Source organism: Legionella worsleiensis, from assembly GCF_001467535.1.
GTDB classification, from domain to species: domain Bacteria; phylum Pseudomonadota; class Gammaproteobacteria; order Legionellales; family Legionellaceae; genus Legionella; species Legionella worsleiensis.
Genome location: NZ_LNZC01000027.1, coordinates 294,948 through 352,618 on the forward strand (window position 1 = coordinate 294,948; position 57,671 = coordinate 352,618).

Below are 57,671 nucleotides of genomic sequence, written 5' to 3' on the forward strand. Positions count from 1 at the left end.
TAGTTGCGGCAGATAAGAACCTAAACCTGAGTCAAGTACAGCGACTAAAACAGCTTCAGCATCATCTGGGCTTGTTACTTCTGCATTTTTACATAAAGAAGACAGATAAGTACCCTGTCTCTTTTGGCATGCGGTTATGAGTACTTTGGCACTGACGCACATCCCTCTGATATTTAACAGTTGCGGCAGATAAGAACCTAAACCTGAGTCAAGTACAGCGACTAAAACAGCTTCTGCATCATCTGGCCTTGTTATTTCCGCTTTTTTGCATAAAGCAGGCAAATAAGTACCCTGTCCTTTTTTGCATGCGCTTATGAGTACCTTGGCGCTGACGCAGATTTCTGCCTGATTAAGTACTTGCGGAAGATAGGATGCGTATCCTGAATTGATTAATGATACCAAGAAAGTCTCTTGATTCAGGTTAAGGGATGCAAGCCATTCTGATGCTTGTGATGGATTTTTTTTAGCCAGGTTAAGATAGTCATTTATTTGTGTGGCAGTTAGTCGAACTTCGTACTTAATTTCTTCAAACGTCACGGCATGCCCCAATAAAAGCAGATAGTTTAATATTAAGCCATTATATCTTGCGTATCCGGTAAAGTCTACCAGCCCCTAAACTGCTAAAAAACTGCCGTAAAAAGTGATGGGAACCAAGCCATGGCTCTATAATTATTGGCTGAAATATGGTTTCAAATTATCAATTTGTTCTAAAAAAGTTTATCGCTTTTGTACTAAAAATATTTTGTATCCTGACCCAGGCAATGATTTAATACGTTTTATCAACAGATACAAATATGTTTTATAGCCTTATCTGTTGAGACACATCATTACTATTATGCGCAATAATCGTAAACTGGAAATGCTTTAGTTCAGATCGATGTGTAAAGTAAAAAAATGATATTTAAATCAAGGAGAGTGTTGTGGGTAAATTAAATGTTGAAGGAATGGCCGCACTTAAAGTGGAGAGGGATAAGCAAAAAGAACGATTGAACTCACTAATTTCAGGTCATTTTGATATCAATAATGCGGAGCAAATGCGTCAACTAAAAGGATACATCGATGATTTTGAATACAATGTGAATTTGATGTATGTTTACCAGGCTTTAAGTAATGGCCTAAAAGCTTGGGGAAGTTCTTGTATAATCGCCCTATTTTTACCCATACCTGATTTTATTAATCCTATCTTGTCCGCATGTCTGTATTTCGGTATTGCCGGTTTTATTCTGGAACGTTACAGTGTTTCTGATTTCGGCAATCAACTGATTGAAATGGAAAAACTTTATAACTGGTGCTTAAAAAATGGCAATCCAAAATACGACGATCATCTGGATAATACCGCAAAGTTACTGAACCCGGATATTCAAAAAATGATTCAATTAATGGCGCCCCTATGCCCCACTGAATTTATGATAGCCTGGCCCAAAGAAACAGAGAGAGCTCACGAGAGTTCACACTATTTATCAAGTGCCTTTTCAATGGGCTATTCTCTAATTTCATCACCCTTTTCCCTTTTTTCATCAGCATCAAGACCTGACGGTAATCAACAAATCGCCCTGAGGGATTTAAAAATCAGTGTTGAAACCCGAAGTCTGGATCGCAGCAGCTACACAGGATTCAAACAGGCAATAGACTATTTTATGACGACTATGGCCAACACCGATTATAAAGCATTGTTATGGTCAAAATGGGATGATTTAAAGACAGTGGCCCCAGAGCCTGTCGCTCACTTGCTAAATACACACAAAATGAGTTAAAATTAACCCGATCGATTTATTTTGAGTCGTTCGGGTGTCCACTTGCCTGGATCCAGTCTTTTTGAGGATTTTGATATGCCATCTGTTTTTTCCAGTAAAGAGTTACTTGATAAAAAGTACAAACGCTTATTCCTGAACAGATTATACATTGCGACAAAATTTAAAAATTACCTGTCTGCTCGTTTTAAGATCATAATTACAGAAAAACAACTAAAAGAACTATTTCTCAATCAGCCAAGCAAAATAAGCGAATTTTTAGCCCAAAAAAATGAGGAAAGCCCTATTCGTTTTTTTGGAGACTCAGAGCATAGCCACCCTCGCGACGCTCAAATTAGACTTATAGACCGATTAGTATTGGACAGCGTCCACGCTGAAATAACAGCCATTATTCTTACTCAGTTCATTAAAGAATATTACCAAAACCAGGATGCAATTGATAAAGAATGGAGTGATGAGATTCAAAGCGATTCAGCGGGTGATTCTACGTCTAATATGGCAATCATACTAAAGGCAATTACCTTGTATAAAGACAGAGTTTTTCAAGACCTGGTTTTTTCTGATGGGGACTGTATCTCTCTTTTTGATTTTGACGGGAGATGCATCAACCCAAACCGTACTGTTTTTAAAAATTGGCTTCCCAAGCCGGGCAAAAAATTATTTTTTGAATGGGAGCCAGTTGCTTATTTAAGCGCTGTAACAGTATTCAGTTGTTTAATCGCCACTATTATGTATTGGCCCTCATTGTTATTAGGACCCATAGGATGGAGCGTTGCTTTACCTTTATTGCTTACCGCAGCGGCTGTTGCGGCAGTAGGTTTAACGACATTTTTGATTTGTAGAATAATTATTGGAAATAAGGAGCAAGCAAACTCAAAGGAACACGTCACTTCCTCTTCCACTGAAATGATATTAGACAACCTCCCCTCCTCCTCGGTCGCACCCAAAACAGAACCCCAAGCACTGCCACCTACCGCTGGATATAAAGGGTTATTTGTTCCGATCTCCCACAATGTAGATGAAGAGAATACGCCAACACAATCTAACTCCTTAACCTAGATTTTCATCTATCTGTAATCGTCTCCTCTCTCCATAAACACTTTTCGTGATTATGGAGAGGGAATAAATAGAGAAATATGCTTATGGAACTTCTTTTGTAATATCAAAAAGTCAAACCTGGGATATGGCTATTTGATCCAAAGCAACTCAAAACAATATGAACACTCCATAACAAAAAAAGATCTGTGCAATAACCTCCTTGCCAAACAAACACAAAGTGAGTTAATATGAACCGGAACGTTTAAATTAAAATCGGTCAGTTGTTCGTTTGCTTGTGTATTTTTTTAGGATTTTCAAATGCCATCTATTTTTGCCAGTAAAGACTTGCTTGATAAAGAATATAAACGCCTATTTCTGGACAGATTATCCAGTGTAACAAAATTTAAAGATTGCCTGGCTGCTCGCTATGATAAAACAAGCATTACAGACTTTGAGCTTCAAGATCTGTTTTTAGACTATCATAGTAAAATAAATGAGTTTATCGGGACAAAAAATGAGAGCCGCATTGTTCATTTTTTTGGAGATTTTACTCGTAATGACACTCGTGATACCCAAATAAGACGTATAGACAAATTAGTGCTGGACAGCATTCACTTTGAAATAACCGGCACACTACTTACTCAATTCATTGCGGAATACAACGAAAATCAGGAGGCGATTGACCAGGAATGGAGTAGTGAGATTAATGTCGATACCGATGATGATTTAGACATCAAAAAGGCGCTCATACAAAATGCCATTTCATCAAATAAAGACAGAGTTTTTAATGATTTAATCTTTCCTGAAACAAATGAAACGATATCCCTTTTTGATTGTGATGGTGAACGCATCATTCCAGATCCCAATGTTTTTAAAAATTGGCTGCGCCAGCCTGAGGCACAAAAAACTAAAACAGTTCCTAATAACATGCATGCAATTGCAGAGGATATGCCCAAATATCAGCCTAAGAAAAAATCAGAATTATTAACCAATGGCTCGGTATTTGCCTTTGCTTTCTTATCAATAATAGCTCTATCATGCGCATTTATACTGTCTGGTGGATCGATTATTTTTGCAGCCCCATTACCCGTGTTGCTTGTTATGATGATACCCTGGATTTGTGATGAAGCTAATGGCAAAAACCAGCAAAAAAAATCAGAGGAACGCTTGGCAAATTCATCTACTGGAATGATGCTTGGTAGCCTCCCCTGCAACGCATCCAAAGCGATGTCTAAACCGCAGCCACCTGCTTCTGGCTCCAAAGAGTTATTTGTTCGAAACGATCAGAAGGCAGAGCATGATAATACACAAACACAATCAGAGCAGCTCCGTCCCGGTTAAATAGTTCCCTTCTCCCGCCTAAAAAAATGCTCGTGTACCTGGTATACACTCCGTTTTTTTTATACGGGAGATAGGGCAACCTGGGAAATTATTTTTATGATCATTACTGTGTTTTGTCACCATCCATCGGTTTTCCTATAAAATACACCCTTCTCCCTTGAGGGAGAAGGGTTGGGGATGAGGGTAGTTCAATAAATTTTATTCAGTGATTTGTAAAATTCTGTCTTCTCTCCCTGTATGTTATGAAAAACCTCGTAATTCCAGATTCGTCACACTCAATTCATTCAGCCCGCTTTCTTGCTAAACCGCTTTTATTCGATTATCGAAGTCTTATTTATTTACTTGACTAAAAGAATAGAAATACAATGTTTTTGAAGAAGTATTTTCCAAACTTTTAAAAGGATTTAAAATGCGTATTAAAACTATTCTAATTTCTGTTGCGCTGCTTTTTGTAACGCCCCTATATGCGAGCACTCTTTTTAACTTAACTTCAGAACCGGTTATTTTTTATCAATGCCCTATATCAATCACAAATAACCCCTTCGATCTTGCCTTATCGAATGGAGGCTATTTTGTTGTATCTCCTAATAAAAAAAAGGGAGAACTGCTGTTTACTCGTGTAGGTCAAATGTACTTGGACAAAAACAACTATTTTCGCATCAATGATAACAATTATTTGCTGGCAATAACAAAAAAACCAGATACGAACCAACTCCAAAAATTAAAAATCCCAACAAAAAATCTACCGGCCAAAGCAACCAGTAAAATTCATTTTATAATTAATTTCCCCGCATTGCTTACGGATACTGATGAGTACAGACACTCCTTAACGATCTATGATTCTTTATCCAGTAGCCATGTATTAACCATTAAATCAGCCAGAATTACCGCAAATTCCTGGCAAATTCGTGTCTTTATTGATGACGTAGAGCGAGATATGGGAACGTTGAGCTTCAATACATCAGGATTGCTAAGTACACAAGAAGGGTTAAATCATGTTCCATGGCCAACACCGTACGGCATGAAACAGCTTAAAATAGATTTTAAAACAAGCACCCAATACGCCAGTCCTTATAATGTTCAACTAGCCGAGAGGAACGGTTATAGTTCGGGAATTGTAGTAGGTGCAAGCATTACAGAAGATGGAGCAATTTCTTTAATTTACTCAAACGGTCAATACAGATTATTAAAACATCGTATTGCTGTTGCCTTGTTTGCTAATCCAGAATTTTTAGAACGTGTTAATCCCGCATCATTCAGACCTACTGAAAAATCCGGCCAGGCAATGATTCATTGGAGCAATAGCGAGAAAAACGTAGTAAGCGGTCTTTTGGAAACTGACTGTACTTAAAATTAATGCGCTAATCGCAAATCAAACGTTTAAGCCACCGAAGTTAGGGTGGCTTTTATTAAGCTGCTCCGCCTAAATACCTACCAACTCGACTGTTCCTAAAGCATGAGCATTAAACATGGTTTGTTTTTTATTTAATCTGGAACTATCATCTAATTTTATTCAGAAAAGAAAAATGCGTTAAATTATTGCATTATTACGCACAAAACATTCAGTTCAGGATATAATCAAAGGAATTACCCTGAATAATAGATAACCCATGCAGCAATTCAACAAAGCGAGACGGGATTTACCGAACAGTGATAACGAGTTATTCGAGTTAAATCAGTTTCCTTTATTCGATAAAGAACAAGCCATTAAAAATTGCGGTAACGAATCCATTTTACTCGAGTTAGTTACTTTAATGGCGTTAAAACAAATACCTGAAGATTTGGAACATATCAAAACGGCTTTTCAAGAACAGGATTACTCTTTAGTTGAACGCATTGCTCATAAAATCAAGAGTGGTGCTATGTATCTTGGTACAACACGTATGAAATTTGCCTGCCAATATGTTGAGCGTTATCGAAAATCAGGTGAGGATCAGTTATTCGCTCAACTTTATAGCCAAGCAGTTAAGGTGATTGAAGAAACCGAGCGCTTTCTTACGGATTGGCTTGAAAAATATACGCCTCTTAACGAAGAAATATAAGTTTTTTAATCTTCAAGCAGGAATAAAGAGATTAGGGAGACATCAGATGCAAGCCACCCATCAGCACACTTATCACCAGGATGATCAGCATCATTCTCAGTTGCAGATACCTTTGCGCTTTTAAAACACCATTTTCAGCCATTACTCGCAGATGCATTCTTTTTTTTATGGCCATGGTTCCATAACAATACCTGTTTTTTCTGTATTTTTTGAATGTCACTGGTGCTGATTTATGAAAGTACAAAGGCCCATAATCTACAAGGAGTTGCTCACCAGGTATAATATCCCGTGTTGCCTTACACACAATAAAGGATATTCCGTTTACCGTGTGAATCCAGTGCTTTGAATTTGCAAAAAGGTGTACAGATGATCGTGACGATGCGTTTGCATCAGGATTTGGAGCATGATTAATAAACCGAGTGATATTTCCATAATACCGTGCGTCAAGAATCATGTTCAGACAGTCATCATCAGGTTTGAATGCATAACTTAAAAAAGTCGGTAATCGAACGTGTTTTACTCCAGCATAAATGCCAATAAAGTCATCTTGTTTTATTGGTTGTTTACAAAACACACCAAATCCTACCACGGGGCTAATATAACGTAATTCCAAGCGGGAAAGATCTGCTGGATTTTTAAAAAATGCATCAAAAGAATCGTGAAGAAAATAAAGCGCATCACCGTTTACTAATGAGGGAAGATCGACCATTGTAAAGGTATCATCAATAATTAAGTCGTCTGAATAATTAAAAGGGGCTTTAAGAAAGGCACTGATCATTCTATTTAACTGTGGAATTGTAATAGACTCAGTTGCAGAATGCTCCTCATTTATTGAAATATTCAGGGTATCAGGGATTTTTTGCTGCGCATAATTCACGGATGGATTTATTTTAAAAACACATAAATGAGGATGCTCTGTGTGAAGCAACGTTTTGTAGACAAAAATAGCAGAATAAAATAACTCTTCAACACAACTGTATTCATAATGATAAACAGAATCTCTTGAGGGAGTAAAAGGCTCTGATAAAAGAGGATGACTGAAATCGGAACACTTAAAAAAATCCGCAAGCATCATTTCTCGATTATCAGAAAAGAGGCACATTCTCGTATCAAGATTAATCGCAACCTGACTATCTTCACCATCAGAATTACAATTCGTAAGAGTAAGCGAAACCAATTAAGCTCCCGATTTAATCAATTAAGTGCGCATCAAGACAATCTTTAACGACATGGCTGAACTCTGCTGATTACTATCAGAGCACCCTTAATCACTCACTGGGCAAGGAGGCTATAAATTCAGTCACTTGTTTCGGTGTTAATTCATAGGTCTGCCCTCGGGTAAGAAATCGGGGCATGGAAAGCATTCCATAGCGAATACGAATCAAGCGGCTTACTTCCAGTCCCTGTGATTCCCAAAGTCTTCTGACTTCTCTGTTTCTCCCTTCGTTTAAAGTGACATGATACCAGCTGTTAGTACCCTCACCACCACGAAATTCAATTTTGGTAAACTGAGCCATCCCATCGTCCAGAGTAACGCCTTTTTGTAAATTAGCCAATGCCTCAGGACTAACTTGCCCATGTACTCTCACGGCATACTCTCGCTCCAAGCCGTATTTGGGATGCATGAGCTTATTAGCTAATTCGCCATCATTGGTAAAAATCAATAATCCTGATGTATTGAGATCCAACCGGCCGACCTGAACCCAACGTCCCTGACGCAAATGAGGTAAATTATCAAATACGGTTTTATCAAATTTAGGATCATGCCGGCTGGAGATTTCACCAACAGGCTTGTGGTATAGCAATATTCGCGTATTTTGTTTGATCTTTAGTGGATTGGGAATCAGTTTTCCTTTAACCGTTATTTTATCAAGAGGTCCGGCTGAATCACCTAACTTGACAGACTGACCATTAACCTGAACCCAGCCATTTTCTATCCAGCGCTCCATTTCCCTGCGCGACCCAAGTCCAGCCTGACTTAATATTTTTTGTAACCGTTCATTGCTCATTCAGTATTACACTCTTCATTAGATTGGTTTGCATTGTGCAAAGTCATTGTTTCCATAACTTCAGGTAAAGTTGGAAGCTCATGCAAATAAGATAAATTAAAATAATTTAAAAATTCTTTGGTTGTAGTATATACAGCCGGCTTCCCTGCAACATCCTTATAACCTGCAATGCGAATCCATTCCCTCTCCATCAACGTTTTCATAATATGGCTATTGACTGCCACACCACGAATTTCTTCTATATCTGCTCGAGTTACTGGTTGCTTATAAGCAATTATTGCCAAAGTTTCAAGTAAGGCACGAGAGTATTTAGATGGTTTTTCAATCTGTAACCGTGCAACCCAGTTGCTGTATAACGATTTGGTTTGTATTTGATACCCAGAAGCCACTTGAATTAATTCAAACGAACGAGTTGCATAATCGGTTTGCAACAAAGTAATCACGTCCTTTATCTGAGAAAGCTCAGGTCTTTGCCACTCATCAAATACTTCTTGCAACTGCTCGGGAGTCATAGCTTCCTGGCTACTCAACAACAGTGCTTCAATGACATTTTTAAGTTCATTTACTTCCATCTTAAGCCGCCTGCAGATGGATGGGGGAAAAAGGCTGATTTTGAGTAATGACGATCAGTGATTGCCTGGCTAGCTCAAGAATAGCCAATAAAGAAACAACTAATCCCATGCGCCCTTCTTCAGGGGAAAATAAGTGGGTCAATTCTAAAACCTTATGTTCCTGTAATTTATGCAACACGATACTCATTCTCTCCCGAACAGACATCGTTTCACGTGCTATCTGGTGGTGCGACATGTGTTCTTCTCGCAAAAGCAAACCTTTCATGGCATCAATCAAATCAGCAAGTGAGACGTCGGGATAAACCTTGATGGTTTCAATTTCATCCGGGATGACATGTACTATAAAATTATCCCTATCTTTGCGAGGAAGAGCATCAAGCAACTGCGCCGCTTCCTTGATTTGCTCGTAAGCCTGCAATTTTCTAACTAAAGTCATGCGTGGGTCTTCTTCTTCCTCATCATCGGAATTAGTGGACACAGGCAGTAAGAGCCTGGATTTTATTTCTGCCAACATAGCAGCCATAAGTAAATAATCAGCAGCCAATTCAAGGCGCCTGCATTCCATGAGTTGGATGTATTGCAGATACTGTCGGGTAATACTCACCATGGGAATGTCCAATATATCAATATTTTGTTTACGAATAAGATACAACAGTAAATCCAATGGTCCGCTAAACGAATCCAGCAATACTTCCAAAGCGTCTGGAGGAATAAATAAGTCATCAGGAACCTGAGTGAGCTCTACCCCACCTACTATGGCTTTTATTTCAGGTTTACTTGATAACTCCAGGCTCATTAATAGTCCAGCCCCATCACTTCTCTGACCGAATTCAGGTTTTTCACTGCTTCTTCTCGAGCAGCTTCACTTCCCTCGGTTACAATTCGTTTGACTGAACCCAAATCAGATTCGTAATCAGCGATAGCCTCTTGTATTGGCTGAAGCTCCTGATTGATGGCATCAATTACAGGCCGTTTACAATCAATACAGCCAATACCTGCAGTTTTACATCCCGCTTGCACCCAGTTTTTTACATCCTCTTTTGAATATATTTTATGAAACTGCCAAACGGGGCATTTGTCGGGGTCGCCTGGATCAGTGCGCTTGACTCGTGCAGGATCTGTAGGCATGGTCAACACTTTCTTTTCTACTTGAGCAGGCTCCTCTCGTAACATAATGGTGTTATGATAGGATTTTGACATTTTTTGGCCATCGGTTCCTGGCATTTTTGATATTTCGGTCAGTAAAGGTTGTGGTTCGGGTAAGATTATTTTCCCACTTCCTTCCAGATAACCCAAAAGGCGCTCTTTATCGCCTATAGACAAATTGGATTGATCTTCCAAAAGAGCCTGCGCAGTTTTTATTGCATCATGTATTCCATTTTCCTGAAATTGGCGGCGTAATTCAGTGTATATTTTGCTATTTTTTTTACCCATTTTCTTAATCGCTTCATGAGCCAACTCTTCAAAATTAGGCTCTTTACCAAAAATGTGATTAAAACGACGGGCAATTTCGCGTGTTAACTCAATATGGGCTACTTGATCCTCACCAACAGGAACATAATCGGCGTGGTACAATAAAACATCAGCACTCTGCAATAAGGGATAACCTAAAAATCCGTAGGTAGAAAGATCTTTTTCTTTTAATTTTTCCTGTTGGTCTTTAAAACTAGGGACACGTTCTAACCAACCAAGAGGCGTTATCATAGACAAAAGCAGATGAAGTTCTGCATGCTCCGGCACCCAGGATTGCACAAATATTTTTGATAAACCAGGATTGACTCCACAGGCAAGCCAATCAATGATCATATCCCATAAGTGTTTTTTCATAAAATCGGTTTGCTCGTATTGGGTAGTCAAACCATGCCAATCAGCAGCAAAGAAGAAACAATCGTATTGATGTTGTAATTTAATCCAGTTTTTTAACACACCATGATAATGCCCAAGATGCAATCTTCCACTGACACGCATTCCAGAAACGACTCGTTTATTGGAAGTAAATAATGCTGACATCAAAATCCTCTTTGTTTAAAAAAAATTACCATCAAAACTGATTTAATCTAAAATTGACTCACACCACATGCAGTAAAACACCCTGCTTTTACAGAAAACGATTTATCTGAAAGGCTCAGGATCACCCTTTCCTTCTCTAAGAATTACCGGATAATCGCCGGTTAAATCAACAACAGTTGTTGGTTCGTGACCACAATTTCCACCATCAATTATCAAATCAGTCTGGTTGCCCAAAAGATCTTTAATGGCTTCCGGTTCACTTAAAGGAGCCTGCGCTCCGGGCAAAATCAACGTGGTGCTCATTAATGGGGCTTCCAAACTCTCAAGCAAGGACAAGGTAATGGTATTGTCCGGGACTCTAAGGCCAAGAGTTCTTCGTTTGGGATGAAGCATCAATCGAGGAACCTCGTGGGTTGCATTGAGAATAAATGTATAGGAACCCGGCGTAAAAGCCTTTAAAAGTCTAAAAATGGAATTGGATACTTTAGCATAAGTGCCCAATTGCGACAGATCACGACAAACAAGCGTCATGTTGTGATTTTTATCCAACTGCCTCAAGCGTCTTATTCGCTCCAACGCCGACTTATTACCCAAGCTGCAGCCCAAAGCATAGCCTGAATCCGTTGGATAGACTATTAAACCGCCATCTTCAATGATGGAAACCGCTTTTCTTACCAAGCGAGCCTGTGGGTTATCAGGATGTAATGCATAAAACTGACTCATAAAGTCCCCTGTTCAATGTTCCATTCGTGCCATATAGGTTTACAGTTTACTGGTAGTTGTTGCTGGCGTCCAAGATTTGTTCTCGACAATGAATCGCTATGAAAATCAGAACCAGAAGATGCCAACAAATCAAAACGTAAACATGCGGCAGCCATTTCTTTAATCTGAGAAACATTCATTTCGCCTGAAACCACCTCAAGACCCTTTCCACCAGAATCCTTGAATATATTGATTAACTCATGCAATTTTGAGCGCGTCAATCCATATTTGAGAGGATGAGCTATGACTGCTTGTCCTCCTGCGTGATTAATGCCATCTACCGCCTCTTGAATACTGATCCATGGCGTAGGAACATAAGCAGCTTTACCTCGCCCCAGAAACTGTTTGAAAGCAGTTTTCATATCTCGCGTTTTACCCTCGTTTATTAGAATTTGAGCAAAATGAGGACGTCCAACTCGTTCATGTCCTGCAATTTGACATGCTTTTTCATAGGCATTCTCAACGCCAAACAAACGAAGCAAATCACCAATTTGCTCAGCACGCTGTATGCGGCTAAGATTTTGCCTGGTGATCAGTTCGTTTAATTCTGCTGTATGAGCAATTTGATAACCCAAAATGTGGATGTCGTATTTTTTCCACCGAGTACTGAATTCAATGCCATTGATTATTTGAATACCCGTATTTTGTGCTGCCTCATTTAAAGATGCATATCCTGCGACTGTATCGTGATCGGTTAGAGAAAGGCATTTAATGTGCTGTTGCTGAGCCTTAAGCACTAATTCAGCAGGGCTTAATGCTCCATCAGAAAAATGACTGTGACAATGAAGATCTATCATAAAGAAGAATTAACAGCGTTCAAAAGCCGAATTATACCATCAGGATAAACGAAAAACCCCAAAACAAGGCAAAAATCTTTTTTTAATGGTAACTCCCCACGTCATCAAAAGAAGTAAATGATTTCTGTTTTATACTGCCCATTTTCATACGTTTGGCCTGAAAATCGGTGAATTACTTGCAGAACAAGACCTTTTTGCACTATTCTTAACATATGGTTAGTTACTTAAAACACACACTTTGAGCAGTTCATACAATTGTGACATTGTAAAATTACCTTCACTAAATAGTCAGGAACTGGCAAACCTGTGCGGTGTTTTGCACTGTAATATTCGATTTTTAGAAGAGCATTTTAAAGTAACCATTAAATTAAAACAGCAGTCTTTGCAAATTTGCAGCCAGTCTAATGCTGATTTTGCAGAATTGAAGCATGTTTTAACATCACTCTATTCCTTAAGTAAAAAACCCATCAACATCATAACACTTCGTAGTTTAATTAATGAGGATTATCAATCAGCAATGACTCACCATATCAAGTTATCTCGTAAATCAATTTCGGCACGTAACAACAAACAGGCCGCATTTCTTGACTCCATAGATCAATGCGACATCACTTTTGCGGTAGGGCCTGCAGGTACTGGTAAAACTTACCTTGCAGTCTCCAAGGCCATTGAATGTTTTGAAAAAGGTGAGGTACAAAGACTTATTTTTGTTCGACCTGCAGTAGAAGCTGGCGAAAAGTTAGGATTCTTACCCGGAGATTTGGTAGAAAAAGTACTCCCCTACTTAAGGCCAATTTACGATGCGCTTTATGAAATGATAGGTTTCAAAGAAACCCAAAAATTAATTCAAAGCGATATTATTGAAGTTTTACCCTTAGCTTTTATGAGGGGTCGCACCCTTAATGAGTCCTTTATTATCCTGGATGAAGCGCAAAACACAACAGTAATGCAGATGAAGATGTTTTTAACTCGTATGGGATTTGGTTCCAAAACAGTCATCACTGGCGATATAACTCAGGTTGATTTGCCCAAAGGTACAGAATCAGGCCTTGCTCATGCAATCAAGCTGTTTAAAAAAATTCCAGAGATTAGCATTAACACATTTACCAGCAAAGAGGTTGTTCGTCATCCTTTAGTTTCTCAAATCATTGATTGTTATGATCTCGAGCATTCTGGAAAAATACAATGACCTATCATGTTGATGTACAAAATGCGACAAACCAGCAACCTCCAGTATCAGAAGATGAGTTGATTAAACTGGCTGGTCTGGCCTTAAGAGATCAGTGTAATGATGCGGAACTAACCGTCCGTTTAGTTGATGCAGAAGAAATGATTTACCTGAATAATACCTACAGAAAACAGAATAAAACTACCAATGTTCTTGCTTTTCCTTGTAGTTTACCCGATACCATTAAATTAGAGTGCCCATTACTGGGTGATGTGATTATTTGCCCTGAAGTGCTATTGGAAGAAAGCAAACAAATGCAAAAGTCACTTCATGAACATTGGGCCTTGATCATCATTCACGGTGTCCTGCATTTATTAGGCTATGATCATATTGAAGATGATGATGCACGAGTGATGCAAGATCTTGAGATTAAATTATTGGCTGAATTAGGATATAGAAATCCTTATCACTTTGAGGAAAACAATCTTGAGTAAAGAGGAAGAGAGCGGTTCGTGGTTTACTCGATTGAAACACTTTATACACGGTGAGCCACAAAATCAGGAAGAACTAGTGAGTTTGTTGAGGGATGCACAGATTAGGTCTCTGATTAATTCTGAAACTCTTGCCATGATAGAGGGTGCTATTTTATTTTCGAAAATGCGGGTACGAGATATTATGTTACCCAAAAATCAAATGGTCTCTATTAATCAGGACGATGATTACGCAGAGATCATCAAGGTAGTCACACAAACAGGCCATTCACGATTTCCAGTTACCGGCGAAAATATTAATGAAGTAGTCGGTATTTTGCATGCGAAAGATTTATTAAGATATCAAATGGAACACAATGAAACCTTTGATCTGCTTGATATTTGTCGCCATGTAACCTTTGTTCCAGAGAGTAGAAGGCTTGACAGTCTGCTTAGTGAATTTCGGAGTAACCGTAATCACATGGCTATTGTCGTTGATGAATATGGTGAAATATCAGGATTTGTTACTATTGAAGACATTATTGAGCAAATTATTGGTGATATTGAAGATGAGTTTGATATAGACGAAGATGCGTACATCAAAGCACATGATGATCAGTGCTACATTATCAAAGCCCATACGCCTATAGAGGAGTTCAATGAGCAGCTTCACGCTCATTTTAGCGATGAAACTTATGACACCATTGGCGGTATCGTCATGAATAATTTTGGTTATTTGCCTACTCGTGGTGAAGTGATTAACATAGATGACTTTGAATTTAAAATAATTAATTCAGATGCCAGAAGAATCAAACTTCTGGAATGCATTGATAAACGGACTTTAGAGAATACTCACAAACCTGTTAAAGGATAAGCAATGAATAGCACTATTCTCATAATCGATGATGATACAGAGCTGACCGATCTGTTAACGCAATACCTGGAACCTGAAGGATTTAATGTAGTTTGTGTGCATGATGGTGAAAATGGTGTAAAAAAAGCGCTCAATCAGGTATTTGATGCAATAATCCTTGATGTAATGCTTCCTAAACTCAATGGATTTGAAGTATTAAAAGCAGTTAGAGAACATCTTGAAACGCCCGTTCTTATGCTCACAGCACGAGGCGATGACATAGACCGTATTGTAGGATTGGAAATTGGTGCTGATGATTATTTACCCAAACCGTGTAATCCTCGAGAACTGGTCGCTCGTCTAAGAGCCATATTAAGACGAACTCAAAAAATTCCAACACCAAAGCCCGTTATAGAACAACATAATATTGTCGTTGATTGCTCCAAGCGTCACGTGACCATGGCCGGGAATTATCTTGAATTAACCAATGCAGAATTTAATATACTGGAAATGTTAATCAAATCTCCCGGACAAGCATTTTCTAAAGAAGAACTGACCGAATACGCATTGGGACGTAAATACACAGCCTATGACCGCAGTATCGATGTACACATCAGCAATTTAAGAAATAAACTGGGTGATAACCCGCAAGGGGAACCCATACTCAAAACAGTGCGAGGTTTTGGATACATGTTTAATGCGTAGTCTGTACTGGAAAATATTCATTTCGTTTTGGTTAGCTACGGTATTGATTATTTTCACCACCGCCTGGGTTACCAGTCAGATAGCCCAGAAATCCTCACAGCCTGCACGAGAAGAAATGTTTATGGACAGTTACGCTAATGCGGCTGTTGCAACATTTGAATCGGGCCAACAATCTGCCTTATTAAAATGGTTAAATCAGATTGGTCTGTCTCGTCATATGTCTATTTTTCTATTATCCAACACCGGAGATATTATAGGAACACATGCTCCACCAGAAAATGTGAAGCAGGTATCCAAAAATCTGATCGACGATAGACTTCCCAGCGATGGTATTTTTAAATCGGGAAAATTAATTGTAAGCCATGAAATTTTATCCACTTCTGGTAAATACTACAGACTTGCAGCGGTCAGCGAAAAACCCATTTCTTATTTCGTCCAAATCCCATGGGCTGGTCTCACGATTCGCCTGACTCTGGCAACAGTAATCAGTGGTCTTATATGTTATTTGCTCTCGCTTTATTTGACGCAACCACTCCGATCATTGGGCATGGCCGCCAAATCCATTGCTACTGGAAAACTAAATACTCGAGTCGGGCATTTTAGAGGGCATAATAAAGATGAAATCGCTGAACTCAGTAATGAATTCGACAGAATGGCTGAGCAATTAGAAGCGTTAATCACATCTAAAGAGCGTTTGCTGCAAGATATTTCTCACGAATTAAGATCCCCTCTGGCGCGGTTAAATATTGCCCTTGAACTTGGAAAAAAGAAAACCAATCATCTAGCCGATCAAGAGTTTAATCGTATGGAAATTGAAAGTTACCGATTAAATCAATTAATTGGCGAAATTCTCGATTTTGCTCGATTAGATAAATCAACAACCGATCTGGACGTCACTAAAGTCAATTTAGATGAACTATTAGGTGATATTATAAAAGATGCAAATTATGAATTTGAAAGAGAATCTATTCACGTATCTGTAACACATACCGCCCCTTGTGAACTGTTGATAGACAAACGCTTGATTCATAGAGCCATAGAAAACATAGTGCGCAATGCATCCCATTACTCACCACCGAATGGATTAGTTGCTATTTCAACACATTTTACCGAAGAACGGGATGCTATTTGTATAGAAATCAAGGACAATGGGCCTGGTGTTCCCGATGAACAACTCGAAACAATATTTAATCCCTTTTACCGCGTGGATGCCTCCAGAACAAAAAAAACAGGAGGTTTTGGATTGGGACTGGCAATAGCAGCTCGGGCTGTAGCTCTGCATCAAGGAACAATCACCGCAAAAAACAATCAAGACAGTGGGTTAACTGTACGGATTGTTTTGCCTTTAAATAAATAATTCATTAATTTCAAAGTGATATGAATCGTTAAACGCAACATGAAACTGGCTTTATCCTCCATACAACAGTATGATAATCTGAAATAGTGCATACTTGGAAAGTAGCTGTGACTCTAGCGAGGAAAATAAATACAGCAAGCAGTTGTTTCTTTTTGATTGGTTTTTTGATTGCTAAAAGCCAGTACCTGCCCTTTGTTCTGACGCCCATCATTCATAACATTCTCGCTCTTAGCTGCTATTTCATTGCATATACACTATGGTTTGTTTCCAGTCATTACCAAGGCAGTAATACCCCAGACAAAAGGGAATGGTATGGCTTTGCTCAATTTAAAGAACAATTTTTATATGCAGCGACTCTGGGTATTATCGCTTCATTTATCGGTATATTAGCGCTTTTTCTTCCAGCCCTCATTGTGCCATCAACCTGGCTGATTTTTTCCTGTAATGTCCTGTGGTCCGTTGGAGAATACAACAAATTAAAACACCCTTCTGATGATGATTTAAATTTTTCCTACAGCAATCAACAGGCCGACTTATCTTATGCATTAACAATGTCGGGTATAGCGTGTACTTCTGCTTTAAGTGCTACGCTGCTTTTTTTTCTCCCATCAATTACTATGCCCGTATTCATTATTTCGGCACTGATTATTGCGGGGCTTGGATTATTATCCTGTGAATGTTTGCTCAATAGTTTCTTTGGAGAACATAAAAAAACACCAACATCCAAATCAAGCTATAATCTAATGCACACCTCTTTAGAATTCGCATCCCCACAGCAAAAAATAAAATTAGATCAACCAGTCTACAGTCAGTTATTACAAAAGCCTCCACTCGTCATGGTAAAAAACGATGAAATAAATACAGCGGGTTTAACCCTTCAATCGTGTACACCAAGCCGATAATTTAGTATATTCTGCAGCCCAATACAGAGAGTGACTATGGATAATTTAGTTTCACAAATGATTCATGATGCTCATGAATCACTAAAAAACGCTTATGCGCCCTACTCAAAATACCACGTAGGATGCTGTATTTGTACGATTGATGATAAATTGTACACTGGCGTTAATGTAGAAAACGGCTCTTATGGATTAACCATTTGTGCTGAAGGATCCGCCATTTGTAATATGATAACCGCAGGAGATCGTCTGATTAAAAAAGTAGTCATCCTGTCTTCTGATAATTTATTGTGTCCACCATGCGGTGCATGCAGACAAAGAATCCATGAATTTTCTACGCCTGACACCATGATTTATTTATGCAATAAAGACTCAATACTTTGTGAGATGACGATCAACGAATTAATACCCTTAGCTTTTGATATTAAACCTTAATTGGACAATAGAATGACACAATCAGTAATGAACAAAAAACTTCCTTATTTAGCCTCAGATTGCATTCAACGATTAGCACCTGAATTCAAACCCACCATAGGAATCATTCTGGGATCAGGATTAGGTCAGTTTGCCGAAGAGCTTGATGATGCCATAGTGATTGACTACCAGGATATTCCTGGTTTTCCAAATACAACCGTTCAAGGCCATGGTGGTAAATTAATATTAGGCTATTGCGGTGGGGTTCCCGTTGCGTGTCTCCAGGGACGAGCACATACTTACGAAGGTATAGAACACTACGAAACAGTGAAAACATACGTCCGCACTCTGAAATTATTAGGATGCAGCCATTTTATTGCTACTAACGCCTCTGGTTCACTAAGAGAAGAAGTAGGCCCTGGTGAATTGATGTTAATTACCGATCATATCAATCTGCAACCCAGCAACCCACTGATAGGCCCTAATGATGAAGAATTTGGCCCAAGGTTTTATCCTCTGGATAATGCGTACGACATAGACATGCAAAAAGGATTGTTAAAGACAGCCCAAGATCATGCGATTGCTTTGAATCAAGGAGTTTATATTTCGGTGTTGGGTCCTCACTATGAAACTGCCGCAGAAATAAGGGCGTTTAAAATATTAGGCGCTGATGCGGTGGGAATGTCTACCGTTCCTGAGGTACTCGTTGCCAATCATTGTGGCATGAAAGTAGCGGTTATTGCGATGATAACCAATTACGCCACCGGTCTTGCCACCACAAGCCACAATCATCAGGCTGTGGTTGAAATGGCTTCTAATGCTGCCGTAAAACTTAATACCCTCTTAAAACATTACATTATGGGCTTATAATGTTTTTGGAAAAACAATTAAACGACATGCTAGAAGAGCTCCTGACCTCGCAGGCATCAGGAGCTGTAACTAAGGATCAACTCATTCATTGTCTGGATTTAACTCTGTTAGAGATTGATGCCACACAAGAGTCCCTAAATTTACTGCAAGACCGAGCTATAGCTCATCAAGTAGCTGCCGTTTGCGTTTTACCTAATCAATTATCCACATTTATTTTGCCAAGCTCGACTCATTTAGCAACAGTAATTAATTTCCCACACGGTACTGACGATTTGTCTGCTTCTCTTGCTGAGGTAAATCATGCAGTTACACTGGGGGCTGAGGAAATTGATTTTGTTCTACCTTACAATGATTATTTAACGGGTAACAGAAAACTCGCTTTAAATCAATGTGATGCGATTATTAAGGCGTGTCAAAAAAAAGGGATAATCATAAAAATTATTTTGGAAACAGGCGCATTTCCTGACTTGGAATCTATTTATAATGTCAGCAAAGAACTGATAGCAATGGGTGCAAATTTTATTAAAACCTCAACGGGTAAAATAGCTCAAGGAGCAACGCTCCCGGCTGTTTTTACCATTTTGAGTGCACTTAAAGAATCTCAAGGAAATGATTGCGGCATAAAAATCTCTGGTGGAGTGAAAAAAACACAACAGGCGTTAAACTTTGCTTACCTTGCAGAGTTGATGCTGAATAAGCCAATAAATAGCAACTGGTTTCGCATTGGCGCCAGCTCTCTACTCGACGAGTTATTACAAAACACGTAACTTATTTCAGGCCACATCAATACAAAATGAGGGTCGACCGGGATCCTGACGAAAAGAATCGTTTTTTTTGTTTTTGATTCAATCGCTGGATCCTTTGGAAGGCTGAAGAGCACAGCGACTGAATTTCTATCCCCTTTAAAAATCTCGAATACAACGAACCGGTTTGGATCCATTCTTATCTGAAGGACCGAAATTACCACTCGGAATATCTACACTATAAGCATTAGTAGCTGCAAACCATTGTGTTGAACTCCAGTAAGATGTAGAACTGAATGCACCGAAGGCACAAGGATAGGAGGACCCGGGGCACAGAGCGAAAATTACGGCTTGAAGCTCATTTTTTGCCGGCAAATACCAATCTGCGCTGATAGCTCTGCAACGGTAAGCAGCACAATTAGTCGTTTGATTTGTACAAGCTGAATTAACGACAATGGCATTGGTGTTACTAACGCCATCATCATCGCTCATTGCACCAGGAATGTCAGCTTTGCTGGGAAAAGTCCATTCACTGGTAAACTCAGATCCAGCATCAATCACGACCTTGCCATTAGCCCCACTTTTCTGGAACACCAACCCACCGAGATGCGAAAAAGAAATCAATGTCGTTGGACTATTACCTGTATTGCTGCCACTAATAGTAATGGTACAAGGCGCATATGGTGTTGTTGTAGTAAGTGCCAACTGACAGTTTGCTCCTGGTGCTATGCTGGTACAATTTGAAGCGTCTACAGACAAATTTGGGCAGGAGACTTTATCACTGACAGTAATATTATTAGCATTGAAAATACTGTCTGAATCGTTAGTAACCTCTAAGTTCAATGTAGTCACCCCGTCAGTCGAGACAATTCGGCTTTGCTGTACAGGTCCAGTAATGCTAATCAGTGGTTGATCTGTTACAGCAGCATATACATTAGCCGTATTGGTATTGTTACCTTTAACTGGAATTATAGTCGGACCTTCTTGAGCTGTCGAAGCAAATGTAATCGTACAGTTTGCACCAATTGAAAGGCTGCTTCCACAGGTTGTACTTTGAATACTAATGCCGCTCCCGCTGGGGATAGTCGCAATCACGTTATTTGCCGAAGCTGAGGAACTTGCCTCATTGGTGACTGTTACGGTTTTTGTTGAATTTTCAGCAATCAGTAAAATAAATGGGTTAACAGTAATTGTCACTCCAACAGTAGGGTTCGTTAAAGTAATATTTAAATTATCAGGGGCACTTGGTCTGTAACATTGATTAGGATTAGGAGTTCCATTTGAATTGGCTTCACATAAAATAGGACCTGTATGCACACCTTCTTTTAGTAACTGATTGCCAGTAACCGCAAGTATTAACGAGCAACTGCTACCAGGCTGACCGTAGGGAGTCAACCGACAAGGAAATGATTGTCCAACTCCAGTGATAGGCTGAATCACCAACCATTTTGATTTGCGGGACTGGTTTTGAACTGAGTATACAACAGTAGCAGTTTGGCTTGAATTTATCGAGACTTTCGGCGGATAGTTTGGATTTGGGGTGAAAGTCCATAAAGGATAAGCGGCGGATGCAGTTGAGATAATGCAGAAGGCACTTAATCCAACACTAAGTTTACGTATGAATTGTGTTAATTTCATTTTCATATCCCTATGAGCAGTAAGTGAGTTAAATAAAATACCGTTGGTATCAAGGTGATCAAGCCCTATGCCATTATTTAACGTTTGTTCTGCTGCATGCCCAAGTTGGCTTTTACCCCAATCGGCAAATTCATAACCAACTTCCACTTGCCAGTGTTTGTTTAGCGTTTTTTGTACACCAGCACTTAACGTATAGGTAAATGCGGTTTGAGTGTGTGATGCAAAGTTGGGGTTAACGATAGCTTCATAAATGAGCGGAGGGTTCTGAAAAGAATGAACATAATTAAACCCAAAACCCAGACTAGCACTTATCCATGGCATGAGTCAATATCCTTTATCCATTTGTATTTTACACTTCGCAGTAATATGACTGTGTTGTATTTTGTGACAATAACCATGATTAGCAAACCGTGGATCTGCGTCATCCCAGATCTGACCTGAAAGAGAGGCATTGCCAGTTGCTGCGACTGCAAAACCTAATTGAGTTTGCATTGTTGTCGACAGTTTTTTTTCACACCAATAAACAACTCTCCATTGGCTAAAGTCTTGGTTGATTGATGCGCTGCATAGGTCTTTTCTATTTTAGGCGTCAGATAAAAAGATTGGGGGTTTACTCGCCTGATATAAAACTAGTCCCACACCGAGCGTGCTCACCCATTGTCTCAGGCATGTGCAATACCGGCTTTAACTCGTTCCCGTAAAATTTCTTGCTCAAATTCAGCCAAGATTGCCAGTAAACCAGCCATAACTCTTCCCGTTGCCGAAGTTAAATCTAAACCCAATGAATTAACCGAAGATGGTCTTGAGGTTACTGAAAATATGCGAAATGTCTATACCCTATCATGGTCGGCATATAAATAGATATGATGTATTTCCGTTGAGCATGGATAGAGACAAATTGAGGGTTGAATACAAACTGAACTAAAATAGCGTATTAAACCGGCCTTTTCTTCAGAATTCTGGCCGCCCCTCAAAATAGTTTAGATAAAAAACAAGTTAATTTTTAATGTAAACTCAGCTAGAATGACCTTGATTTTTATCAATAACGATTGGAGTTTAAATTACCATGAAAACCAGCAACGTATTTAAATCCATTTTAGTCATTCTATTTGGCCTTGTATTAACAAGCTGCGCTAAAGATCTGCCTCCAGGTGATTATGATGCGAGTGAAATCGGTAAGATTAAGAAAGTAATACCGGGAACAATAATCTCCAAAAGAGCGGTCAATCTTCGCCGTCAAAATACCGACAACACCAATACATCATTCAAAAATAATGCTGAAGGAAGTTTTATAGATGGGGGATTCAATCAGACACGTGGAGTTGAATACGTGATCAAACTAAACTCAGGTTCGATTATTTCTGTAGTTCAATCTGAAGATTTAAAACTAAAAAACAAACAAAAAATTCTTGTTATTTACGGCCGACATACACGTGTAGTTGCTGATAACGGCAGTGATGTGTTTTAAAAAGATTAAAGGGTTTTGTTCCAGGCAACAAAACCCTGCTGCATGTGCTACTTTAAAAGGCCAGGCTTAGTGCCATCCACATTACTGCACCATAATAACTACTCATTAAAAAAGCTTTAAAGCAATTTTGTGGATTTCTGTTATGTATAAGCTTCATTTGCCACAACAGTATTCCAGCGCCCATCCCCCAAAACACATAAAATCCATAACTGACTCCACGTGCATAAGCCCAAAAAAACCAGAGCAAATGAAGAGAAAATAACAACAATCCTATGATCAAGCGATCATAATCAGCAAAATAGATGGCAGTCGATTTAATCCCAACTTTTAAATCATCCTCTTTGTCTGTCATTGCATACATGGTGTCATAGGCAACTATCCATGCAAAATTTATAATTAACAAAATAACTAAATCACAATTCATTGGCACGTAAGATGCGACATACGCCATGGGTATTCCCATGGAAAATGCTAACCCCAGAATGATTTGTGGTGTATTTAAAAATCGTTTACAAAAAGGATACAAAAATGTAATGACTAATGAAATCAAAGCTAAGTAAAAGCAGTCATGAGGCAAATAAATTAATACAATTAAAGAAGCAAACAACAAAAACCCCAGGATAAGAAACGCCTCGGTGAGACCTACTTCACCAGAAGTTAAGGGACGTAGTTTTGTTCGTGCAACGTGACGATCAACATTTCGGTCTGCAATATCATTAATAACACATCCCGCTGAGCGCATTAAAAGTGTACCCATAAAAAATAAAACAAGTAACCTGAGTTCCGGAATCCCGTGATTAGCTACCCACAAAGCCCATGCGGTGGGATACCACAAAAGTAAAATTCCTACCGGTTTATCAAGACGAGTCAGTCTGTAGAAGGCGCTCCAATTTATCATGGAATATTCTCTAATGGGGGCAATAGAATTTCGAGCAAATAAAAACTATGGGATTGTTCTATACTGTATTCGGCTAATCGAACCCACAAAGTACCGTTTACTGAATGAACATATTTTTTTACCCACTGATATTCAATGCACTCGGAATTTACAGGATAACAATACCGATTAATTCTTTGCACACGCGGCTCATCAAAGATTAAATTTCGGATTGATTCATTATTCAGTCTGTTAAAAAATGCTTCATTGGCATGATAACAGTGTTGAGGAATAATCGTTCGAGCATACCAATACTCAATACCGTTATTTTTCATCACTATTTCTCTAACAAACACCCAACTATCGTGAATTTGCAGGACATATTTAGTCCACCAATCAGCCAAAATCCAGTTCTGAAAAAGAAGTTCCAATTGCGCTGAGCCCGTGGAGGAAATAAGCTTGGCCGTTAGTGATTCTTCATATTCCAACCACTCTTTAAGCGTCAAAGGCATTATGGAATAATCCGTATATAGAGGTTGATTATTGATGTACATAGAAACTTATTCGAATGAACTCATCCATTGAATGGTACAAAAATAACGAAATAAGAACAAGTAATTTCCATAATCAACGCTCAATTATCTGGTTTTAATACATGTCTCAATAACTGCGATCAGGCAGAAACGCTCGATGCGGCATGAGAAGACTCCGCATGACTGCATTCAAACTCATTAACCTCTGAAAATGCCTGGCTAAAAAAACCGGAAGATGAAGGGCGAACTTTTTTTAATTCAAAACCAAAAAGTTCCGCAGGCTTTACATAGTGTAGTGCATTTTTGGCCGAAGAACTTTCATTAAAAACAAACAGCAATCTGTCCTCATCAATGCGTGCAAAATCAGTCAACGCCATCCCATTTTTTAGCAAAAAAATAAAAAATTGACATTGATCACTCATGATTTTTAACTTCATAACGGTCATACCCGGCATTTTTCGAAAAGATGCCAAAGAACAACCGTGTTTTTGAAGAATATGCTCAAATCGTAGCTCTTGATAATAAATAGGATTTATTCCTAAAGGACTATTGAGTTGATGTTCCACCTTTTTTACAGGAAAATCACTGGATAGTTTTTTTGCTATTACCAGATTAAGTTCTGGGCTGTATATTTTTTTTATGACACCATCTGTTTGCTCTGAACGATCATCATCAAGATGATACCAATCATGAATTAATTGCTGAGGAGTATTTCCTTGAAGCCCACAGTCAAGTAAGTTTTTCTCCTTTTCATCAGGAGTATAAGAACGAATAGTTAGCGCTGATATTTTGGCGCTATTTTTATGATGATACTTTAAATCGTAATGATCCTTTGAAAATTCTATCTCACATCTCCCGTTCAGGGTTTTTCCCTTACCCTGCATTGTCAAGTTTTCTGAATAGCGAAATCGTGCTTTGGGAGCTGGTGGAGGATTATGGTTTATCCCCATGATTTGATCTAAAGTTACAAGCTTTAACACGCCGTATAAATCAGTCTCTGCCAGTAAATCAGGGTTCATGTTTTTTATTTGCTGCAAAGTAGCTCCGTGTTGCATTAATACATTGAATTTATGTTCATATTTTACAAGCAACGCTATTCTACTCTCGCTAAAATGATATTCATCTCGTAACATCTTTACTGTAACATGATGCGCTGCAAGGCAACCAACAAAACGTACTTCATCAAAATAACAAGAATATTCTTTAAACAGTTTCTTATTGCCCAAAATACTTGTTGCATAATGAAATAATTTGAAACTCTCTGCAAGGGAACCGCTGGAAGTAAATACAAAGGCAAGTTGTTTGTCTGTGGCGTATTTAATAATCATCCCTGGAGCTGTTTTCATATGCCAATCATGGACTAGCGTTTCATCTTCTCCCTGATTTGCTTCTTGATAAAGAGATAATGATTTTAGTTTTTTAAGTTTATAAAATGAAAATACGGCATTTAAAATTGTTCCATCCTTTTTAACTATTTTAATTTTGATGCGTTTATCCTTTTGCACCACATCATCATCAAACTCATACCTATCGATATCAGTAACTACTTCATCATCATCCATCATGTTAAAAATCCCTTTAACTCAGCCAAAGCGTACATGATACATCAACTTGTGGGTACTCGACAGGGCAAGCGCATCTAAATTATGAACATAAATCTCCACCCTTTTGCCTACGTCCTGCGTTTTATACGCAGGATCCATGCGATCTTAGTACAGGCAAAGATCTGGATTCTGCGCATAAAGCGCAGAACGTAGGCGTCTTGGTCTTAGATAATACGTATAGATGCGTTTACCCTGGGGTACTCGATAATATTTTGACATATTTTGCAAAAGGTAAATTAAACATCACAGCGTACCACTTTTTACTATGCTCAGAATGAGGACATTCCTTTACAGACCCAGCCACTAGGGTATTTATTGGAGATTTCATTTCGCTTTCAATCGAGATGTTCAACTCGTACTCTGCCTAATCGGTTGACAATAAGCTTGATTTTTTCTGAGGTACGAATATTGGATAAAGTAAACGTCCCATTGCTTATTCCGTGAGCGGTATCAGGAGCTAAAATTATTTTATGAGTTGAATTAACGCCTATCCAATCGACAGTCCAATAATGATAATTCCATTGCCACTGGTACAGGACTTCTTCCTTAGTCGTATTTTTATTAAATTGAGTCAGAACAATCCCTTTGGACCAGCCTGAGGAAGCGTCCAGGGGGGCAAGAGAAACAGAATGTCCAAGATTTATGGCCTGGATCTTGGCATATTGAATAATCGATTTAATTTGGTCTGTTAATGTTTGTTGTTCATTTTTACTGATCAGTTGACTTGACGTGCCAAAACTGATTAACGCTAATCCAACCATCACTATCAAAATAATAGAGAGCTCGATTAAAGTAAAACCCTTAATTTTCATAAGATAAATCAGCTAGTTAACTAATAACTTGATGGAATTCAGTACTTTTAAAATCTCTCGCTTTTCCAATGGATTAGAAATTAATTGTTCTGGTGATGGAGCAAATAAAAAAGGACATTTTAGCATCATTGTATCAACTAATGCACTGGATTCTATACCCAAGCTTAATACTGCTTTTGGGGAGTCATTTTTTACAAAAGAACTGTGCTGCAGGTTTTCTGTAATGAATACGTCAGAATCACCCAGGTTAAGGTAGGCAATCATTTTATTTAACAGGATTTCTGCTTTTTTGCTTAGTTGCGGCTGTTTCATAATAATGACTAAAGGAATGTTCTGATGTTTGATTTCAGCAGAATCAGACGTAACAGGAGCTATGATTTCATTATTTATCCAGGGAGTAATACCCAGTTGATTTAAATAATAAAGATTCAGAGTACTGTACATTTGGATTTTTTATATTAAAAAAACGAGTATATATTGAAAACAAGGAAGAGTCAGCATCTAATTCTTAAAATCTTCGTACACGTCATTCCCTACCCTGCATTGTGAAAAACTTACAAACCTAAATTTGGTCCTTCTTTCTCTTCTATACTCCCATCACTAAAATCGTTGTGAAAAACACCATTTTTAATGGTTTGCAAGGGCTCAGCTTTATTCTTTAAATCATCCAGTAATAAACCAACTTCATTATATTGCTTATTTTTGAGTAACTTGAATACTCTTAACGTTTGAGGGAAGGATAAGTCCCATTGCTCATAATATTCAGTTTTCATGAGAGCCTCCGGATAATATGGAATGGTACTTATTTCCTGCAAAACCTGAATTACGCCTTGTTGTGGATCATCTTGTAAGTCTTTTATCAAATTAATAATAAGATGAAGAATTATGTGTGTTTTACCTTTAATTTTTTCAAAATGCTCAAGGCAAGCTAAAGGATTATGTATAGCCAATGAATGCTGAGCCTTGTCTAAAATTACTTTATCGGCCTTTGAAAGCACCATTTTGCTCGATAAATTAACGAAAACGGGAAATAGAGCATGAAAAATATCATGATGACCGATTCTGGCCTCTATAAATGTGTTTTTAGAAACGGCATTACCAAAAAAGGTTGGCGATCCTGTTTCAGCGTGATCAGCATTATCAATGCGCAAAGACATCTCGCCGTTTGCACTGCGATTATCTGCAACTGGTTTGCCTTGTAATGTGCCGGAGCCGAAGTATAAAGCTCTTAACTCAAGGGATTGCCGCATCAGCCTTGTTCGATTGGGCAATGTAGATTCAGAGATGAGATTATTCACGCAATCAAACCATTTTTTATCACCTCTATAGCAACAATATGACAAGAGGTCAGCTAACGAACTAAATGAAGAATACATCAACTCCTGATTGTTAACCTTGGAACCAGGTTTAACCCCATATCGAATCTTGAGATAGTTTTGAGTTGCTTCATAACCTCTCTGAATCATTTTCAATTGATTTTCTGGTGTTACACTGAATCCCGAAATGGGGATATCATCAACATTAGGAACTATGGCCTGATGTGCATATTGTCTTAATTTAAGCCTATCCTTTACCCATCCGCTGGCCGGATCGCTTACCCCGCTTAAAAAACTGTAAACTCGGTTTAAAACCACATTTTCCCTGTACACTTTTTGCTTAATTCTATCTATTGCAACTCGCTCTGTACCATTATCAAACTGAACGGCAAGTAATTTCAGGTTATTACCGTATTCAGATTCAAGCAGCGTTGAATGATCATCAGAAAAAACATCCGTTGGAAAGTTATTTAAAACCCCACCATCGCTATGTGCTTCACCATCAATGAGCTCGGCTTTATATACAACTGGTAACTTTGCAGAAACCTCTATAGATTTGGTAAACTCCATATCCGGTGTGCGGGCAAGTGAAAAATAGGTTGTTTTTCCTTGTTTTTTATTGGTTGCTGTAACCGTAATTTCCTCACCCAAACCACAATCAGGATATTGTTTTCGCAGATTATCTAATGTTCTGAATGTGATTACGCCCTGAGGATAGGGAATGTTATACTTGGCGACAATTTCTTTTAGTTTATTAACAAGGGCAAAATCCAATACAGCTTTAAGCGAATCAGAATCGGATAATCCCTCAAAATCGATATCGTAACGTACTATATGCTCATGCTTTAAATGACTAAAAAGATCAGCAATTTCATCTGCTTTGTAACCTAGATAGCACAACATGGCCATAATTGCCCCAGCTGAACTCCCGGCAAAGCGCTTTGGAATAATATTTGCTCTGTTTAAGGCTTTCCATACGCCTATATGCGCAAAAATTTTCGCTCCTCCTCCGCAAAAAACCAGATTTTCAATGTCAGGCTTTTTTTCTCTAACGATAATTTCTTTAGTTGCCGAGCGCTGGAAAATTTTAATAGTATTCGTTTCATATAATAAAGACAGATTATTATCGGGAACACACTTTTGAGTGCGTACCGTGCGTTCCTTGGTAAACAAGAGTTTGACCCATTTCCATAATCGCATATACCAGGCTTCATGCGCATTCAGGTTATGCGTTTTTCTATAGGAACTCATATCTTCAAAGCGCATCTGAGGTTCTAAAACATCTATGGCCTGAGGATGAGGTTGCTTGCATATCTTTTCTGGCCTGATGTTGATAAATTGCTCTTGTACCAGTTGTTCTACTATCTGGTTGGTAATGATAACCCGTTTCGTATTCCCAAGCGGCTCTTCCTGGAGATCATTGGGATCTTTGTATTTTTCGCCTGTTAGCGGAACAAGAAACTGATTAAAGCCAATTAAAATACCCTTTTCACCGTGAGTTATTTCAATCCCGGTTAATTGATAATTCAAAGAAAATTCAAAATCATTTATTTTCCAATAATCTGATTGATTATTATTGAACCAGTTACTGAGCGTATTGCGCCAGCTGGAGCGCTCTTCTGCAGTGTAGCCTCTATATTCGTTAACATTCACGCTACTGAAATTAATTTGTTCTTTCTTAGCTTGATGAGGTATGAGCAACCATTGATGAAAACGTTCTTTATTTTCTTCACTAAGTCGCGAGAAATCGAAAATTATCCGTTCGTTGTCAAAAAGATAATTACCCAAGACTATTTTTTTGTCCGGTGCCAGGCCATTAATTCTTAACCTGCCAAGATACGCAGTAAGGATTATTTTTTTTAAAAGATCTAAATTTTTAGGATATTTTATGTCAGATTTCAGCAGCTGACTTATTATATGTTGTGGAGTCATCACGTCATCCTTAAGTCTGGAAATCCGTTTAAGACAACTGGAGCAACGCTGGTTTTTAGTAACGATTTAACAGCATTCATCATAACAATTATCATATCTTCTCAAGGATTAAAATAGAACACACAGAATTCACTTGTATTTATACTAGTAAATGATACCATGTGATCTATTTTTTATCAAGAAGATCTATGAGATGTCAATGAGGACTTTTTTAATAACTTCTGAGGGGTTTTCCGCCTGTGTTATGGGTCTTCCAATTACAAGATAATTGCTTCCCTCACCAACGGCTTGTTTGGGGGTCATAATACGTGATTGATCATCCTGGTTATCATGAGACAATCTGATTCCCGGAGTTACGGTTATAAAATCCAGGCCACACTGACGTTTTATGGAGCTTATCTCATGAGCAGAACTGACAACGCCATCAAGACCAGCATTCCTGGCAAGTGCTGCCAACTTGAGTACTTCATCAGTCAGAGGATTATCTATCCCTACCTCACATAACTCAGCTTCTTTATGACTGGTTAAAACCGTTACAGCAATCAGTATGGGGCGTTCATTACCGTAATCATTTAAAGCCTCTCTGGCAGCAGTCATCATGTTCATACCTCCCAAAGCATGAACATTCATCATCCATACCCCCATATCTGCGGCTGCTTTACATGCATGCGCCACGGTATTAGGAATATCATGAAACTTTAAATCCAAAAAGACTTTGAAATGACGTGCAATCAATTGCTTGACAAATGAAGCACCAAAAAGAGTAAACATCTCGCTGCCTACTTTTAATCCACAGGTTAAAGGATCTAGAGAGTCAACGAGGTTTAGCGCTTTAGGTTGTTCATTAAAATCAAGCGCAACAATTAATTTTGAAGTCATTTATACAAGGGCCCTTTCTTCGATCTGCAAGGCATTTTTTACCGCTGCAACTACTTTCATTTGTTCTTCAGCCATCAAATAGGGATGCATGGGCAAACTGATGACTCTGCTACTTGCAGATTCGGCATGAGGGAAGTCACCCACTCGATAATTCAAGTAGCTCAATGCTTTTTGTTGATGCATGGCTACTGGATAATGAACAGCTGTTGGGATACCTGCTTCATGCATTGATTTTTGAAACTCTTCTCTATTTTCTACTTCAATGGTGTATTGAGCATAAACACTGGTATTATCGTTTTTGATAAAAGGAACTTTAACAAAAGGCTGCAACAGTTCATTGTAGCGTTTTGCCACCTTTTGGCGCATTATAATTTCATCAGGGAAAATTTTCATTTTTTCAAGCAAAACAGCGGCCTGAATAGTATCCATACGCCCATTAATTCCAACTCGACTATGGCAATAGCGTGCATTTTGCCCATGTATTCTAATTTCTATGAGTTTTTTTGCAATTAGATCATCATTGGTAAAACAGGCTCCTGAATCCCCATATCCCCCCAATGGTTTTGATGGAAAAAAACTGGTACAGCCAATGGTACTTAAAGCACAGGAGTATTTATTTTTGTATGTTGCACCAAAACTTTGTGCCGCATCTTCAATAACAGGAATGTTGTAATGACTTGCAATCGCATTAATTTCATCAAAATCAGCGCATTGTCCATACAAACTTACAGGCATTATGGCTTTTGTTTTTGGCGTAATTGCCGCTTCCAGTTTTGTTGCATCAAGGTTATAAGTTACAGGATCGATATCCACAAACACGGGTATTGCATGGCAAAGACTTATTACCTCAGCTGTAGCAAAAAAACTAAATGGACTGGTAATCACCTCATCACCAGGCTGGATGTCTAATGCCATTAAGGCCATCAGGAGAGCATCTGTACCACTTGAATTCACAATAGCGTGTTTTACCCCTACAAAAGATGCCAGCTGACTCTCAAACTCGGTAATTTCTGGTCCCATAATGTATTGACCATGATCCAACACATTTTTAATACGGTTAAGTACGTCGCTTTCGATCAAGGTATATTGTTTTTTTAAGTCAATAAATTGCATTATAATCTCATCATTTTAAATAATATCGTTTATTACCAATAAGTTATTGGTACCCAGAAAACCTCATCTTAACCAATTAATGATATTTTCACAGTTGATTTAAAAAAAACGCTTAAAACAGACTAGTCAAACAAATCCATTTAAAAACTACAAAATAAACCTGTTCTAATCACCCTCTAAACCATGAATTGGTTTCATTCTACCCCATTGTTTACAACTTGGACAATGCCAATGCAAATGTTTGCCACCAAATCCGCAATGTCCGCAACGATAAACGGGCTTATTGTCTAAAAACTTGCTTGTAATATCATAAAGCATTTGCAGTTTTTCACGAACTTTTCCATGAGCCGATTCAAGATGCCAGTAAATTAAGCGATTCAAGCCTCGAATTGAAGGATGTTTGCTTAATTTATCGGAGACAAAATCAATCGCTGTATCCATATTTTTTGTTTGTCGCAAATATTCTGCGATGACAAAAATTACTGAAGCCCTTGGATTGTCTTCCAGAGTTTGTTCCAGATAATGGATACACTCTGCCATACTGTCCAGTTCTTTATGACAAAAAACCAGGGGCTCAATAATTTCAGTCAAAAACTCAGCATCCTGTAGAGGAACTTTTTTCAAAGATCTGATGGCTTGTTTGTATCGCCCCTCTTTGATTTCTATATGGGCATTCATTAAACTGGCTCTTACAGATTGTGAATCAACATTCATAGCTTGTTTTATACAGTATACGGCCCTATCAGGCGCATTAACTTTTAAAGCCTGATTGGCCATTTCACAATAGTAATGAGCAGCTTGGTTGTGTAAGCTGTTTCCAGTTGAAATTTCCAGTTTTTTTATTACATCCAGTGCTTTTTCCCAGGCTTTTTCTTGTTGATAAATCGCCAACAACCCTTGCAAACTTCCTGTCTCCTTACTGCCGCCTAACTCAACCACCTCAAGAAATATACGTTCTGCCCTATCAAAAACCCCTGCACTCATATAATCCTGGCCTAGAGCCATTAATGCTTCTTTTCTTTGTAAAATACTCAACTGAGGTCTTGCTATTAAATTCTGATGAATTCGTATCGCTCTATCTACTTCCCCTCTTCGGCGAAACAAACTCCCTAAAGCCAAATGAGTTTCAACAGTATCGCTATCAACTTCCAGCAATTTTATAAAAATATCAACAGCCTTATCAGATTGCTCGTTCAACAAATAATTCAATCCAACGACATATTCACGTGACAAACGATTGGATAAATCCATTTTTTTATCAGAATTACTGCGATGCGCAACCCACCATCCTGACCAGGCAGCAGCAGGCAACAATAGTGGCCATAAATTAATCATTTATTAATTTCCCTCTTTGCATACCGAGTTCCTGATAATAAAAGAATTAGTGTTGATCCTGTAAAGGGATAGAACGTAAATTTTTAATTTCTTTTTCAGTGAGTTTTAATTGGTTTTTTATTCTATGGCATTCCATTTTTAAACGCCAATACCTAGCTAAAAATAATACGAAACCAATGAATATTCCTACACCTAACATTACTGTAATCAATACAGAAATAGGCATAGAAACCGTTTTAAAGTAAAAGTTAACAGCAACCGAAGATGCATTTAAAGCAGCAAAACTAACACCAATAATAATCAGTACAATATAAGTAACCAGCATTAAAATGCGCATGCAGAAATCCTTGTAACTTCAAACTGCATCATAATAACACGATTAAACACCATAAGTCAGTGGAATTAATCTTCGTAGCGGACAAAAAACTACTGAACGAATACGAGCCCATGCCGGAGCAGGCACGACAGGTTTTTTTAGTGTATCGAGTTTTTGAAGGATGGTTATCCTCAACTGAGGTTCGTTTATTTGTAAAAATAAAACCTCTTAATAGACAGGGATGCATAAGGTAAGTAAAAAATGTAAGAAATAAAAAAGCGCAGTAAAAACTGCGCTTTTTAAAAAACAGCTGATTTAAGACTATTCGCCTTCTTTACTTGCCATTTTTTCTTTTAACAGATCACCCAGAGTTGTTGAAGTTCCTTCTGTTCTTGAGTATTTCTTAATAGCTTCTGCCTCATCATGAGCATCTTTAGCTTTTACAGAAAGACTTATTGAACGATTTTTTCTGTCAACGTTGATGATCTTGGCTTCAATTTCATCACCTTCTTTAACAACAGTAGTTGCATCATCAACTCGCTCATCTGATAGTTCACTGGCACGAATAGTACCGGTAATGTCATCAGCTAAAGCAACAGTGACTAATTTAGCATCTACAGCAGTTACAGTACCTTTAACAATTGCACCTTTGGTGAATGAATCAGCAAAGCTTGTGAAGTTATCCCCTTCAAGCTGCTTTAAGCCTAAAGAAATACGCTCACGTTCTGGATCAATAGCCAGTATTACTGCTTCTAACTCTTGGCCTTTCTTAAACTGTTTTACGGCTTCTTCACCAGGAACAGTCCAGGAAATGTCAGACAAATGAACCAGACCATCAATCTCACCATCAAGGCCGATAAAGATACCGAAATCAGTGATTGAACGGATCTTGCCACTAACCTTTTGGCCTTTAGTATGAGATGCTGCAAATTGCTGCCATGGATTACCAACACACTGCTTCATACCCAAAGAGATACGGCGTCTGTCTTCATCAATTTCAAGAACCATTACGTCAACAACGTCACCCATGGATACTACTTTACTTGGATGAACGTTTTTGTTAGTCCAATCCATCTCAGACATGTGTACCAGACCTTCTACACCCTCTTCGATTTCAACAAAGCAACCGTAGTCTGTAATATTGGTTACTTTACCTTGTAAGCGCTTGGTTAAAGGATAACGCTCAACCAAATCAACCCAAGGATCATTGCCTAATTGTTTCATACCTAAAGAAACACGGTTTCTTTCGCTATCAAAGCTCAATACTTTAACTTTAACATCCTGACCTACAGATAAGAGTTCACTTGGATGTTTAACACGTTTCCAGGAAATGTCAGTGATATGCAACAGACCGTCTATGCCGCCCAGATCAATGAACGCACCGTAATCGGTAAGATTTTTGACAATACCATGCAATTCTTGACCATCATGCAGAGACTCAAGCAGAGCCTGTCTGTCTGCACTACTTTCTTCTTCAACAACGGCTCTTCGTGAAACAACGATGTTGTTACGTTTCAGATCCATCTTGATTACTTTGAATTCAAGCTCTTTACCTTCAAGGTAAGAAGGATCTCTTACAGGTCGAACATCGACTAATGAACCGGGTAAAAACGCACGTATGGTTCCAATTTCAACAGTAAAGCCACCTTTGACTTTGCCAGAAATAAGACCAGTAACTGTTTCATTATTTTCATGGGATTTAGATAATTTGCGCCAGGCTTCCTGACGTTTTGCTTTTTCTCTTGAAAGCAGCGTTTCGCCGTGGCCATCTTCAACTGAATCCAATGCCACTTCGACAGTATCACCCAGGCTAATTTCCAGTGCGCCATCTTTGTCATAAAATTCTTCTACGGCAACAATACCTTCGGATTTTAATCCGGCATTTAATGTGACGTAGTCATCATCTATACCAATTACTTTGGCAGTAATAATCGCACCAGGATAAAATTGAGCGCCGATAATACTTTGCTCAAATAGTTCTTTGAAACTTTCAGACATGTTAATAAACTCTTTAGTAAATAAATGGAAGAATGAGATCCCCTCACCTTCCCCCCAACAAACAACTTTATAAACTTTTCAATCGATCATTCAATAATAGTATTACATTATTAAATACTTGTACAATTGATAAGCCAGTTGTATCGATCTGAACTGCATCCTCTGCTGGTTTAAGCGGAGCATGAGTCCGTGCTGTATCCCTTGTATCACGTTTAACCAGTTCTTCAACAACCTGGGCGAGGCTAACATTAATTCCTTTTTCTTTCAACTGTAAATAACGCCTATTTGCTCTTTCTTCTTCATTTGCATAAAGAAATATTTTTAAAAAGGCTTGTGGAAAGACTATAGTACCCATATCTCGACCATCAGTTACCAAACCGGGTTGTTGCGCAAAATCTCTTTGCCTTTGTAACAAAGCGTTTCTTATTTCAGGAATTACAGCAATTTGTGATGCATCCTGACCGCATTGCTCGCTGCGAATAGCTTGAGACACATTTTGATTATCCAGTATTACTTGAGTTTCATTCTCATCAGAAGATTCAAAGCGCAAATCCAGAGTTACTGCAAGATGAATCAAATCAGCTGTATTATCAAAACTGATTCCTTTAATTCTTGCGGCGTAAGCAAGAACACGGTAAATAGCTCCGCTATCGAGCATATTCCACTGAAGATGTTTTGCCAGCAAATGGCATAGGGTACCTTTACCTGTTCCACTTGGCCCATCGAGGGTAATCACGGGTACATTTTTTTCACGCATTATCTATTATGTCCTCTATTCTAAAATCAAGGGTGTTGGCTGTTGTGACAAAATCAGGAAATGATGTGGCAACATTGGCACAATTAAGCACTGTCACTGGCTTTAGAGCTCGTGTTCCTGCAACAGCAAAAGACATTGCGATACGGTGATCACCAAAACTGTCAACCTGCCCCCCTTGAATTAAACCGCCATGTATATCAATACCGTCATCAAAAACACGTACATTAATACCTAATTGGTCTAAACCTTTGGCCATAGAGCCTATTCTGTCACTTTCTTTTAAACGCAGCTCTCTGGCACCTCGCAGTGAGGTAACTCCATTAGCACAGGCTGCTGCTATAAAAAGTATAGGAAACTCATCAATTGCGAGTGGAACCATCTCTTGTGAAATGGAAATACCTTTGAGCTTGGCAGACTTGATGTGCAAGTCGGCAACGGGCTCCTGACCATAGCACCGCTCATTTATAATGCTTATGTCAGCACCCATATCCTTTAAAATATGAATCACTCCTGTTCGAGTAGGATTAATCCCCACATTACGAATCACAATATCCGAGCCAGGAATAATCGTAGCGGCAACTATAAAAAAAGCAGCAGAGGAAATATCACCCGGAACCCTGACATGAGTTCCACGTAAAACGCCTTGTGAATTCAAAGTAAGAATATTCTCTGCTGTAGTTATTGGATAAGAACATGTTTTTAACATGCGTTCAGTATGATCACGACTTAACCCTGTTTCTGTAATTCGCATGGTGCCTTCTGCATACATTCCAGCTAACAAGAGGCAGGATTTAACCTGTGCACTAGCCTCAGGCATGGTATAATCTATGGCCTTTAATTTTTGGCCGCCTTTGATTCTGATGGGCGGTTTACCATCAAGCGTCTCAATAACGGCACCCATTTGGCTTAAAGGCTTACTGATACGAAGCATAGGTCTTTTTAACAAACTCTCATCACCAGTTAAAACGCTATCAAAACTTTGCGCAGCCAGCAAACCAGCCAACAACCGCATACTGGTTCCTGAATTACCGCAATCTATCATTTCACTTGGTTTTTTTAAGCCGTACTTACCTACCCCAAAAACTGTAACTTTTTTTTGATGAGGACCTTCAATTGAAACACCCATGGATTTAAATGCATTGATGGTTGCCATACAATCTTCACCATCAAGAAAACCATCAATAGTGGTATTTCCCTCAGCAATAGCGCCAAATATAATGGAACGATGAGATATGGACTTATCACCAGGAACCTCTATTTCACCACTTATCGAAGAAACTGGATAACTTACAAAATGCTGTTGTTTCACTAACGATGTTCCTTGGCAAATTCAGTCATAAAATCAAGCAACGCATCAACGCCAGACATTGGCATAGCATTGTACAAACTTGCCCTAAGCCCACCAACATATCTATGGCCTTTTAATGCACACAGACCACGTTGTTCAGCCGATGTGATGAATTGTGACTCCAGAGAGGGATTTTTCAGTGAAAAACAAACATTCATTAATGAGCGTACCTCTTTGTCTACAGTCGTAGAATAAAAATCAGAAGCATCAAGAAATTGATAGAGTTTGGCTGCTTTTAGGCAATTAAGACGAAACAATGCCTCGACTCCACCTTGCTCACGAATCCAATCAAACATCTTGGCCGCCAAATAACAGTTAAATACTGGAGGTGTGGCGTAGAGCGAATGATTGTCCGCCTGCACTTTGTAATTCATCATGGTAGGAACGACCGGGTTCGGTGCACGCTCTAACAAATCCTCACGAACAATCACTAAGGTTAAGCCTGCATTTGCAATATTTTTCTGTGCTCCGGCAAAAATCAAACCGTACTTACTGATATCAAGGGGCTCGCTCAGCAAACACGAGGTCATGTCCGCAATAAGCGGTATGTCTCCAGTCTTGGGAATATAGGGAAAGCGCACTCCATTTACTGTTTCATTGGGTGTGTAGTAAACGTATTGTGTATTGCTTTTGAATTCCCAGAGCTTGGCATCAGGTATTGATTTAAAACCTGCTGATTCGTCTGAAAAACAACAGTAGGCCTTTTTTAAAAGACTTGCCTCTTGAAAAGCCATATGCGACCAGATACCGCTTGCCAAATAACCGCCTTGTTCACCTGGGTGCAATAAATTCATGGGAACCATGGCAAACTGTGTACGAGCCGCACCACCTAAAAACAGAACTTTATAATGTGCAGGAATATGCAGCAAGTCTCGAAGAGACTGTTCTGCTCTTTCCAGCAAACCCATAAAATGAGGGGTGCGATGGCCTACCTCAAGAACAGACATACCAAGATTATGCCAATCCAAAAACTCTTCCTGAGCGGCTTTAAGGATAGGCTCAGGGAGCATGGCAGGTCCTGCGCCAAAATTATAAATCCTGTTGTTCATCGTTATTTTCTTCATGTTCTGCTGACGATTCCAGGAGTTCATCGCCTTCTTCCGATTCTTCTCCCAAATCTTCAATTTTTTGCATACCAACAACCGACTCACCAGCGCTCACGTTGATTAATCGGACCCCTTGGGTATTACGACCAATAATGGATAACTCATTTACCTTAAATCGTACTAATGTGCCCTTATCGGTAATCAGCATGGCTTCATCACCATCGGTAACCTGTATGGAACGAACAACCTTTCCATTACGTTCAGTTACTTGAATTGAAATTACACCCTGTCCGCCTCGGCCAGAAACACGATACTCGTCTATATTAGTACGTTTACCATAACCATTTTCGGTAGCAGTCAATATAGTGCCATTAGGATGTACGACAACGAGGGATTTAACTTCTTGACCTTCCTCAATCCTGATACCTCTGACGCCTCGGGCAGTACGACCCATGGGTCTCACTTTACTTTCAGGAAAACGTATCACTTTTCCCGCATCTGTGAACAACATAATATCTCGCTCACCATCAGTAATATCCACACCAACCAGGCTGTCGTCTTCATCCAAATCTACCGCAATAATACCGTTTGATCGGGGGCGACTAAATGCGTCAAGCGGCACTTTTTTTACTGTTCCTTTTCGTGTTGCCATAAAGACATAGGAACCGTCAGTATATTCTCTTACCGGAAGCATGGCGTTAATTTCTTCACCCTCTGCTAAAGGCAGTATATTAATGATAGGACGACCTCGAGAAATACGGCTAGCTAAAGGCAGCTGGTACGCTTTTAGCCAATACAACTTTCCGTGATTAGAAAAACACAACAGAGTATCATGAGTGCTTGCGATAACCAGTCGAGCAACAAAATCCTCATCCTTGACATGAGTCGCTGACTTACCCTTTCCACCACGTCTTTGAGCCTGATATGCCGAAATAGGTTGATATTTAACGTAACCTTGATGGGATAGGGTAACCACTACATCTTCTTCGGTGATCAGGTCTTCTATGGTCAAATCTTCCTGAGAAGCGGTTATTTCAGTACGGCGTTCATCACCGAATTGGGTTTTGATATCGATTAATTCTTCACGAATAACCTGCATCAAGCGTTCTGGCGAAGCAAGAATATCCAGTAATTCTTTAATTACTTTTAATAACTCTTCAAATTCATTGAGAATTTTATCTTGTTCAAGAGCTGTCAAACGATGCAATCTTAATTCAAGAATAGCCTGAGCCTGAGCAGCTGAAAGTTTATATCCCTGCTCACTCAAGCCAAACTCGTCGGTTAAATCATCGGGTCTGGACGCATTAGATCCCGCCTTATCCAGCATTCCCTTAACCAAACCAGGTTCCCAGAGTTTTGCTAATAAAGCATCTTTAGCATCCTGAGGTGTTGGCGATTGTTTGATTAAAGCAATCATTTCATCAATGTTGGCTAAAGCGATACCTAAACCTTCTAACAGGTGAGCACGGCTTCTGGCTTTTTTCAGTTCGAATATTGTACGGCGAGTAACCACTTCACGACGATGTTTGATGAAATATTCAAGGATTTGCTTCAAATTTAAAGTACGAGGCTGACCATCAACCAATGCAACCATGTTAATACCAAACACGTTTTGCATTTGCGTATGAGCGAACAGATTATTTAAAATGACATCAGCCACTTCATTTCGTTTTAATTCAATGACTACCCGCATTCCCTGTTTATCTGACTCGTCTCTAAGGCCTGAAATACCCTCGATTTTTTTATCACGCACCAATTCAGCAATTCGTTCGACCAATCGAGCTTTATTGACCTGATAAGGTAGCTCGTGAATGATAATAGCTTGACGACCAGAATGTTCATCCGTTTCTATTTCGGTTCGAGCACGGATAATAACTCTACCCTTACCTGTTCGGTAGCCCTGGATAATACCCGCACGACCGTTTATTATGGCCGCTGTTGGGAAATCAGGGCCAGGAATAATTTCCATAATGTCATCAAGGCTGGTGTCAGGATTATCGACCAGGGCAACACAGGCATTGATTACTTCGGTTAAATTATGTGGCGGTATATTAGTAGCCATTCCTACCGCAATACCTGAAGAACCATTTACCAGAAGATTAGGAATTCGCGAAGGTAAAACAACCGGAGCAAATTCTGTTTCATCATAGTTGGGGCTAAAATCAACCGTTTCCTTGTCCAAATCCGCCAATAAGGCGTGAGCAACCTTGGACATACGTACTTCGGTATAACGCATTGCCGCTGGAGCATCACCATCCACTGAGCCGAAGTTACCCTGTCCATCAACCAGAAGGTAACGTAAAGAAAAAGGCTGAGCCATCCGAACGATGGTATCGTATACTGCGGTATCGCCATGAGGATGGTATTTACCGATTACGTCCCCCACCACACGAGCAGATTTTTTATAGGGTTTATTCCAGTCATTTCCTAATTCGCTCATCGCATAAAGAACACGTCGATGCACGGGTTTCAACCCATCTCGTACATCAGGCAATGCTCTGCCAACGATTACACTCATGGCGTAATCCAGGTAGGATTGTTTTAATTCGTCTTCGATATTTACGGGTATGACTTCTTTGGCTAAATAAACCATGATTTGGACGTATCCTTATTCGATGATTAGTTTTTAAATTAGTTTAAGAGGATATCATACAGACAGGTGTAATTGAATCATCTTGAGCTTTCGTATTAGAGCTATACCATTAAAAAATACCGTCATTCCCAGTGAAGCGAGAAATCTCTTGCAAGTAAGTATGCTTTAATGACACGTATCAGGCGATGTGAAAACCATTTAGGCTGGTATGCCCTCACAGCTGGTGTGATGCAAATCGAGTTTCGCTGGTCATTTGTAACAATCTCAACCATAATCAATTATGACTGTCAGATGATTTGAATTTAACCGTTTTATTACTATTATTAAAGCAATAATCATGACATTTACGAATGAAATTGATGTTTAAATTGACTGTAAGTGCCCATTTTTATATAGTTCCGCACACTACCGAAAGTAATAGTGCTGATAAGGCATGAAATCAATCAGGAGACACAATGACACAAAAAACAGCAAAACTAAGTATCGAAGGTCAAGACACGCTTGAACTACCTATTTACTCGCCAACTTTGGGTAATGACGTTATAGACATTACTCAGCTTGGTTCTAGCGGTGTCTTTACTTTCGATCAAGGTTTTTTATCAACTGCCTCCTGCGAATCAAAAATCACTTATATTGATGGCGATCAAGGAATATTATTGTATCGAGGCTACCCAATTGAACAATTGGCTGAGAAAAAAGATTTTCTGGATGTTAGCTATCTTTTATTGAATGGTGAATTACCTAACGCCGAAGAAAAAAAATCATTTGTTAGTTTAATCAATAACCATACTATGGTTCATCAGCAAATGTATCAATTCTTAAACGGATTTCGTAGGGATGCACATCCCATGGCAATAATGGTTGGTATTGTAGGGGCGCTTTCGGCTTTCTATCACGATTCCATGGACCTCAATAATGCCCAGGATCGTTTTATTTCTGCTATTCGTCTTGTAGCAAAAATGCCGACTCTGGCTGCAATGAGTTATAAATATTCCACCGGAATGCCCTACATGTATCCTCAAAACAGGATGTCGTATGCTGAAAACTTCTTGCATATGATGTTTGGTGTTCCTTCTGAAAACACCACGCCTGATCCTGTTTTGGTAAAAGCAATGGATACTATTTTTATCCTTCATGCCGACCATGAACAAAATGCCTCTACATCTACTGTACGTCTTGCCGGCTCAACAGGAGCCAATCCCTTTGCCTGTATATCAGCAGGAATTGGTGCACTTTGGGGGCCTGCTCATGGTGGTGCAAACGAAGCATGTCTGAACATGTTAAAAGAGATCGGTGATGTAAGCCGTATTGAGCACTACATTAAGCGAGCTAAAGATAAGAACGATCCGTTCCGACTCATGGGATTTGGACACAGAGTGTACAAAAGCTACGACCCACGCGCAAAAGTAATGCGTAAAACCTGCTACGATGTTCTTGAAGCAGTTGGTGCTAAAGACGAACCACTCTTTAAACTCGCTATGGAACTGGAACGTATTGCTCTTGAGGATGATTATTTCATCGAGAAAAAACTCTATCCAAACGTAGATTTTTATTCTGGATTAACTCTAAGTGCGATTGGAATCCCAACCAACATGTTCACCGTGATTTTTGCATTGGCTCGTACCGTTGGCTGGATGAGCCACTGGATGGAAATGGTTGCCAACAAATCAAGAATTGGCAGACCACGTCAACTGTACACTGGCGAAAAAAATCGCAATGTTGATTAATCGTTAATAACATATCCCGTACATGTTCTTCATGATACGGGGTATGTTGACTCCTAATACCACGGATACATCTTCAAGCCTAATTAATTAGCTCAGATCTGCTGGTTTAACACAACTCAAAGCTCTGTTCCATCCTGCAAAATCTGCCTCTACGTCTTTAATGTCTCTTTTCGGTTTAAACTCACATTCAATATCCCATTGCTGGTAAATTGATGCCAAGGAATCAAATACGCCATATCCCAAGGCAGCCAGAATAGCAACGCCTTTCGCAGTGGTTTCTATGTCTTTGGGTTTTTGCACCGTAAGCTGGCATTGATCAGCTAAAAATTGTAAAAACCATTGATTTACAGCCATTCCTCCATCGACTCGCAATAAAGTCAAATCAAGACCACTATCTTCTCGCATACAGCGCAAAACGTCCCTTGTTTGATAACATACCCCCTCCAAAGCTGCTCGTGCAAAATGAGCCCTGTTTGTAGCGCGAGATACACCAAAAAGTACGGCGCCACTCGTAGATAACCAATGAGGAGCACCAAGCCCGGTAAATGAAGAGACAAAATACACACCGCCATTATCGGAAAGACTCTCTGCCAGTGTTTCAGTTTCACTGGAACTGGAAATCAAGTTCATTTCATCCCTAAGCCATTTTACAGTAGTACCAGCATGATAAATGCTGCCTTCCAATCCATAAGCCAGAGTATTTTTAATTTTGTAGGCAATGGTTGTCAGTAATTTATGCTCTGAACGAACCGGATTTACTCCTGTGTTGAGCATTAAAAAACCACCTGTTCCAAAAGTTGCTTTGACCATGCCCTCTGCAAAACATCCTTGGCCAATTAACGCAGCCTGTTGATCACCAGCTACACCGTTAATTGGAATCTCAACACCTAACCACTTTTTCTTAATGACGCCAAAATGAGCATCACTAGAACAAACTTCAGGCAATACAGATTCAGGAATATCAAAAAGATCCAGCAATGCCTTATCCCATTTCAGATTTTTAATATCAAATAACATGGTTCTTGAGGCATTAGTTACATCAGTAAGATGTTTTTCGCCATCGTTCATTCGCCAAATCAAAAAACTGTCTATAGTTCCAAAAGCCAGTTGGCCTTGTTTAGCCAGCTCCCTAGCCTCCTCATTATGGGTCAGGAGCCAATTTAATTTAGTTGCCGAAAAATAAGGATCGGGGAGTAAACCCGTTTTTTCCTGTATTAAATCAGAATAGAGTGATAATGACTTACAATAATCCTCAGTCCGTCTGTCTTGCCAAACTATAGCAGGGGTAAGGCAAGTTCCTGTTTTTTTATTCCAGATAACCGTTGTCTCTCTTTGGTTGGTAATACCACATGAAATAATGCAATCAATACCAACTTTTGTAACCACATCATTCATCGCTTTCAGGGTTTTTTCCCATATTTCCTCAGGATCATGTTCTACCCAGCCTGGATGAGGATAATATTGAGTCAATGCATACTGACTGCTTGCAACCAAAACTCCTTGCAGAGAATATATCATTGCACGAGTACTACTCGTTCCCTGATCTATAGCAAGTATGTAGTTCATTATCACCAGTCTCCTGATTTCAATTATTTCGGTGAAAAGAGTGTTCAAACATAATAAAAAGCCATGTTGTATTTCTCAACACGGCAAGTTAAATATCAGATCTGAGGATTAAATTATATAAACCAGTCATCAAGAACAACTTTATTAACTATCAAATCAAGTCAATCATTTTTGACCCGGCAACATTCGTCTAAGAATATTATTCTTATCTATGAAATGGTGTTTTAAAGCACCCAGAACGTGCAAACAAATGAATAATATCAGAATCCAGGCAATCACCTCATGTGAGTCCTTCATCAACTCAACTAAAGAAGTATCAGGTGTTATCCATGGTAAAGGCATCTTGAACAGACCAAAATATGAAGGAACTCGATCTGCTGCAACTGACATAATCCAGCCACTCATAGGCATAATAAATAAAAGAACATAAAACCCATACTGCACGAAACGAGCTAACTTTTTTTCCCACGGTTTTATTGAAGAAGGTAACGCTGGTTTTCCACTAATACCCACCCAAACAGCACGCATAAGCATTAAAAATAACAAAGTAATGCCTGTTGATTTATGCAGCATGTATGCAGTTCCCTGATACTGTTCTGGAATGTCCTCCAGAAAAAAACCCATACACAACATACCAATTACCAGCAAAGCGATTAACCAATGAAAAAATTTGGTTACAGACGAATACCCGGCATCAATTGTTTGCTTCACTTAATCACTCCTTGAATTATTGGTTATATCAACCAACTGTATTTAAAAATCCCATGCCATAGTCTTATCGACCAGGGCATGGAATATCCATTAATTAATGAACTTCATCTGACTGAGAATAAGACTGCAACGCAGTTTGAGTAAGATCCAGCAGCTCCCTAATCGCCACAAAGAACATCGTATAGTTTAAAGCAGTACTGGATTTTAAATCGTTTAGAATAAAACGCCATCTCTCGATTAAATCTGCATGCTTCATACCCCAAGATTCCAATCGCTCCCCAAGATTTTTATTTTTGGTATCAAAACTCATAATTCCTGAAGTAAGTTGACGTTGCTGCCAATCTAAATCATCACGCAATGCCTCTCTGGATAATGACTCCCAATGATTTTCAGTAGGATGAATAATCACCTGAGTTCTAATCCATGATAAATCAAGGAACTCACTGAGGCCAAAATAAATTTCGGCCACTTGTTTAATATCAATATTATTCAAATGTGCCAGTTCAATGATGTCAGTTGCCGCAAATAATCCTCGAGTCACTGTAAGCTCGTGGGCTAAAGAGGCAGGTATTCCATCACTAATGAACTCATCATAATGTTCCTTATAATGAACTTGCTCTGCTTCCCCAAATACCGCAGGCATTACTTTTTTAAATTCTTCAACGCCCTTGGAATACAGTTGAATGGTATGACTTACGTCTAAAGTTCTTCTTTGATTTCGTAAAAACCATCGAGTCACTCTTCTGGAAAGCCTAACATAAAGCATCATCATATCAATTTGCTTTTGTGCGCTGATGTTTGTGCCCAACTCTTCAATTTGTTTCCAGATAGACTCAAGATTAAGAACCGTTCTCGCTATCATATAAGCTCTGACTATGGCCGCAACAGAAGCTCCTGTTTCATCTTGCAAACGATAGACATAAGTAAAGCCCATCTCATTTACGATGATATTGCTCAAACGTGTAGCAATAATTTCTCGACGCAAGGGATGATCCTGCATTTGTTTACTGAATCGTTCTTGCAAAGGCTTAGGAAATGAATTGATAAGCACTTGATTCATATAACTTTCTTCTGGAACATCCGAAGCAAGAATTTGTTCTTTTAATAAGGTCTTACTGTAACACATTAATACAGCAATACCTGGTCTGCCCAAACCTTGCCCCATCAGCTTTCGTTCCATCAAAGCTTTATCATCGGGTAAAAATTCAAGATTGCGATCCAGCTTACCTGTTCTTTCAAGCTCATTCATATACCGTGATTGCAACTCTAAAGAGCGAAGTTCCTGAGACGCAGACAAACTAATAGCACGAGTTTGCAAAAAGTTATCTCTAAGAACCAGCTTGGCTACTTCATCGGTCATTTCACTTAAAAGCTCATTTCTTTGCTTAGGCGTTAAGTCACCAGAAGCAACGATGGTATTAAGTAAAATTTTAATATTAACTTCTTTATCAGAACAGTTTACTCCACCTGAATTGTCGATGAAATCGGTGTACACCATTCCACCTTTTAGAGCGTATTCAACTCGAGCTAACTGTGTCAACCCAAGATTTCCTCCCTCACCGACTACTTTGCAACGCAAAGATTTGGCATTAACCCGGGTAGAATCATTAGCCCTATCACCCACGCTGGCATTGGATTCAAGACTTGATTTAACATAAGTGCCAATACCACCGCTCCAAAGCAAATCAACTTTGGCTTTCAGTATTGCTTTGATTAATTCATTGGGCTCAATTTCGGTTTGCTTGATGTCAAAAACCTGTTGCATTTCAGGACTAACCGGAATTGATTTTGCACTTCGGTTGAATACACCACCACCTTTAGAAATTAACTTTTTATCATAATCCGTCCAATTGGAACGAGGTAAGTTAAATAATCTTTTTCGCTCTTGATAACTGGTAGCCGCATCAGGATTAGGATCGATGAAAATATGGAGGTGGTTAAAGGCACCTACGAGTTTGATGTGCTCTGATAACAACATACCATTACCAAACACATCTCCGGCCATATCGCCTATTCCAACTACAGTGAAGTCATTATTGAAAATATCAATATCAAGCTCATAGAAATGACGTTTAACCGACTCCCAAGCTCCTCTTGCGGTGATTCCCATTTTTTTATGGTCATAACCAATGGAACCACCTGAGGCAAAAGCATCTCCCAGCCAAAAACCGTATTCTAAAGAAATGGAGTTGGCAATATCTGAAAAGGTTGCTGTTCCTTTATCAGCTGCAACGACCAGATAAGGATCGTCCTCATCGTAAAACACAACATTTTCCGGCTTGACAATCTGGCCATCCTTATAGTTATCGGTGATGTCCAGCAATCCCCTGATAAATAACCGATAGCAGCTGATACCCTCAGCCATAATTTCTTCACGAGTTCCATTAACCGGTAAATGTTTGGGAACAAAACCACCTTTTGCACCACTTGGCACAATAACGGAGTTTTTAACCTGTTGTGCTTTCATCAGTCCCAAAATTTCGGTACGAAAATCTTCTCGACGATCCGACCAACGCAATCCGCCGCGTGCTACTTTTCCGCAACGCAAATGAACACCCTCAAATCGTGGCGAATAGACGAATATCTCAAACATGGGATGCGGTTTAGGTACACCCGGAATCATCTTGCTGTTGAGTTTAATGGATATGTAGCTTTTAGGCTTTCCATGTTCATCAAGCTGATAAAAATTGGTGCGAAGAGTTGCATTTATTGCTTGAACATACTGTCTAATAATCTTGTCTTCATCCAGATTGGAGACATTATCAAGGTCACTTAATATTTCAGCGGTCAAATCATTAAATCGGGATTCTCTGTTGCTCATTTCAACGGGATTACAACGAGTCTCAAACAGCCTTACCAATTTTTTTGCAATGGTGACATTATTATTCAGCGCCATTTCCATGTACTCTTGACTGAATGTGAAACCAATTTGTTTAAAGTATTTTGCGTAAGTTCTCAGGATAGCTACTTCACGCCAATCCAGTCCCGCTGCCAATACCAACTGGTTAAACCCGTCATTTTCCGCATCACCGAACCAAACGTGTGCAAAGGCATTCTGAAATAATTCCTTAATCTCATCGATATTAAATTCAAATACCTTGTTGTATTGCATGGCAAAATCATTAATCCATGTCACTTTACCCTGTTCAAATTTAAGAACATAAGGCCGCTCACTAATGGCTCTCAATCCCAGATTTTCCAGTATAGGCAATACATCTGACAGGGCTATAGTACTGTCATGCTGATACACTTTTAACCTGAAGTTATTTTCTGATTCATCCAAAGGTCGATAAAAATTAATACCTAAAGGATTTTCGGGCCGAAGAAGTTCTATGTGTTTAATGTCATTAACAGCAATGCGAGGGGTAAAATTGTCCCTGTACGAAATAGGAAACGCATTTTTGTACAAACTAAACAGAGCATTAGCCTGCTCTTCGCCATAAGCTTCTTGTAGGTAGTGTTGCAAATCATCAGTCCAGGAACGTCCTACATCTATGAGTCTCTTTTCAATTTCTTTCAGGTCATAGTCAGGGCAATCTTGAGGATTTACTTTTACTATAAAATGAATTCGAGCCAGTACCGACTCAGTGAATGATGTAGAAAAGGTAATTTCTTCTGCATTAAAACTCTCTGCCAAAATGTGTTGCATGGCATGACGTAATTCGGTGTTAAATCGATCTTTAGGTACATAAACCAAACAAGAAATAAAACGTCTGTAGACGTCCTTACGGGCAAACAGACGAATCCGTTTTCTGTCTTGCATATAAAAAATACCCATTGCAATTTCAAGAAGTTCATCCTCTGATCCCTGAATCAAATCATCTCTGGGTAGGGTTTCAAGTATATTTAACAAGACCTTACCTGCGTGACTGCGTGGATTTAACTTGGAGTTATCCATGATTAATGCCACTTTATGACGCAGAAACGGAATATGCCTGGGGTTGGTATGATAGGCAGCAGAAGTATACAAACCAATAATTCTTCGCTCACCAATCACTTGTCCTTTTGCATTAAAACGCTTGATGCCAATGTAATCGGTATAGGCGTCACGATGCACACTAGCTAAAGTATTGGTTTTCGACATCACCAATATTCTCGGAGACAAAGTTAATTCTCTGGCTTCAGGATTCATGGCAGAAATACTGCGCTTGGACGATTTACTTAACGATTCACGTAAAACACCCAAACCGGTTGCCGGGATAGCCTGTAAAATAGTTTCATTACCTTTTTGGATTATTTCATAGTCACGAATTCCCAGAAAGGTAAAGTGATGATCTTCTATCCAGTGCAAAAAGGCTTTTGTTTCTTCAAGCTCATCAGGATCGACCAATTTGGCAACATGGTCAAGCTCAGCAATTGCTTCTCTGACCTCAGCTCTCATTTTTTCCCAATCTTCAAAGACCGCTCGATTGTCCTCAAGGACGCGCTCAAAATTCTTGTGTAATTCTTCCAATATGAGTGGGTCTGTCTGACGATCAATTTCAATAAAAATAGGCGCTTCATGAATCACCTTTTTATCTTCTGAAACAGAACCATTTCGGGGCAAAATCTCACACACATGATTGGTACTGTCTCTTTTCACACGAATACCGCCCATGTGAATAATCAGATGAGAGGTAAGCCCCATTCTGTTGATTACCATACGCAGTGAATCAACAATAAAAGGCATATCATCACAAATAATTTCAACAACGGTATGGGTTGTCTGCCAACCGTGGCGCTCAAAATCAGGATTATAAATTTTAATTTTGGTTTCTTGTGGCGAACGCTCAACAATCAAAGACCAAAAGTTAACAACCGCTCCATAAAGATCATCAACATCCCATTCGCGAAGATCTTCCAGGGCTACAGTTCCATATAATTGCTTGGCAAACTCGGCGCAAAAACCGGCTTGCTCTCCGGTCATAGAATGGTTCACTTTTTCTACGACAGCATCAATAATTACGTCTTTACCTTCTTCAAATTTATAGGACATTAGCTCACCCCGTCAGATTTTTATATGCTCTGCAGCATTAATTATTGTTTAATTTATTGAATATATACCAAAGTATCCGTTGTAACCCATTCAGCCAGCAAAATGACTGCTGTGTTACTTAAACGGATGCAACCGTGAGAACCGGGTATGCCTAACTGAGTTGAATCAGGCGTACCGTGTATGTAGATAAACCGTTCCAGGGTATCCACGTTCTCGCCTTTATTTCGTCCTGGCTCCAAACCATCCAATTGGATTATCCGTGTTAAAATCCAGTCCCTGCCGGGAAATTGTGCCGCCAGTTGTTCTGAATAAATTTCCCCAGTCCATTTTCGTCCAACAAAAACACTGTTGATTTCATGTTCTGCACCGATAACCGAATACACTTTATGCCATCCTCTTGGCGTGCATTCGCTTCCTTTAACCTCACCTGGGCCATTTGCCGCAGTTGAAACCGGGTAATTAAAAACCTCCAGGTTATTCTCAAAACCCTTAATCTCTTGGTATTCAATGGAAATAAAAAGAGTTTTTTCTTTTTTAATCATCGTTATGAATCGCTAATTGCCACTGTTTTCGTATTAACGAACTCCAAAATTCCTTCACGGGATAATTCTCTACCGTATCCTGACTGCTTGATGCCACCAAAAGGTAATCGTGGATCAGATGCCACAAAGCTGTTTACAAAACAAACTCCAGCCTCAATTTCATTAGCCGCTATCCATTCACCTTTGTGCAGGTTACGGGTAAATACTGCAGCACCCAAGCCGTATTGACTTCTGTTGGCAAAGGAAATAGCTTCATCTTCATTTTCAACAGCGCAAATGGATAGAACCGGGCCAAATAATTCTTCATCAAAAGCACTCATGCCAGGTTTAACATTACTTAGTACTGTTGGCGGATAATAAAATCCCATACCTTCGGGAATTATACCACCTAGCAATAATTTAGCACCTTGTTTAATCGATTTTTCTACTTGATTATGCAGATTATCTCGCAAATCTTTACGAGCCAGCGGCCCAATCTGCGTTTCAAGATTCATAGGATCACCCATTTTATATGTTGAAATCTCTTCCATGATCTTTTGAGTTAATTCCTCAGCAATAGACTTGACGACGATAATACGCTTTGCAGCAATACAGACCTGTCCCGAATTATTTAATCTTGAAGCCACAATACAATGCGCTGCAAGATCGAGGTCAGCATCAGCCAAAATAACATAGGGATCAGAACCACCTAATTCCAATACCGATTTTTTTAGACAATGACCAGCCTGCGAGGCAACCGAACTGCCTGCACGCTCACTTCCGGTAAGGGTAACGCCTGAAACATAAGTGCTTTTAATCACAGCGGATGCGCCTTCGTTATCCACAATGAGATGCTGGAATAAATGCTCAGGAAAACCCGCCTCACGAAATAGAGCTTCTATGCGATTTCCGGTGCCACAGGAAATTGGTGCATGCTTCAACAAAGCGCCGTTACCCGCCATAATTGTGGGAACTGCAAAGCGAAAAACCTGCCAAAATGGAAAATTCCAAGGCATAATACCAAAAACTAGTCCTAAAGGTCGGTAAAAAACCATAGCCCTACCCTTATCTATTTCAACAGATCGTGGGGCAAGAAAAGACTCTGCATGGTTGGCATAATAAGTACAAACCCAGGAACACTTATCAATTTCAGCGTATCCTGCAGTAATGGGCTTACCCATCTCTTCGCACATCACTTGTGCTAAATCTTCTTTATTCCGACTCAATAAGTCAGCTAATTGAAGCATTAGATTATGTCGCAGATCAAAAGGAGTTTTTTTCCAGGATGAATAGGCCTGATGTCCAGCCAAAAGTTTTGCAATTATTGCCTGTTCACCCAAGCAATCGTATTCAGCTAAAAGTTGCTCTGTTGCAGGATTAATGGTCTGAATTTTCATAAAGTCACCCGATTGACTTAAAAATACTGTTAATTTAAATCACCCACCTCATACAATTTTAACTAAAGTGAGCAACTCTCCTTGCACTTTACTTTTGATTGTTGGTACTATTTTTATATTCTAGGCTGTTTTTGTATAAAGAACAGCACTATAAATCATGATGTTAATTTTAATGTAACATCTCAATTAATTTAGGATACGTTGCTGCTCAGTTAATGGTGCTTCTGGTGTACTCTCAGTACATGAGTTCCATGCTGTGTCTTTGTGACATCATTCTTAGATTTTTTGAGAAAAAGCACTATGATTAATTAATTCCGGGAAAATCCATGAATAAGATAAAACCACCATTTAATCTTCTACAATACATTGCTGCTTGGGCGGTGCATTTATTTACTGCTAGCGGAGCACTCATTGGGGTTTTAACTTTAGCTAAAATTTACCAGCAAGAATATGTTTTTGCATTATGGTTAATGGCACTAACTGTATTTATTGATGCCGTTGATGGGACTTTTGCTCGCTTGTCTCATGTTAAAACTGTCTTACCCAAAATTGATGGCGCCTTACTCGATAATATTGTTGACTACCTCAACTATGTAGTAACGCCATGTTTTTTCCTGTTAGTCAAGCCCGACATGTTGCCTCCACAGTACTCAGCAATTATCATTGGTGCCATTACCATCACATCGGCTTATCAGTTTTGTCAGGATGATGCCAAAACACCGGATCATTTTTTCAAAGGTTTTCCGTGTTACTGGAATATTGCCGTGTTTTATATGTTCATATTTAACACATCCATGACTCTAAATGCCCTGCTCTTATCGCTGTTTTGTGTGCTTATTTTTGTTCCAGTCAAGTACGTCTATCCTTCACGGCTTGATTACCTGACCGACTCCAAAACACTAAAATTACTGATGCATTTATGTTCAGGACTTTATGGGGTCAGTTCGGCATGTCTACTTATATATTATCCTGATACCAATACCATTTGGCTAAGCCTCTCTCTGGGTTATATTGCCATGTATTTATTTTTAAGTTTTTACAGAACTTATTCACCCATGATTAAGGCAAAAATATCGGCAAATAAAGATTAATAGAGCTTTTTTTTAAATTCCGGCATAGACTTTGCCGGGATTATGATTAAAATAGCGACTAAAATTTGTATTCAGAGGACGTTATGAGTTCATTTAATTACATTAATAAAACACTTTTGCTGTCTGCATTATTCGTTAATTCAGCTTACGCTGTTTCAATTTTTCCTAGAGGTTGCGAGGTTTCGGGTTTTGGCTATCAAAATAATTTCTTGATTCTGAACGAAACAGGTAAGCAATCTTATTATTTGATCCAAAATCGGTCAGATGCAAAAATTGAGCTTGAACGTCATGAAACCGGTGATGTCTTTATGAGTCCCCCATTACAAGCCACCATTGAGCCTTTGAACTGGGCAGCTTTTGCTTCTGATGTGAGCAACTTAAATTTTAAATGTTATAAACACATAGAAGAAGATACGATAACCGTTGATTGTCGTGATGTGCTTGAAGTGTGCCAATATCCCAGAGTTCGTTTTGCCTTGAGCAATATGGGTAACTACTGGATTTCCGCCAACAAGGCCCAGAATGAAATCATCCAGGATTCTGTGGCTAAGGGTATCTACTTGAAATGGTGATAAGTGTCTAATTCTCGCTATGATTATCACTACATCGTTTCAGGAATTATTGGAGCGCTGATTCTATTATATGGCAACAATCATCATTACCCACAGCCTTACTATATTATTGGCTCTCTGTTTTTACTGTTAACTGCGTTTCATTTCAATCTGACTTATTTTATTGCTTTGGAGTTAATATTAGTTGCGGGGCATTCGGCAATTTTATTAGGAATAGGCCCCAATACTCAATCGGCTCTGCCTATTTTTTTGTGCATCCAACTGCTCATTTTTTACTTAATGGTGGGCAAAGAAACGCTTTTTCTATTATTAATCGGAATTTCCGGCATTGCACTTCTTGCATTTGGATTTGCCTTTAATAATCAATGGATTTTCTTTTCTGGCAGCTCATTTGTTGCGATTTATGCTTACTACAACGGCTATCAAGGTCAACCAGCCTCCTATATCTGGGCTATCACCAATACTCTGTTTTCCTTTATGGCGTTATATAAACTATTTTTTTACTAATTTGGAATTTGATATGAGTAAAACCGAATCAACCATGCTTGCTTTAGGAACTAAAGCACCTCATTTTAAATTATTGGATGTAACCTCAGGGAACTTTATTCAATTTGACTACTCACCTGACTACAATGCGTCTGTAATCATGTTTATTTGTAATCATTGCCCTTATGTAAAACACATCAACGCCGAACTAACTCAATTGGCTTACGATTATCTACCCAAAGGAATTCGCTTTTTAGCAATTAACTCAAATGATGTAGAACATTATCCTGATGACTCGCCAGAAAACATGATTACAACAGCACGTACGCATGAATTCCCCTTTCCATATCTTTATGACGAAACGCAAGAAGTAGCCAAAGCATATCATGCCGCATGCACCCCGGACTTTTTTGTATTTGATAAGGATTTGTCCTTGGCTTATCGAGGGCAGCTTGATGATTCACGCCCAGGAAACACAATACCCGTTACCGGAGAATCAATACGCAAAGCTCTGGACTGTATTCTTGCAGATACTCCTTTAGAAGAAGTTCAAAAACCCAGTCTTGGTTGTAACATAAAATGGAAGCCTTGCTGATCATCAAAACTATGATAGAAAATGAAAATGTCGGGCGAGACGCCCGACCTGCGGTTTTGCACGTCCCAAACTCTCGCTATGCTTGAGTTCGGGATGACAGGATGGTTGTGTAGATTTAAATATATAATTCCAACCAATCATTAACTACTAGGGTCTGTTGACAATTCACCTCTGCCTACGTGCCGTGGCTTGTCCACGGCATCCAGTAGATGGTCTAATTAAAATATGAACTATCTAATAGATTGATTAAGAGGAGCAAACTCATAATATAACGGTTCTGACTAACAGCACTCTTTATGTAGGGGCTATGACAGACCTTATTAAGCGTACTTGTGAGCGCAAAAATTAATTTATACCCGGCTTCATAGCCAAATATAACCTACACATGCTGGTTTATTATGAAATGGATGAGTTATATATTGAAGCAGCTCGCCGTGAAAAACGTTTTAATAATTGGCCAAGACAGTGGAAATTAAATCTAATTGAAAAACTTAATTCCGAATGGTGCGAGTTATATGAAGAAATTTGCCAATGATTGAGAGCTATTGGATGCCGTGGTCAAGCCACGGCACGTTGGCAGCACTGAATTGTTAACAGACCTTAATTGATTCATTTATTATTTTGGTCCTTTTACACTTTTTTCAGCAGCTTCAATTAGCGATTGCAACCCTTCTTTCACAGGCTTGAATGCCTTGGATGATACTGTTTCTGGCGTTGAGAAAAAAGTGCCAACATACCCCTTTTTTGTCGTAGCTTGAACCGCTAATGCAGGGACTACAAGTAATGCCGCAATAATACCCGCTAAACCCTTTAAAACAGCCGCAAGACCGCTGAAGATTGGATTGCTGCGGTGTTTTTTTAACTCTTTGTCAAGGGGGTTTATACTGTTTTCGAATGCCTGATAAAACGCATTAAATGTTTCTTGATTTGGGGTCGCAAAAAATTGAGAACCCGCACGGTTTATATTGTTTAATGCAGATGAAGCCAAAGTAGAAACAGGTCCATATCGATATGAATTCTTACCTGCTTGAAGAGTTAACCTATTATTAATTCTGACAAACTCTTTAATTAAGTCTTCAAATTCCTTCTTCTTTTTTAAACAAATGTCTTGGTATCCATCTAAAATATTTATCTCTTGTTTGCCTTTATCATTGGTTGGATCTAACGTTGATTCAGAACATACTGAGTCTGCTGATATTTTTTGTTCTGGAAGAGCTTGTGATAGAATTTGCTCATGCTGTTTTTGCGAAGATGAGACTTTAGGTTCTACATTGGTCTGTACGTACTTAATTTGCCCCATGGTACTGCCAGTAATTGCTTGTGCCAGGGGCTTTTCATGTTGTTTTGAGGATGATGGAACCGAAAGTTGTTTACCTGCTTCAAGCATAATTGCCATGGCGCCAATAAATCCCATAACTTCTTCTGGTTTTAGCCCCGCCCTACGTTCAGTAGAGTGTGACGTCAAGTAGCTCATTTCTTCGGATCTGACTGGTTTATTCATTATATGAGAGAGAACCATTGGATCGGCAGCATTTTGAATGACAAGTCCAGTCATGTATTCAAGGCTTTGAGTTGCTGAGACAGTATTCATATCAAATTCATTAAATTGCAATAGAGCCCCAACTTCTGTTGGTGATGTTAGTGACATAACCAAACCTGAATCTGCATCTACGTCTTGTTTGTACAATTGAAAGAAAAGGGTGTCAAGGGTAGTCTGAGTGGCGTTAATAAACTTACCAATTTCTATATGGAAACTACCTACACTCCCTTCACCATTATCATATACAATGGACAAGTGTGTTTTTTCACCTTTAATCAGAGCAGTAACATCCTTCTCCATTGCTTTGATCAGTTGCCCCAGGACTCCTGGTTTATCAGATTTTGACTTAGCCAACGCCTGCATCATCACTTGAACTAATTGAGTTTGATCAGTCACAGGAAGATCAGCCACTACAAGCATTCCTGTATCAGTTTTATCTGTAATTGTTTTCATTGACGGCAGATTTGTAAGCTCAGCGAGTTCTTGCTTGTTTGCAGTTCCCAATATACCAATCAGCAAATCATTCACAGTCATTCTCGAAATCTTTTGTACTGTTTTCCTAACCGTTTGTTCAATTACATTTCGAGCCTGTCTGTCTTGTGCATCAATCTGTTCCTTGTGGAGATTGACTCTTTGGGCTATAGATGTCATATCTGCCGTATGTTGAATACGCTCAGCATCAGGTAAAGAATCAATAATCTGTCTTAGCTTTGCTGAGAGCAATTTATAACGATTAAACAGATCGCCAAAGGTTGTAGTATTCGCTGTGAGCACATTTTGTGCTGCATCACGCAGGTCTATAACAGCGGATTCGAGTTGTTCTCTTGCAGACTCTTCTTTGATTTTTAGAGCCTGAACTGCTTCTTGATGTTTTAGATTGGCTTTTGCTTTTTCATTTTCCATAAGTCGTATTTTGGTGTTTAAAGCTTTGCGATCATTTTTTGGATAAGTTTCCCTCGTTTTTTTTAATTCTCGTTGCTGATTAGAATTCAAAGTGTAGAGATCAAACTCGGACAGTAATTCAGTAAACTGATTCGTCAGAGCATGAAGCTTTTCAACATTATTAATACTTATAACATTTTTTTCTCTATAAATTGCTGAGATAACGTGTTGCAGTTCATCTA

General features: G+C 39.1%; 51 protein-coding genes and 1 pseudogene. 21 read left to right on the top strand and 31 right to left on the bottom strand.

The window, feature by feature from the left end; all coding sequences use genetic code 11:
• The coding region (locus tag Lwor_RS13970; protein ID WP_193786618.1) for a hypothetical protein at positions 1 to 537 on the bottom strand (537 nt) is incomplete at its 3' end.
• Positions 538 to 920: 383 nt separating this feature from the next.
• Between Lwor_RS13970 and Lwor_RS10845 the strand changes: the two genes are divergently transcribed.
• The 5 genes from Lwor_RS10845 (at position 921) to Lwor_RS10865 (ending at position 6,172) form a co-directional block, all read left to right on the top strand.
• Positions 921 to 1,754 carry a hypothetical protein gene (locus Lwor_RS10845; RefSeq protein ID WP_058493891.1) on the top strand — a complete coding sequence of 278 codons (834 nt, stop codon included), beginning with the start codon at positions 921 to 923 and terminating at the stop codon, positions 1,752 to 1,754.
• Positions 1,755 to 1,829: 75 nt separating this feature from the next.
• A complete protein-coding gene (locus tag Lwor_RS10850) occupies positions 1,830 to 2,810 on the top strand; it encodes a hypothetical protein (RefSeq protein WP_058493892.1) in 981 nt (326 codons plus the stop codon).
• Between the two features lie 297 nt (positions 2,811 to 3,107).
• Entirely contained in the window at positions 3,108 to 4,130 is a 1,023-nt protein-coding gene (locus Lwor_RS10855) for a hypothetical protein (protein ID WP_058493893.1), read from the top strand.
• Positions 4,131 to 4,539: 409 nt separating this feature from the next.
• Positions 4,540 to 5,481, top strand: a complete 942-nt coding sequence (locus Lwor_RS10860) for a flagellar hook-basal body complex protein (protein WP_058493894.1) — start codon at positions 4,540 to 4,542, stop codon at positions 5,479 to 5,481.
• Positions 5,482 to 5,740: 259 nt separating this feature from the next.
• A complete protein-coding gene (locus Lwor_RS10865) occupies positions 5,741 to 6,172 on the top strand; it encodes an Hpt domain-containing protein (RefSeq protein ID WP_058493895.1) in 432 nt (143 codons plus the stop codon).
• 31 nt (positions 6,173 to 6,203) lie between these two features.
• Here the strand turns inward: Lwor_RS10865 and Lwor_RS10870 are convergent, their stop codons facing one another.
• The 7 genes from Lwor_RS10870 to Lwor_RS10900 form a co-directional block, all read right to left on the bottom strand.
• Complete coding sequence (locus Lwor_RS10870) at positions 6,204 to 7,349, bottom strand: SET domain-containing protein-lysine N-methyltransferase (RefSeq protein WP_147279882.1); 1,146 nt, start codon at positions 7,347 to 7,349, stop codon at positions 6,204 to 6,206.
• 91 nt (positions 7,350 to 7,440) lie between these two features.
• Entirely contained in the window at positions 7,441 to 8,181 is a 741-nt protein-coding gene (rluB, locus tag Lwor_RS10875; RefSeq protein ID WP_058493897.1) for a 23S rRNA pseudouridine(2605) synthase RluB, read from the bottom strand.
• Entirely contained in the window at positions 8,178 to 8,753 is a 576-nt protein-coding gene (gene scpB / locus Lwor_RS10880) for an SMC-Scp complex subunit ScpB (protein WP_058493898.1), read from the bottom strand. The genes rluB and scpB overlap by 4 nt, the downstream gene beginning before the upstream one ends.
• A 1-nt stretch (position 8,754) precedes the next feature.
• A complete protein-coding gene (locus Lwor_RS10885) occupies positions 8,755 to 9,549 on the bottom strand; it encodes a segregation and condensation protein A (protein ID WP_058493899.1) in 795 nt (264 codons plus the stop codon).
• Positions 9,549 to 10,763 (bottom strand): tryptophan--tRNA ligase, encoded by a 1,215-nt coding sequence (locus tag Lwor_RS10890; RefSeq protein ID WP_058493900.1) that lies wholly within the window; start codon positions 10,761 to 10,763, stop codon positions 9,549 to 9,551. The genes Lwor_RS10885 and Lwor_RS10890 overlap by 1 nt, the downstream gene beginning before the upstream one ends.
• A gap of 102 nt (positions 10,764 to 10,865) precedes the next feature.
• Positions 10,866 to 11,486: an L-threonylcarbamoyladenylate synthase gene (locus tag Lwor_RS10895; RefSeq protein ID WP_058493901.1), complete on the bottom strand. Its 621-nt coding sequence runs from the start codon at positions 11,484 to 11,486 to the stop codon at positions 10,866 to 10,868.
• The gene (locus Lwor_RS10900) at positions 11,483 to 12,322 is read right to left on the bottom strand and encodes a PHP domain-containing protein (RefSeq protein ID WP_058493902.1); all 840 of its coding nucleotides are present in this window, start codon (positions 12,320 to 12,322) and stop codon (positions 11,483 to 11,485) included. The genes Lwor_RS10895 and Lwor_RS10900 overlap by 4 nt, the downstream gene beginning before the upstream one ends.
• A 382-nt stretch (positions 12,323 to 12,704) precedes the next feature.
• Between Lwor_RS10900 and Lwor_RS10905 the strand changes: the two genes are divergently transcribed.
• From Lwor_RS10905 to deoC, 9 genes are all read left to right on the top strand, one after another.
• Complete coding sequence (locus Lwor_RS10905; protein ID WP_162262305.1) at positions 12,705 to 13,511, top strand: PhoH family protein; 807 nt, start codon at positions 12,705 to 12,707, stop codon at positions 13,509 to 13,511.
• On the top strand, positions 13,508 to 13,984 hold the full coding sequence (gene ybeY, locus Lwor_RS10910; RefSeq protein ID WP_058493904.1) for an rRNA maturation RNase YbeY: 477 nt from the start codon (positions 13,508 to 13,510) through the stop codon (positions 13,982 to 13,984). Before Lwor_RS10905 ends, ybeY begins: the two co-directional genes overlap by 4 nt.
• Entirely contained in the window at positions 13,977 to 14,834 is an 858-nt protein-coding gene (locus tag Lwor_RS10915; RefSeq protein ID WP_058493905.1) for an HlyC/CorC family transporter, read from the top strand. Before ybeY ends, Lwor_RS10915 begins: the two co-directional genes overlap by 8 nt.
• Positions 14,835 to 14,837: 3 nt before the next feature.
• Positions 14,838 to 15,518 carry a two-component system response regulator CpxR gene (gene cpxR / locus Lwor_RS10920; protein WP_058493906.1) on the top strand — a complete coding sequence of 227 codons (681 nt, stop codon included), beginning with the start codon at positions 14,838 to 14,840 and terminating at the stop codon, positions 15,516 to 15,518.
• On the top strand, positions 15,511 to 16,875 hold the full coding sequence (cpxA, locus tag Lwor_RS10925; RefSeq protein WP_058493907.1) for a two-component system sensor histidine kinase CpxA: 1,365 nt from the start codon (positions 15,511 to 15,513) through the stop codon (positions 16,873 to 16,875). Before cpxR ends, cpxA begins: the two co-directional genes overlap by 8 nt.
• Positions 16,876 to 16,982: 107 nt before the next feature.
• Positions 16,983 to 17,777 (top strand): hypothetical protein, encoded by a 795-nt coding sequence (locus Lwor_RS10930; protein WP_058493908.1) that lies wholly within the window; start codon positions 16,983 to 16,985, stop codon positions 17,775 to 17,777.
• A gap of 36 nt (positions 17,778 to 17,813) precedes the next feature.
• Entirely contained in the window at positions 17,814 to 18,209 is a 396-nt protein-coding gene (gene cdd / locus Lwor_RS10935) for a cytidine deaminase (RefSeq protein ID WP_058493909.1), read from the top strand.
• Between the two features lie 12 nt (positions 18,210 to 18,221).
• A complete protein-coding gene (locus Lwor_RS10940) occupies positions 18,222 to 19,058 on the top strand; it encodes a purine-nucleoside phosphorylase (RefSeq protein ID WP_058493910.1) in 837 nt (278 codons plus the stop codon).
• The gene (gene deoC / locus Lwor_RS10945; RefSeq protein ID WP_058493911.1) at positions 19,058 to 19,825 is read left to right on the top strand and encodes a deoxyribose-phosphate aldolase; all 768 of its coding nucleotides are present in this window, start codon (positions 19,058 to 19,060) and stop codon (positions 19,823 to 19,825) included. The genes Lwor_RS10940 and deoC overlap by 1 nt, the downstream gene beginning before the upstream one ends.
• A gap of 135 nt (positions 19,826 to 19,960) precedes the next feature.
• Here deoC and Lwor_RS14150 read toward each other — a convergent pair whose 3' ends face one another.
• Both Lwor_RS14150 and Lwor_RS13575 read right to left on the bottom strand, forming a co-directional pair.
• Positions 19,961 to 21,760 (bottom strand): Lcl domain-containing protein, encoded by a 1,800-nt coding sequence (locus Lwor_RS14150; protein ID WP_058493912.1) that lies wholly within the window; start codon positions 21,758 to 21,760, stop codon positions 19,961 to 19,963.
• 341 nt (positions 21,761 to 22,101) lie between these two features.
• Positions 22,102 to 22,221, bottom strand: a complete 120-nt coding sequence (locus tag Lwor_RS13575; RefSeq protein ID WP_238584659.1) for a recombinase family protein — start codon at positions 22,219 to 22,221, stop codon at positions 22,102 to 22,104.
• Positions 22,222 to 22,505: 284 nt separating this feature from the next.
• Here Lwor_RS13575 and Lwor_RS10955 point away from each other — a divergent pair, with 284 nt between their 5' ends.
• Positions 22,506 to 22,907: a hypothetical protein gene (locus Lwor_RS10955; RefSeq protein ID WP_058493913.1), complete on the top strand. Its 402-nt coding sequence runs from the start codon at positions 22,506 to 22,508 to the stop codon at positions 22,905 to 22,907.
• A 52-nt stretch (positions 22,908 to 22,959) separates the two neighbouring features.
• Here Lwor_RS10955 and ubiA read toward each other — a convergent pair whose 3' ends face one another.
• From ubiA to gyrA, 15 genes are all read right to left on the bottom strand, one after another.
• Complete coding sequence (gene ubiA, locus Lwor_RS10960) at positions 22,960 to 23,805, bottom strand: 4-hydroxybenzoate octaprenyltransferase (RefSeq protein ID WP_058493914.1); 846 nt, start codon at positions 23,803 to 23,805, stop codon at positions 22,960 to 22,962.
• Positions 23,802 to 24,338: a chorismate--pyruvate lyase family protein gene (locus Lwor_RS10965; RefSeq protein WP_058493915.1), complete on the bottom strand. Its 537-nt coding sequence runs from the start codon at positions 24,336 to 24,338 to the stop codon at positions 23,802 to 23,804. The genes ubiA and Lwor_RS10965 overlap by 4 nt, the downstream gene beginning before the upstream one ends.
• Positions 24,339 to 24,457: 119 nt before the next feature.
• Positions 24,458 to 25,882, bottom strand: a complete 1,425-nt coding sequence (locus tag Lwor_RS10970; protein ID WP_058493916.1) for a hypothetical protein — start codon at positions 25,880 to 25,882, stop codon at positions 24,458 to 24,460.
• A 374-nt stretch (positions 25,883 to 26,256) separates the two neighbouring features.
• Positions 26,257 to 26,733: a GspH/FimT family pseudopilin gene (locus Lwor_RS10975; RefSeq protein WP_058493917.1), complete on the bottom strand. Its 477-nt coding sequence runs from the start codon at positions 26,731 to 26,733 to the stop codon at positions 26,257 to 26,259.
• 12 nt (positions 26,734 to 26,745) lie between these two features.
• On the bottom strand, positions 26,746 to 27,177 hold the full coding sequence (locus tag Lwor_RS10980; protein WP_058493918.1) for a DNA polymerase III subunit psi: 432 nt from the start codon (positions 27,175 to 27,177) through the stop codon (positions 26,746 to 26,748).
• A 110-nt stretch (positions 27,178 to 27,287) separates the two neighbouring features.
• Positions 27,288 to 29,981 carry a Dot/Icm T4SS effector VpdC gene (gene vpdC, locus Lwor_RS10985; protein ID WP_058493919.1) on the bottom strand — a complete coding sequence of 898 codons (2,694 nt, stop codon included), beginning with the start codon at positions 29,979 to 29,981 and terminating at the stop codon, positions 27,288 to 27,290.
• 186 nt (positions 29,982 to 30,167) lie between these two features.
• Positions 30,168 to 30,860, bottom strand: coding sequence for an orotidine-5'-phosphate decarboxylase (gene pyrF / locus Lwor_RS10990; protein WP_058493920.1), 693 nt, complete (start codon positions 30,858 to 30,860; stop codon positions 30,168 to 30,170).
• The gene (locus Lwor_RS10995; protein WP_058493921.1) at positions 30,861 to 31,973 is read right to left on the bottom strand and encodes a DegT/DnrJ/EryC1/StrS family aminotransferase; all 1,113 of its coding nucleotides are present in this window, start codon (positions 31,971 to 31,973) and stop codon (positions 30,861 to 30,863) included. It lies immediately after the preceding gene.
• Positions 31,974 to 32,138: 165 nt separating this feature from the next.
• Complete coding sequence (gene lapB, locus Lwor_RS11000) at positions 32,139 to 33,308, bottom strand: lipopolysaccharide assembly protein LapB (RefSeq protein ID WP_058493922.1); 1,170 nt, start codon at positions 33,306 to 33,308, stop codon at positions 32,139 to 32,141.
• 46 nt (positions 33,309 to 33,354) lie between these two features.
• The gene (locus Lwor_RS11005; RefSeq protein WP_058493923.1) at positions 33,355 to 33,645 is read right to left on the bottom strand and encodes a LapA family protein; all 291 of its coding nucleotides are present in this window, start codon (positions 33,643 to 33,645) and stop codon (positions 33,355 to 33,357) included.
• A 300-nt stretch (positions 33,646 to 33,945) separates the two neighbouring features.
• A complete protein-coding gene (gene rpsA / locus Lwor_RS11010; protein ID WP_058493924.1) occupies positions 33,946 to 35,622 on the bottom strand; it encodes a 30S ribosomal protein S1 in 1,677 nt (558 codons plus the stop codon).
• 67 nt (positions 35,623 to 35,689) lie between these two features.
• On the bottom strand, positions 35,690 to 36,379 hold the full coding sequence (gene cmk / locus Lwor_RS11015) for a (d)CMP kinase (protein ID WP_058493925.1): 690 nt from the start codon (positions 36,377 to 36,379) through the stop codon (positions 35,690 to 35,692).
• A complete protein-coding gene (aroA, locus tag Lwor_RS11020; RefSeq protein ID WP_058493926.1) occupies positions 36,372 to 37,688 on the bottom strand; it encodes a 3-phosphoshikimate 1-carboxyvinyltransferase in 1,317 nt (438 codons plus the stop codon). The genes cmk and aroA overlap by 8 nt, the downstream gene beginning before the upstream one ends.
• Positions 37,688 to 38,776, bottom strand: coding sequence for a 3-phosphoserine/phosphohydroxythreonine transaminase (gene serC / locus Lwor_RS11025; RefSeq protein WP_058493927.1), 1,089 nt, complete (start codon positions 38,774 to 38,776; stop codon positions 37,688 to 37,690). Before serC ends, aroA begins: the two co-directional genes overlap by 1 nt.
• Complete coding sequence (gene gyrA / locus Lwor_RS11030; RefSeq protein ID WP_058493928.1) at positions 38,757 to 41,366, bottom strand: DNA gyrase subunit A; 2,610 nt, start codon at positions 41,364 to 41,366, stop codon at positions 38,757 to 38,759. Before gyrA ends, serC begins: the two co-directional genes overlap by 20 nt.
• 455 nt (positions 41,367 to 41,821) lie before the next feature.
• Here gyrA and gltA point away from each other — a divergent pair, with 455 nt between their 5' ends.
• Positions 41,822 to 43,093, top strand: coding sequence for a citrate synthase (gltA, locus tag Lwor_RS11035; protein ID WP_058493929.1), 1,272 nt, complete (start codon positions 41,822 to 41,824; stop codon positions 43,091 to 43,093).
• 87 nt (positions 43,094 to 43,180) lie between these two features.
• Here the strand turns inward: gltA and glpK are convergent, their stop codons facing one another.
• The 5 genes from glpK to Lwor_RS11060 all read right to left on the bottom strand — a co-directional run bounded on the left by glpK (position 43,181) and on the right by Lwor_RS11060 (position 52,263).
• Positions 43,181 to 44,659: a glycerol kinase GlpK gene (glpK, locus tag Lwor_RS11040; RefSeq protein WP_058493930.1), complete on the bottom strand. Its 1,479-nt coding sequence runs from the start codon at positions 44,657 to 44,659 to the stop codon at positions 43,181 to 43,183.
• Between the two features lie 165 nt (positions 44,660 to 44,824).
• Complete coding sequence (locus tag Lwor_RS11045; protein ID WP_058493931.1) at positions 44,825 to 45,370, bottom strand: cytochrome b; 546 nt, start codon at positions 45,368 to 45,370, stop codon at positions 44,825 to 44,827.
• Positions 45,371 to 45,464: 94 nt separating this feature from the next.
• On the bottom strand, positions 45,465 to 50,345 hold the full coding sequence (locus Lwor_RS11050; protein WP_058493932.1) for an NAD-glutamate dehydrogenase: 4,881 nt from the start codon (positions 50,343 to 50,345) through the stop codon (positions 45,465 to 45,467).
• 53 nt (positions 50,346 to 50,398) lie between these two features.
• The gene (locus Lwor_RS11055; RefSeq protein ID WP_058493933.1) at positions 50,399 to 50,887 is read right to left on the bottom strand and encodes a L,D-transpeptidase; all 489 of its coding nucleotides are present in this window, start codon (positions 50,885 to 50,887) and stop codon (positions 50,399 to 50,401) included.
• Between the two features lie 2 nt (positions 50,888 to 50,889).
• Positions 50,890 to 52,263, bottom strand: a complete 1,374-nt coding sequence (locus Lwor_RS11060) for an NAD-dependent succinate-semialdehyde dehydrogenase (RefSeq protein ID WP_058493934.1) — start codon at positions 52,261 to 52,263, stop codon at positions 50,890 to 50,892.
• A gap of 326 nt (positions 52,264 to 52,589) precedes the next feature.
• Here Lwor_RS11060 and pcsA point away from each other — a divergent pair, with 326 nt between their 5' ends.
• The 5 genes and pseudogenes from pcsA to Lwor_RS14155 all read left to right on the top strand — a co-directional run bounded on the left by pcsA (position 52,590) and on the right by Lwor_RS14155 (position 55,542).
• The gene (gene pcsA / locus Lwor_RS11065) at positions 52,590 to 53,354 is read left to right on the top strand and encodes a phosphatidylcholine synthase (RefSeq protein WP_058493935.1); all 765 of its coding nucleotides are present in this window, start codon (positions 52,590 to 52,592) and stop codon (positions 53,352 to 53,354) included.
• Between the two features lie 83 nt (positions 53,355 to 53,437).
• Positions 53,438 to 53,926 carry a hypothetical protein gene (locus Lwor_RS11070; protein WP_058493936.1) on the top strand — a complete coding sequence of 163 codons (489 nt, stop codon included), beginning with the start codon at positions 53,438 to 53,440 and terminating at the stop codon, positions 53,924 to 53,926.
• A gap of 3 nt (positions 53,927 to 53,929) precedes the next feature.
• On the top strand, positions 53,930 to 54,433 hold the full coding sequence (locus Lwor_RS11075; protein ID WP_058493937.1) for a hypothetical protein: 504 nt from the start codon (positions 53,930 to 53,932) through the stop codon (positions 54,431 to 54,433).
• A 13-nt stretch (positions 54,434 to 54,446) separates the two neighbouring features.
• Positions 54,447 to 55,007: a thioredoxin family protein gene (locus Lwor_RS11080; protein WP_058493938.1), complete on the top strand. Its 561-nt coding sequence runs from the start codon at positions 54,447 to 54,449 to the stop codon at positions 55,005 to 55,007.
• Between the two features lie 307 nt (positions 55,008 to 55,314).
• Positions 55,315 to 55,542 (top strand): annotated as a pseudogene (locus tag Lwor_RS14155) (GIY-YIG nuclease family protein).
• Between the two features lie 81 nt (positions 55,543 to 55,623).
• Here the strand turns inward: Lwor_RS14155 and Lwor_RS11090 are convergent.
• Complete coding sequence (locus Lwor_RS11090) at positions 55,624 to 57,540, bottom strand: hypothetical protein (protein WP_147279881.1); 1,917 nt, start codon at positions 57,538 to 57,540, stop codon at positions 55,624 to 55,626.
• Positions 57,541 to 57,671 lie beyond the last annotated feature (131 nt).

Bases quoted from the DNA above. Each gene is read 5' to 3' on its own strand.
- vpdC (WP_058493919.1), bottom strand. From the start codon at position 29,981: ATGACTCCACAACATATAATAAGTCAGCTGCTGAAATCTGACATAAAA.
- Lwor_RS10865 (WP_058493895.1), top strand. From the start codon at position 5,741: ATGCAGCAATTCAACAAAGCGAGACGGGATTTACCGAACAGTGATAAC.
- Lwor_RS10890 (WP_058493900.1), bottom strand. From the start codon at position 10,763: ATGTCAGCATTATTTACTTCCAATAAACGAGTCGTTTCTGGAATGCGT.
- Lwor_RS11005 (WP_058493923.1), bottom strand. From the start codon at position 33,645: ATGCGCATTTTAATGCTGGTTACTTATATTGTACTGATTATTATTGGT.
- Lwor_RS10885 (WP_058493899.1), bottom strand. From the start codon at position 9,549: ATGAGCCTGGAGTTATCAAGTAAACCTGAAATAAAAGCCATAGTAGGT.
- gltA (WP_058493929.1), top strand. From the start codon at position 41,822: ATGACACAAAAAACAGCAAAACTAAGTATCGAAGGTCAAGACACGCTT.
- cmk (WP_058493925.1), bottom strand. From the start codon at position 36,379: ATGCGTGAAAAAAATGTACCCGTGATTACCCTCGATGGGCCAAGTGGA.
- Lwor_RS11080 (WP_058493938.1), top strand. From the start codon at position 54,447: ATGAGTAAAACCGAATCAACCATGCTTGCTTTAGGAACTAAAGCACCT.
- cdd (WP_058493909.1), top strand. From the start codon at position 17,814: ATGGATAATTTAGTTTCACAAATGATTCATGATGCTCATGAATCACTA.
- Lwor_RS10855 (WP_058493893.1), top strand. From the start codon at position 3,108: ATGCCATCTATTTTTGCCAGTAAAGACTTGCTTGATAAAGAATATAAA.
- rpsA (WP_058493924.1), bottom strand. From the start codon at position 35,622: ATGTCTGAAAGTTTCAAAGAACTATTTGAGCAAAGTATTATCGGCGCT.
- ybeY (WP_058493904.1), top strand. From the start codon at position 13,508: ATGACCTATCATGTTGATGTACAAAATGCGACAAACCAGCAACCTCCA.
- Lwor_RS10995 (WP_058493921.1), bottom strand. From the start codon at position 31,973: ATGCAATTTATTGACTTAAAAAAACAATATACCTTGATCGAAAGCGAC.
- Lwor_RS10860 (WP_058493894.1), top strand. From the start codon at position 4,540: ATGCGTATTAAAACTATTCTAATTTCTGTTGCGCTGCTTTTTGTAACG.
- Lwor_RS10980 (WP_058493918.1), bottom strand. From the start codon at position 27,177: ATGTACAGTACTCTGAATCTTTATTATTTAAATCAACTGGGTATTACT.
- rluB (WP_058493897.1), bottom strand. From the start codon at position 8,181: ATGAGCAATGAACGGTTACAAAAAATATTAAGTCAGGCTGGACTTGGG.
- serC (WP_058493927.1), bottom strand. From the start codon at position 38,776: ATGAACAACAGGATTTATAATTTTGGCGCAGGACCTGCCATGCTCCCT.
- Lwor_RS10965 (WP_058493915.1), bottom strand. From the start codon at position 24,338: ATGTACATCAATAATCAACCTCTATATACGGATTATTCCATAATGCCT.
- pcsA (WP_058493935.1), top strand. From the start codon at position 52,590: ATGAATAAGATAAAACCACCATTTAATCTTCTACAATACATTGCTGCT.
- Lwor_RS11070 (WP_058493936.1), top strand. From the start codon at position 53,438: ATGAGTTCATTTAATTACATTAATAAAACACTTTTGCTGTCTGCATTA.
- Lwor_RS10895 (WP_058493901.1), bottom strand. From the start codon at position 11,486: ATGAGTCAGTTTTATGCATTACATCCTGATAACCCACAGGCTCGCTTG.
- Lwor_RS14150 (WP_058493912.1), bottom strand. From the start codon at position 21,760: ATGCCATGGATAAGTGCTAGTCTGGGTTTTGGGTTTAATTATGTTCAT.
- Lwor_RS10970 (WP_058493916.1), bottom strand. From the start codon at position 25,882: ATGATGGATGATGATGAAGTAGTTACTGATATCGATAGGTATGAGTTT.
- Lwor_RS11055 (WP_058493933.1), bottom strand. From the start codon at position 50,887: ATGATTAAAAAAGAAAAAACTCTTTTTATTTCCATTGAATACCAAGAG.
- ubiA (WP_058493914.1), bottom strand. From the start codon at position 23,805: ATGATAAATTGGAGCGCCTTCTACAGACTGACTCGTCTTGATAAACCG.
- cpxR (WP_058493906.1), top strand. From the start codon at position 14,838: ATGAATAGCACTATTCTCATAATCGATGATGATACAGAGCTGACCGAT.
- glpK (WP_058493930.1), bottom strand. From the start codon at position 44,659: ATGAACTACATACTTGCTATAGATCAGGGAACGAGTAGTACTCGTGCA.
- deoC (WP_058493911.1), top strand. From the start codon at position 19,058: ATGTTTTTGGAAAAACAATTAAACGACATGCTAGAAGAGCTCCTGACC.
- scpB (WP_058493898.1), bottom strand. From the start codon at position 8,753: ATGGAAGTAAATGAACTTAAAAATGTCATTGAAGCACTGTTGTTGAGT.
- Lwor_RS10975 (WP_058493917.1), bottom strand. From the start codon at position 26,733: ATGAAAATTAAGGGTTTTACTTTAATCGAGCTCTCTATTATTTTGATA.
- Lwor_RS10955 (WP_058493913.1), top strand. From the start codon at position 22,506: ATGAAAACCAGCAACGTATTTAAATCCATTTTAGTCATTCTATTTGGC.
- cpxA (WP_058493907.1), top strand. From the start codon at position 15,511: ATGCGTAGTCTGTACTGGAAAATATTCATTTCGTTTTGGTTAGCTACG.
- pyrF (WP_058493920.1), bottom strand. From the start codon at position 30,860: ATGACTTCAAAATTAATTGTTGCGCTTGATTTTAATGAACAACCTAAA.
- Lwor_RS11050 (WP_058493932.1), bottom strand. From the start codon at position 50,345: ATGTCCTATAAATTTGAAGAAGGTAAAGACGTAATTATTGATGCTGTC.
- gyrA (WP_058493928.1), bottom strand. From the start codon at position 41,366: ATGGTTTATTTAGCCAAAGAAGTCATACCCGTAAATATCGAAGACGAA.
- Lwor_RS10900 (WP_058493902.1), bottom strand. From the start codon at position 12,322: ATGATAGATCTTCATTGTCACAGTCATTTTTCTGATGGAGCATTAAGC.
- lapB (WP_058493922.1), bottom strand. From the start codon at position 33,308: ATGATTAATTTATGGCCACTATTGTTGCCTGCTGCTGCCTGGTCAGGA.
- Lwor_RS10850 (WP_058493892.1), top strand. From the start codon at position 1,830: ATGCCATCTGTTTTTTCCAGTAAAGAGTTACTTGATAAAAAGTACAAA.
- Lwor_RS11060 (WP_058493934.1), bottom strand. From the start codon at position 52,263: ATGAAAATTCAGACCATTAATCCTGCAACAGAGCAACTTTTAGCTGAA.
- Lwor_RS10940 (WP_058493910.1), top strand. From the start codon at position 18,222: ATGACACAATCAGTAATGAACAAAAAACTTCCTTATTTAGCCTCAGAT.